Annotated in this window: 48 protein-coding genes and 3 pseudogenes (2 of these 51 cut by a window edge); 42 read left to right on the top strand and 9 right to left on the bottom strand. The window is 41.0% G+C overall.

What is annotated here, in order from left to right:
• The 3 genes and pseudogenes from uca to EHS13_RS26015 all read left to right on the top strand — a co-directional run.
• Positions 1–1,354 carry the final stretch of an urea carboxylase gene (gene uca, locus EHS13_RS26025; RefSeq protein ID WP_155703178.1) on the top strand. Its footprint begins 2,267 nt before the window's first position, so the window shows 1,354 of its 3,621 coding nt (coding positions 2,268–3,621); the start codon falls outside the window, past its left edge; its stop codon occupies positions 1,352–1,354.
• 18 nt (positions 1,355–1,372) lie between these two features.
• A pseudogene (gene atzF, locus EHS13_RS26020) lies at positions 1,373–3,152 on the top strand (allophanate hydrolase).
• Positions 3,153–3,192: 40 nt separating this feature from the next.
• Positions 3,193–3,372, top strand: coding sequence for a cysteine-rich CWC family protein (locus EHS13_RS26015; protein ID WP_155703177.1), 180 nt, complete (start codon positions 3,193–3,195; stop codon positions 3,370–3,372).
• A gap of 77 nt (positions 3,373–3,449) precedes the next feature.
• Here EHS13_RS26015 and EHS13_RS36920 read toward each other — a convergent pair whose 3' ends face one another.
• Positions 3,450–3,614: a hypothetical protein gene (locus EHS13_RS36920; protein WP_155703176.1), complete on the bottom strand. Its 165-nt coding sequence runs from the start codon at positions 3,612–3,614 to the stop codon at positions 3,450–3,452.
• Entirely contained in the window at positions 3,611–3,865 is a 255-nt protein-coding gene (locus EHS13_RS26005; RefSeq protein WP_155703175.1) for a hypothetical protein, read from the bottom strand. The genes EHS13_RS36920 and EHS13_RS26005 overlap by 4 nt, the downstream gene beginning before the upstream one ends.
• A gap of 268 nt (positions 3,866–4,133) precedes the next feature.
• Between EHS13_RS26005 and EHS13_RS26000 the strand changes: the two genes are divergently transcribed.
• From EHS13_RS26000 to EHS13_RS25985, 4 genes are all read left to right on the top strand, one after another.
• Positions 4,134–11,549 carry an SGBP N-terminal domain-containing protein gene (locus EHS13_RS26000; protein WP_162463258.1) on the top strand — a complete coding sequence of 2,472 codons (7,416 nt, stop codon included), beginning with the start codon at positions 4,134–4,136 and terminating at the stop codon, positions 11,547–11,549.
• Between the two features lie 161 nt (positions 11,550–11,710).
• Positions 11,711–13,753 (top strand): sensor histidine kinase, encoded by a 2,043-nt coding sequence (locus tag EHS13_RS25995; protein ID WP_155703173.1) that lies wholly within the window; start codon positions 11,711–11,713, stop codon positions 13,751–13,753.
• 38 nt (positions 13,754–13,791) lie between these two features.
• Positions 13,792–15,780 carry a sensor histidine kinase gene (locus tag EHS13_RS25990; RefSeq protein WP_155703172.1) on the top strand — a complete coding sequence of 663 codons (1,989 nt, stop codon included), beginning with the start codon at positions 13,792–13,794 and terminating at the stop codon, positions 15,778–15,780.
• 116 nt (positions 15,781–15,896) lie between these two features.
• Positions 15,897–16,061, top strand: a complete 165-nt coding sequence (locus EHS13_RS25985; protein WP_155703171.1) for a hypothetical protein — start codon at positions 15,897–15,899, stop codon at positions 16,059–16,061.
• A gap of 55 nt (positions 16,062–16,116) precedes the next feature.
• On the opposite strand, the gene EHS13_RS25980 is transcribed toward EHS13_RS25985, so the two are convergent.
• On the bottom strand, positions 16,117–16,812 hold the full coding sequence (locus EHS13_RS25980; protein ID WP_155703170.1) for a response regulator transcription factor: 696 nt from the start codon (positions 16,810–16,812) through the stop codon (positions 16,117–16,119).
• Between the two features lie 196 nt (positions 16,813–17,008).
• Between EHS13_RS25980 and nikR the strand changes: the two genes are divergently transcribed.
• Genes nikR through EHS13_RS25965 form a run of 3 tightly spaced genes read left to right on the top strand, consistent with a single transcriptional unit; the run spans position 17,009 to position 19,577 of the window.
• A complete protein-coding gene (gene nikR / locus EHS13_RS25975) occupies positions 17,009–17,467 on the top strand; it encodes a nickel-responsive transcriptional regulator NikR (RefSeq protein ID WP_155703169.1) in 459 nt (152 codons plus the stop codon).
• Positions 17,460–18,479, top strand: coding sequence for a HoxN/HupN/NixA family nickel/cobalt transporter (locus EHS13_RS25970; RefSeq protein WP_155703168.1), 1,020 nt, complete (start codon positions 17,460–17,462; stop codon positions 18,477–18,479). The genes nikR and EHS13_RS25970 overlap by 8 nt, the downstream gene beginning before the upstream one ends.
• Positions 18,480–18,503: 24 nt before the next feature.
• On the top strand, positions 18,504–19,577 hold the full coding sequence (locus EHS13_RS25965) for a Gfo/Idh/MocA family protein (RefSeq protein WP_155703167.1): 1,074 nt from the start codon (positions 18,504–18,506) through the stop codon (positions 19,575–19,577).
• A gap of 49 nt (positions 19,578–19,626) precedes the next feature.
• Here EHS13_RS25965 and EHS13_RS25960 read toward each other — a convergent pair whose 3' ends face one another.
• The 3 genes from EHS13_RS25960 to EHS13_RS25950 form a co-directional block, all read right to left on the bottom strand.
• Positions 19,627–20,295 carry a VOC family protein gene (locus EHS13_RS25960; RefSeq protein WP_155703166.1) on the bottom strand — a complete coding sequence of 223 codons (669 nt, stop codon included), beginning with the start codon at positions 20,293–20,295 and terminating at the stop codon, positions 19,627–19,629.
• Between the two features lie 76 nt (positions 20,296–20,371).
• The gene (locus tag EHS13_RS25955; protein WP_155703165.1) at positions 20,372–21,277 is read right to left on the bottom strand and encodes a sigma-70 family RNA polymerase sigma factor; all 906 of its coding nucleotides are present in this window, start codon (positions 21,275–21,277) and stop codon (positions 20,372–20,374) included.
• Positions 21,278–21,285: 8 nt separating this feature from the next.
• Complete coding sequence (locus EHS13_RS25950; protein WP_155703164.1) at positions 21,286–21,816, bottom strand: hypothetical protein; 531 nt, start codon at positions 21,814–21,816, stop codon at positions 21,286–21,288.
• Positions 21,817–22,228: 412 nt separating this feature from the next.
• On the opposite strand from EHS13_RS25950, the gene EHS13_RS25945 reads away from it, so the two are divergent.
• The 16 genes and pseudogenes from EHS13_RS25945 to EHS13_RS25870 all read left to right on the top strand — a co-directional run bounded on the left by EHS13_RS25945 (position 22,229) and on the right by EHS13_RS25870 (position 40,232).
• On the top strand, positions 22,229–25,423 hold the full coding sequence (locus EHS13_RS25945) for an S-layer homology domain-containing protein (RefSeq protein WP_155703163.1): 3,195 nt from the start codon (positions 22,229–22,231) through the stop codon (positions 25,421–25,423).
• Positions 25,424–25,637: 214 nt separating this feature from the next.
• Positions 25,638–27,446 (top strand): sensor histidine kinase, encoded by a 1,809-nt coding sequence (locus EHS13_RS25940; protein ID WP_162463257.1) that lies wholly within the window; start codon positions 25,638–25,640, stop codon positions 27,444–27,446.
• Positions 27,424–29,007 (top strand): response regulator transcription factor, encoded by a 1,584-nt coding sequence (locus EHS13_RS25935; RefSeq protein ID WP_155703161.1) that lies wholly within the window; start codon positions 27,424–27,426, stop codon positions 29,005–29,007. Before EHS13_RS25940 ends, EHS13_RS25935 begins: the two co-directional genes overlap by 23 nt.
• A 98-nt stretch (positions 29,008–29,105) precedes the next feature.
• Positions 29,106–30,467 carry an ABC transporter substrate-binding protein gene (locus EHS13_RS25930; protein ID WP_155703160.1) on the top strand — a complete coding sequence of 454 codons (1,362 nt, stop codon included), beginning with the start codon at positions 29,106–29,108 and terminating at the stop codon, positions 30,465–30,467.
• Between the two features lie 93 nt (positions 30,468–30,560).
• Positions 30,561–31,457, top strand: coding sequence for a carbohydrate ABC transporter permease (locus EHS13_RS25925; RefSeq protein ID WP_155703159.1), 897 nt, complete (start codon positions 30,561–30,563; stop codon positions 31,455–31,457).
• A gap of 13 nt (positions 31,458–31,470) precedes the next feature.
• Positions 31,471–32,316 carry a carbohydrate ABC transporter permease gene (locus EHS13_RS25920; RefSeq protein ID WP_227013520.1) on the top strand — a complete coding sequence of 282 codons (846 nt, stop codon included), beginning with the start codon at positions 31,471–31,473 and terminating at the stop codon, positions 32,314–32,316.
• Between the two features lie 188 nt (positions 32,317–32,504).
• On the top strand, positions 32,505–33,203 hold the full coding sequence (locus EHS13_RS25915) for a GntR family transcriptional regulator (RefSeq protein ID WP_155703158.1): 699 nt from the start codon (positions 32,505–32,507) through the stop codon (positions 33,201–33,203).
• Between the two features lie 18 nt (positions 33,204–33,221).
• Entirely contained in the window at positions 33,222–34,007 is a 786-nt protein-coding gene (locus EHS13_RS25910; RefSeq protein ID WP_155703157.1) for an SDR family NAD(P)-dependent oxidoreductase, read from the top strand.
• Positions 34,008–34,012: 5 nt separating this feature from the next.
• Entirely contained in the window at positions 34,013–34,756 is a 744-nt protein-coding gene (locus tag EHS13_RS25905) for a (Fe-S)-binding protein (protein ID WP_155703156.1), read from the top strand.
• A complete protein-coding gene (locus EHS13_RS25900; RefSeq protein WP_155703155.1) occupies positions 34,746–36,200 on the top strand; it encodes a LutB/LldF family L-lactate oxidation iron-sulfur protein in 1,455 nt (484 codons plus the stop codon). Before EHS13_RS25905 ends, EHS13_RS25900 begins: the two co-directional genes overlap by 11 nt.
• Positions 36,197–36,787 (top strand): LutC/YkgG family protein, encoded by a 591-nt coding sequence (locus EHS13_RS25895; protein WP_155703154.1) that lies wholly within the window; start codon positions 36,197–36,199, stop codon positions 36,785–36,787. The genes EHS13_RS25900 and EHS13_RS25895 overlap by 4 nt, the downstream gene beginning before the upstream one ends.
• Before the next feature lie 18 nt (positions 36,788–36,805).
• Positions 36,806–37,684, top strand: a complete 879-nt coding sequence (locus EHS13_RS25890; protein ID WP_155703153.1) for an SMP-30/gluconolactonase/LRE family protein — start codon at positions 36,806–36,808, stop codon at positions 37,682–37,684.
• A gap of 56 nt (positions 37,685–37,740) precedes the next feature.
• Positions 37,741–38,067: a hypothetical protein gene (locus tag EHS13_RS36915; protein ID WP_155703152.1), complete on the top strand. Its 327-nt coding sequence runs from the start codon at positions 37,741–37,743 to the stop codon at positions 38,065–38,067.
• A 157-nt stretch (positions 38,068–38,224) separates the two neighbouring features.
• Positions 38,225–39,040: a PP2C family serine/threonine-protein phosphatase gene (locus EHS13_RS25880; RefSeq protein ID WP_405083520.1), complete on the top strand. Its 816-nt coding sequence runs from the start codon at positions 38,225–38,227 to the stop codon at positions 39,038–39,040.
• 210 nt (positions 39,041–39,250) lie between these two features.
• Positions 39,251–39,679, top strand: coding sequence for a pentapeptide repeat-containing protein (locus tag EHS13_RS25875; protein WP_162463255.1), 429 nt, complete (start codon positions 39,251–39,253; stop codon positions 39,677–39,679).
• A gap of 22 nt (positions 39,680–39,701) precedes the next feature.
• Positions 39,702–40,232, top strand: a pseudogene (locus tag EHS13_RS25870) (DinB family protein).
• A 71-nt stretch (positions 40,233–40,303) separates the two neighbouring features.
• Here EHS13_RS25870 and EHS13_RS25865 read toward each other — a convergent pair.
• On the bottom strand, positions 40,304–41,878 hold the full coding sequence (locus tag EHS13_RS25865) for a DUF5050 domain-containing protein (protein ID WP_155703149.1): 1,575 nt from the start codon (positions 41,876–41,878) through the stop codon (positions 40,304–40,306).
• Between the two features lie 393 nt (positions 41,879–42,271).
• Here EHS13_RS25865 and EHS13_RS25860 point away from each other — a divergent pair, with 393 nt between their 5' ends.
• From EHS13_RS25860 to EHS13_RS25800, 13 genes and pseudogenes are all read left to right on the top strand, one after another.
• Positions 42,272–42,895: a hypothetical protein gene (locus EHS13_RS25860; RefSeq protein WP_155703148.1), complete on the top strand. Its 624-nt coding sequence runs from the start codon at positions 42,272–42,274 to the stop codon at positions 42,893–42,895.
• A gap of 101 nt (positions 42,896–42,996) precedes the next feature.
• Positions 42,997–43,506, top strand: a complete 510-nt coding sequence (locus tag EHS13_RS25855; protein WP_155703147.1) for a VanZ family protein — start codon at positions 42,997–42,999, stop codon at positions 43,504–43,506.
• Positions 43,478–44,485 (top strand): serine hydrolase domain-containing protein, encoded by a 1,008-nt coding sequence (locus EHS13_RS25850; RefSeq protein ID WP_155703146.1) that lies wholly within the window; start codon positions 43,478–43,480, stop codon positions 44,483–44,485. The genes EHS13_RS25855 and EHS13_RS25850 overlap by 29 nt, the downstream gene beginning before the upstream one ends.
• A 310-nt stretch (positions 44,486–44,795) precedes the next feature.
• The gene (locus tag EHS13_RS25845) at positions 44,796–46,277 is read left to right on the top strand and encodes a WG repeat-containing protein (RefSeq protein ID WP_155703145.1); all 1,482 of its coding nucleotides are present in this window, start codon (positions 44,796–44,798) and stop codon (positions 46,275–46,277) included.
• Positions 46,276–46,398: pseudogene (locus tag EHS13_RS25840) on the top strand (DinB family protein); the annotation flags it as partial. The gene EHS13_RS25845 and the pseudogene EHS13_RS25840, both read left to right, overlap by 2 nt.
• Before the next feature lie 105 nt (positions 46,399–46,503).
• Entirely contained in the window at positions 46,504–47,007 is a 504-nt protein-coding gene (locus tag EHS13_RS25835; RefSeq protein WP_155703144.1) for an RNA polymerase sigma factor, read from the top strand.
• Positions 47,000–48,031 carry a hypothetical protein gene (locus EHS13_RS25830; RefSeq protein ID WP_155703143.1) on the top strand — a complete coding sequence of 344 codons (1,032 nt, stop codon included), beginning with the start codon at positions 47,000–47,002 and terminating at the stop codon, positions 48,029–48,031. Before EHS13_RS25835 ends, EHS13_RS25830 begins: the two co-directional genes overlap by 8 nt.
• A 161-nt stretch (positions 48,032–48,192) precedes the next feature.
• Positions 48,193–48,486, top strand: a complete 294-nt coding sequence (locus EHS13_RS25825) for an RNA polymerase alpha subunit C-terminal domain-containing protein (RefSeq protein WP_155703142.1) — start codon at positions 48,193–48,195, stop codon at positions 48,484–48,486.
• 44 nt (positions 48,487–48,530) lie between these two features.
• Entirely contained in the window at positions 48,531–49,040 is a 510-nt protein-coding gene (locus EHS13_RS25820; RefSeq protein ID WP_155703141.1) for a GNAT family N-acetyltransferase, read from the top strand.
• A 43-nt stretch (positions 49,041–49,083) separates the two neighbouring features.
• A complete protein-coding gene (locus EHS13_RS25815) occupies positions 49,084–49,527 on the top strand; it encodes a hypothetical protein (protein ID WP_155703140.1) in 444 nt (147 codons plus the stop codon).
• Between the two features lie 40 nt (positions 49,528–49,567).
• Positions 49,568–50,578 (top strand): phosphotransferase, encoded by a 1,011-nt coding sequence (locus tag EHS13_RS25810; protein WP_227013519.1) that lies wholly within the window; start codon positions 49,568–49,570, stop codon positions 50,576–50,578.
• 31 nt (positions 50,579–50,609) lie between these two features.
• Positions 50,610–51,113: a GNAT family N-acetyltransferase gene (locus EHS13_RS25805; RefSeq protein WP_155703139.1), complete on the top strand. Its 504-nt coding sequence runs from the start codon at positions 50,610–50,612 to the stop codon at positions 51,111–51,113.
• A 76-nt stretch (positions 51,114–51,189) separates the two neighbouring features.
• Positions 51,190–51,369: a hypothetical protein gene (locus tag EHS13_RS25800; protein ID WP_155703138.1), complete on the top strand. Its 180-nt coding sequence runs from the start codon at positions 51,190–51,192 to the stop codon at positions 51,367–51,369.
• A gap of 95 nt (positions 51,370–51,464) precedes the next feature.
• On the opposite strand, the gene EHS13_RS25795 is transcribed toward EHS13_RS25800, so the two are convergent.
• A complete protein-coding gene (locus EHS13_RS25795; protein ID WP_155703137.1) occupies positions 51,465–53,519 on the bottom strand; it encodes an alpha-amylase family protein in 2,055 nt (684 codons plus the stop codon).
• A gap of 219 nt (positions 53,520–53,738) precedes the next feature.
• Here EHS13_RS25795 and EHS13_RS25790 point away from each other — a divergent pair, with 219 nt between their 5' ends.
• The 3 genes from EHS13_RS25790 to EHS13_RS25780 all read left to right on the top strand — a co-directional run bounded on the left by EHS13_RS25790 (position 53,739) and on the right by EHS13_RS25780 (position 56,946).
• Positions 53,739–55,058: an ABC transporter substrate-binding protein gene (locus EHS13_RS25790; RefSeq protein WP_155703136.1), complete on the top strand. Its 1,320-nt coding sequence runs from the start codon at positions 53,739–53,741 to the stop codon at positions 55,056–55,058.
• 102 nt (positions 55,059–55,160) lie between these two features.
• Positions 55,161–56,168, top strand: coding sequence for an SGNH/GDSL hydrolase family protein (locus EHS13_RS25785; RefSeq protein ID WP_162463253.1), 1,008 nt, complete (start codon positions 55,161–55,163; stop codon positions 56,166–56,168).
• A 169-nt stretch (positions 56,169–56,337) separates the two neighbouring features.
• Positions 56,338–56,946 (top strand): extracellular solute-binding protein, encoded by a 609-nt coding sequence (locus EHS13_RS25780; RefSeq protein ID WP_162463252.1) that lies wholly within the window; start codon positions 56,338–56,340, stop codon positions 56,944–56,946.
• Here the strand turns inward: EHS13_RS25780 and EHS13_RS25775 are convergent.
• On the bottom strand, positions 56,936–57,671 hold the 3' portion of the coding sequence (locus EHS13_RS25775) for an AraC family transcriptional regulator (protein WP_155703133.1). Its footprint extends 116 nt past the window's final position; the window shows 736 of its 852 coding nt (coding positions 117–852); its start codon lies off the right edge, out of view — the gene reads right to left on this strand; the stop codon is at positions 56,936–56,938. The genes EHS13_RS25780 and EHS13_RS25775 overlap by 11 nt on opposite strands.

Below are 57,671 nucleotides of genomic sequence, written 5' to 3'. Positions count from 1 at the left end.
CTTGCAGGAAGCGAATTTAAACGCAATTGGCAATGCCGAGAATGAAATGGATCTTGAAGTTGTTATACTCCCACAAGCGAATAGCGAGATTAAAGCCAATGATCCTATTCTGATTAAAGCGGAAACTAACCGCAGATTTCCGATTACAATTCGTTGCAGCGGCGATGCTAATGTTTTGGTGGAATATGGTTTAATGGAGCTGGATCTACTGCTGCGTTTCCAAGTCCATGCATTGATGCAGGCGATTGAAGCAAGTGAGGATTTCCCGGTATTGGATTTAACGCCAGGTATCCGTTCCTTACAGGTGCATATAGATTCTGCGAAAATTACGGTAGAAGAAGCTTGTCAAAGAATTCTGCAATTGGACAGCAGCTTGCCTTCACTCGAATCAATTCAAGTTCCTTCACGGATTGTCCGTTTGCCCTTATCCTGGGATGACCCAGCGACTCAATTAGCGATTCAACGATATCAGCAAACGGTTCGTCCTGATGCTCCTTGGTGCCCAAGCAATTTGGAATTCATTCGCCGCATTAACGGGCTAAATGATCTGGAGGAAGTCAAAAAAATTGTTTTTGCTGCCAATTATTTAGTGCTTGGTTTAGGTGATGTTTATTTGGGTGCTCCTGTGGCAACACCGGTAGATCCGCGCCATCGTCTGGTTACTACCAAATATAATCCGGCACGCACATGGACACCTGAAAATGCTGTTGGAATTGGTGGAGCATACATGTGCATCTATGGCATGGAGGGTCCAGGCGGATACCAGTTTGTTGGACGTACTATTCAAATGTGGAACCGACTGCGTTCCACGGCGAGCTTTAAAGCTGGCAAACCATGGCTATTGCGCTTTTTCGATCAAATTCAATTTTATCCCGTAACTGCAGATGAATTACTTAAATTGCGTGAAGACTTTTTGCGAGGCAGATTTGAAGCAGACATTACAGAGACAACCTTTAATCTCGGTGAATATCAACAATTTCTCAGTTCTATTAAAGAAAGCACTGAGCATTTTCGTGAACAGCAGCAAGCATCCTTTCAGCAAGAAAGAGAAAGCTGGAAAGCCCTTGGCTTAGCTGAATATGTTTCAGAGCATGAACCAGCTAAAGCCTCACAAGAGGAAGAATTGCCAGAAGGTGCAGCTGCTATCCGCTGTACAATGCCTGGGAGTGTATGGAAGGTTATGGTAATAGATGGGCAAGCAGTTAAAAAAGGCGACACTGTCATCATCGAGGAAAGTATGAAAATGGAGTTTATTCAACAAGCGCCCTGTGATGGTTACATCACTTCTGTATATGTAAGTCCTGGTGATGAAGTACACGCAGGACAGTTGATTGCAGGTATTATGAAAGCATAAGAAAGCAGGTGGTGCACCATGAAAACAGTTGAACACTCCGAAATGCTGACTATAAAAAGCTTGAGTGAGAGCTACCTTAATAAAGAAACTACGCCAGAAGCAGTCGTTCAAGCCATTATCATTAAAGCTATGGAAGATAAAGAGATGAATATTTGGATTGAATTGCCGATCATGGAGCGAATACAACCTTATCTGGACGGTTTGCTCGAACTGGATCCAGCAGCCTCGCCATTATGGGGAATCCCTTTTGCAATTAAAGATAACATTGATTTAGCTGATGTTCCTACAACTGCTGGCTGTGAGGAATATGCCTATACACCAATTGAACATTCAACCGTGGTTTCCAGGCTTATAGCCGCTGGTGCTATCCCAATCGGTAAAACCAATTTAGATCAATTTGCAACAGGCCTCGTCGGGACGCGAAGCCCATTCGGTGAAACACATAATGCTTTAAGAGAAGAGTTAATTAGCGGCGGTTCTAGCTCTGGTTCGTCCGTTGCTGTGGCTCGTGGTCAGGTTGCTTTTGCTCTGGGTACAGATACAGCAGGTTCAGGTCGTGTACCCGCCGGTTTAAATGGACTAGTTGGTTACAAACCTAGCTTAGGAGCTTGGCCGACAAAAGGTGTGGTACCTGCATGTGCCAGCTTAGACTGTGTAACTGTGTTTACTCATTCCATAGAGGATGCTTTAGCAGTAGATGGAGTTGTCCGCGGCTATGATAATACGGACCCTTGGTCGCGAAATATTCCAATCCCAGCTCCAAAGCTTCCAGTCAAAATATGCCTGCCACAAGCGCCGCTTGATTTTTATGGACCTTATGCTGACGAATATCGGATGGCTTGGGAAGCAGCAGTAGAAAAAGTGGAGAAGCTCAATCTGCCTATCGAATATATCAATTGTAGTTTTTTTAGTGAAGCTGCTGCGCTGCTTTACAACGGACCTTATGTTGCGGAACGCTGGGCTAGCCTAGGAAGCTTTGTTGAAGCTCATCCCAACACGGTTTTTCCAGTAACGGAGCAGGTTTTACGGTCAGGAACGAAGGCGGAATACGACGCAGCTTCTGTTTTTCAAGCTATGCATAAGCTGCAAGCTTTTAAGCTAAACGCAAGAAAGCTATTAGGTGATGCAGTACTGGTGATGCCAACCTCAGGTGGTACATGGACCCGTGAACAGGTTCGGCTTGATCCCATCAGCACCAATAGTGATATGGGGCGTTATACCAACCATTGCAATTTGTTGGATTTGTGCGCAGTTGCTGTACCGGCCGGTGAAGCTGCTCCTAAGCTTCCTTTTGGGATCACTTTGTTTGCGCTAGCTGAGAATGAAGCTTTGATCTGTGCTAGTGCGGATGCTTTTATTAAACATATTGGAGGGGCATCTTATGAATAATGAGTCAGTAACAAGCATACTTGTGGTTTCCAATAAAGAGAATACTTTGGTAGCTGTCTGTGGGTTGCATATGCGCGGATTTCCGCTGGAAAAGCAAATGCTTGCTAGTGGAGCTTTTTTCATAACGGAAGCCGTGTCAGCAGCCAAATACCAATTCGTTAAGCTAGCAACCATACCGCCAAAGCCTGGAATGATTAAACAAACATCGGGTGGAACGGCTGTTCTTTTGGAAGTTTGGGAAATGCCTTTAACGTCATTTGGTGCTTTTGTTGCATCGATTCCTGCACCTCTAGGCATTGGTAAAGTAGAGCTTGAAGGCGGCTTGGAAGTACCCGGATTTATCTGTGAAGGTTATGCAGCTGAGGGAGCTGAGGATATTAGTGCAATCGGGAGCTGGCGTAAAGTATAATCATCCTATCAAGTATTCTGAATTTGAAGGATGGATTTAAGTGAACTGTCCCATCTGTAACAAAGATAGTCAATGTGGCGTTGAAGCGGGTCAAACCATTGAAGCTTGTTGGTGCAGCAAGGCCGTTTTTCCACAGGAGATATTCGATCAGATACCGCTGGATCTGAAAGGCAAAGCCTGTATTTGTAAGGCTTGTCTGGATAAGTTTAAGCAGCAGTGACTGGGTTACTAGGTTACTTTCCTAGGAGCTTAATAGTTATGTTTGACTGTTTACAATGTCAAATGTTTGCTTTGGTCCTACATAAACAAATACTGCCCACTTCCATTTTCATAATTGAAGGTGCAATAATCTGCGTTCTTTCTTTTGAATAACTGAACGACTAGATTCTGGACTTGTTCAGAGTCGGGTTCTACTGTAAGAATTTTAATCCATATATTGGCATCCAAACATACTTGTTTCATCTCTCACCATTTCTAAGCCGCTGAATATCCTCTGTGGAGCTAGGATGAACACCGCTTTCCTTTTTAACTTTTTCACGTATTATCATAATGTCTTGTAAAACTTTATCGCCTTCTTGCCATTTCATATATTCTTCGGTGATATCAGTCATAATATCATTCAAGGATTTATTCTCGTTCTCGGCTTTTGTATACAAATAATCGACGGTTGATTGAGGTAAACGTACGGTTAGTTGTTTTTTATCAATCATCATAATCATCCTTTTTTATATTGTTATTAATTCAATAATACTATGAATCGGAATGAGAATCGAATAAAGAATCATCTTATGAATCACTTATAAACTAAAAATAACGCATAAGCTCATAAAGAGCTTTATGCGTTATTTTTCATGACATAATTATTTTTTTCTGTTTACCCCAGTTTAACCTTGGACGTTTACGATGAGCTAGCTTGAGAAAATATTCAATGTATTAATTACTTGGAGATGCTCAAGAATCAATCACTAAATGGAGGGTTATATGAAAAAAAGCTGGAGTAGAGGATTATATCGTGTTTTTATTATATTGCTAATAGGTATCATTATGGGAACAACCATTCCGCCTTCTTCTGTTTCAGCTGACACAGTTTTTGAAGATGGGGATGGGACAAGTGCTTTACCTTACCTGATTACAAATGGGGATCAGCTTAACGCCATTAGAGACAATATTTATGCCCATTATAAGCTGATTTCAGATATCGATTTGTCTGCATATGCAGCAGCTGATGGCGGGAAGGGCTGGAAGCCAATTGAAGGTTATTTTAGTGGATCGCTTGATGGTGATGGATATAAGATTACAGGGTTATCTATCAATCGCAGTGATGTTGATAGTGTGGGATTGTTTGAGATGATTTACACGGGGAGTATAACGAACTTGAAGCTTCTGCAAGCTGATGTAAAAGGGAGCTCTGATACGGGAATTCTGGCGGGTCACGCGGTAGATGCTACTCTTTTGCATGTATATACCTCTGGACATGTCGAAGGGAACCAGGATGTGGGTGGTTTGCTTGGTAAGCTGGAGGGCTCGACACTCACTTATACTGGATCCTCGGCATCTGTCTACGGAAGTGCAGGTTATGTAGGTGGACTGGTGGGCTATTATTATAGCAGCAACAATAACGAAGAAATATCGAACAGCTATGCAGAAGGAAATGTTCATGCAGCGGGATCATATGCAGGGGGACTTATTGGTCATTCATACAATGGAAATATTAAGCGCTCCTACTCATCCGGAAATGTCCTAAGTGACCAGAACGATGTTGGGGGATTACTTGGGTCGGGGTATAGGGGCAATGTGCAGCTGAGCTACGCGCTTGGTTCAGTGAGCGGTGCAGATACTGTTGGCGGATTAATTGGCTATCTAGACGGGATGACGATCTCTAAAACTTATGCAGCTGGGTTTGCATCTGCTGGTGGCTACATTCTAGGTGGTTTTGGGGGATACAACTATGGTTCTACAGTATCTGATTCTTACTGGGATGAAACCACAACGGGGACTCCTTATGGGTATGGTTGGTCATCCGAATCTTCTAGTGTTTCAGGATTAATAACTGCAGACATGGTTCATTCATCCAGCTTCGCAGGCTGGAGCTTTAGTGGAACTTGGGCGGGAGCAGCAGGAAAAAGCTATCCGTATCTGCAGGATAATGCGCCTCTATGGTTGACTGATTTGGCAGCTGTCCCTAATGCAGGAACTGCTGGGACCATATCACCGGTCTTTGATGTAGGAGTCAAAGAATACAACATTAGTGTGACGAATCTGGCCACAGCTCTGACTATTACGGCTCCCGCTGCAAATTCAAGCGCAACTGTAAATATTGTGGGTGACAATACGCTGGTTACCGGCGACAATACTGCAACAATCACCGTTAGTGATGGGAATGATAGAGATCAAGTGTATACCTTGCATATACATAAGCTTGCTTCATCGGATTTGTCATCAGATGCTCAATTATCGGATATACAAGTTAACGGAGACTCCATCGCAGGTTTCAATAGTGGCTTAAATGACTACACACTATCTGTACCGAATACGAATACCGCTGCAAATATTACGGCCAGCACTCATCACGCTGATGCAACCTATACTGTTGCAGGGTGCAGTAGTCTGCAAATTGGAAGCAACATTTGTACGATTATTGTATCCGCATCGGATGGAACCCAGAAAACGTACACAATTACTGTCATACGCAATAGGTTTGCGGGTGGAGAGGGAACTATGGCATCCCCTTACTTAATTGCCACTGCAGATCAGCTTAATGCTATTAGAGATGACTATCAGAAAGTATTCAAGCTTACTGACGATATCGATTTGTCTTCCTATGGGGCAGCAAACGGAGGGCTTGGTTGGGAGCCGATTTATTTTGAAGGAACCTTAGACGGGAATGGACACAGTGTTACAGGCCTTTCCATTCAGCGTCCGAATGAAGATATAGTTGGTTTGTTTCAATATATCTATATAGGCAGTGTCACCAATTTGAAAATTGTCCAAGCGACGGTTGTCGGCCGGGACAATGCAGGTCTATTAGTAGGCTGGCATAGCTCAGGTACTGTGACAAACGTTTCCGCTTCAGGTAGTGTGTCAGGCCGAAACAGTGTGGGTGGGCTGATTGGATACGTGACAAACGGAAATGTTACGTTAAGTAGTTCTCTTGCTCATGTAACAGGGAGTGGCGATGCAGTGGGTGGTTTGATCGGCTTAAATGAGGGGGGCACTGTAAGTACAAGCTATGCAGAAGGCAATGTACAAGGCTCCAGCTTGGTAGGGGGCCTTATAGGTAGTGATAACTACTACGGAAATATCTCTAATACATATGCGACGGGACAGGTGACAGCAGTTAATGCATCCGCAGGCGGCCTGATTGGTAAAACCCAATCAGGCACATATGGAACTAGCTATGCAACAGGGAAGGTAACAGGAGCCAGTGCTGCTGGCGGCTTGGTTGGCACTAAAACGAGCGGGACCGTTACTACCAGCTATTGGAATACAACGACCTCCGGGGTGAGCAGCGGTGCAGGTTCAGGCAGCGTTTCTGGAATAACGGGAATTACAACAGCTAATATGAAGCTTAGCGCCAGCTTCAATACATGGAATTTCAGTACGCTATGGAATATTGTAAGTGGGACAACTACTCCCTATCTGCGTGAAACTCAGCCTTTGTGGTTGACTGGTTTAACGGTAACCGCAGATTCGGGCACAGTCGTCTCTGTTTCTCCGAGTTTGGATAATATTACTTCAGCTTATACAGCTGTGGTTGCGAGCGATGCTCAGAGTGTCACGATAACAGGAGCTACTTTAAATCCAACTGACACTATTACAGTGGTTGGCGGCACTAATCTTGCTGTCGGCAATAATAGTGTTACGGTTACTATTGCCAGCTCAAACGGTTTTCGAAGCAGAGAATATGTCTTGAATGTCGTGCGTTCTGACCCGTCAGCTGCTGGTTTAAGCTCTCTGTTACTATCCTCTGGAGCACTAAGTCCGGCTTTTGCGGAAGCAACTTTAGCTTATAGTTCAAGTGTTGCTTACAATGTATCAAGTCTAACGTTGACGCCTACTGTTAGTAATGCAGGCTCTACGGTTACTGTTAATGGAATAGCAGTAGTTAGCGGTCAAGCAAGCGGAGGGATTCCGCTTGTAGTGGGTGTAAATACTGTTGCTGTGGAAGTAACCTCTCAGGATGGGTCGAATACGAAGACCTACAACGTGACTGTAACGCGCGCTGCAGGAAGCTCTAATGCTAACTTAAGCGCATTGACAACGACCGGAGGCACTCTCAGTCCGACTTTTACAGCCGGCACTATAGCATATACGACTCCTAATGTTTCTAATATAACATCATCTATTACGGTTAGACCGACTGTTGCTGATTCAACAGCGACTGTGAAGATTAGCGTAAATGGTGGGGCGGAAATAGCTGCAACCAGTGGCAGTAATAGTTCTGCGCTTCCCCTTGTGGTTGGGAGCAATAGTATTGTTATTACAGTTACTGCGCAAATTGGCACAACGAAGAGCTATACCCTCACTGTGACTCGAGCAGCAAGTACGACTGCAACATTGAGCAGTTTAACTTTGTCTTCGGGTTCCATAAGTCCAACATTTACGGCGAACACGATTAATTATACGTCCACCGCAGCGAATAGCTTTTCGAGTGTCACAGTTACTCCTACTGTGACCAATGCGAATGCAACTATATCTGTGAGTGTTAATAGCGGTACTTCGACAGCAGTGGTCAGTGGTCAGAGCAGTGTACCGCTTGCTTTAAATACGGGTTCGAATGTCATTAATGTGGTTGTGACAGCTCAGGATGGTACGACAATAAAGACTTACAAGATTACGGTAACACGCAGCAAGAGCACAGCCAGCAGCATCACTGCATTCAGCTTCGAGGGATTGACACCAGCGGTATCAGGTACGATTACAGGCACTGCAATTTCTTTAACTGTTCCATATGGGACGAGTAAAAATGGGATAATTGCGACCTTTACAAGTTCAGCACTGTCGACAGTTAAGATTGGGACAACAACACAATCGAGTGGTACTACGTTAAATGATTTTACCACTCCGGTAACTTACAAGGTTACAGCAGAAGATGGCACAACGATCAAAAACTACACGGTAACGGTAACAGTTGGAGCGAATACGGCAAAAGATCTGACGGCATTCAGCTTTGCAGGATTGACACCTGTTGCTACAGGAGTGATTAGCGGCAACAACATTGCGCTTACCGTACCTTTTGGAACGAATGCGTCATCGTTGGTCGCCACATTCACTAGTACGGGATCTGTCGTGAAGAAAGGTTCAACTACTCAAGTGAGTGGAACCACGGCAAATGACTTTTCATCACCGGTGACATACACGGTTACTGCAGCGGATAGCACTACAAAAAATTACCTTGTGACCGTCACTATTGCGGCAAATAATGCGAAGGATCTTACAGCATTCAGTTTAGTTGAGCAGACGGGAGCAGCAACGATTGATGCAGCGGCACATACGGTAGGGATTCAAGTAGCCAATGGAACAAACTTAGTTGGGTTGACGCCGACGGTGGTGGTATCGGCGAACGCTACAGTGAGTCCTGTCTCGGGAGCGGCGATGGATTTTTCGGGTGGAGCGGTGAGCTACACGGTTACTGCGCAAAACGGCGATCAGCAGGTGTGGACGGTAACCGTGAGTGAAGCGCCAGCTCCATTGAGTGGAGCGAATGCTATTACGAGCTTTTCGTTAGCAGCGCAGACAGGAGCGGCAACGATTGATGCAGCGGCGCATACGGTAGGGATTCAAGTTGCGAATGGCACAAACTTGGTTGGAATGACGCCGACGGTGGCGGTATCGGCGAACGCTACAGTGAGTCCTGTCTCGGGAGCGGCGACGGACTTTTCGGGTGGAGCGGTGAGCTACACGGTTACTGCGCAAAACGGTGATCAGCAGGTGTGGACGGTAACCGTAAGCGAAGCGCCAGCTCCATTGAGCGGAGCGAATGCTATTACGAGCTTTGCGTTAGCAGCGCAGACAGGAGCGGCGACGATTGATGCATCGGCGCATACGGTAGAGATTCAAGTTGCGAATGGAACCAACTTGGCTGGATTGACGCCGACGGTAACGGTATCGGCGAACGCTACAGTGAGTCCCGCCTCGGGATTGGCGGCGGACTTTTCGGGTGGAGCGGTGACCTACACGGTTACTGCGCAAAACGGCGATCAGCAGGTGTGGACGGTAACCGTAAGCGAAGCGCCAGCTCCATTGAGCGGAGCGAATGCTATTGTGAGCTTTGCGTTAGCAGCGCAGACAGGAGCGGCAACGATTGATGCAGCGGCGCATACGGTTGTGATTCAAGTTGCGAATGGAACCAACTTGGCTGGGTTGACGCCGACGGTAACGGTATCGGCGAACGCTACAGTGAGTCCTGTCTCGGGAGCGGCGACGGACTTTTCGGGTGGAGCGGTGAGCTACACGGTTACTGCGCAAAACGGCGATCAGCAAGTGTGGACGGTAACCGTAAGCGAGGAACAAGCGCCATTGAGTAGTGGGAATGAGATAATAAGTTTAACATTATCGGAGCAGACAGGAGCAGCAACGATCAATGCAGTGGCGCATACAGTTGGGATTCAAGTTGCGAATGGAACAAACTTAGCAACAATAGCACCTACGATAACCGTATCGGCGAATGCCACTGTGAATTCATCATCAGGAGCAATAGTAGACTTTTCTAACGGCTCGGTCAGCTACACGGTTACTGCGCAAAACGGCGATCAGCAAGTGTGGACGGTAACCGTGAGTGAAGAGTCAGCACCATTGAGTAGTGGGAATGAGATAATAAGTTTAACATTATCGGAGCAGACAGGAGCAGCAACGATCGATGCAGCGGCGCATACAGTTGGGATTCAAGTTGCGAATGGAACCAACTTATCGACATTAGCACCAACAGTAACCGTATCAGCGAATGCCACTGTGAATCCATCATCAGGAACCATAGTAGACTTTTCTAACGGAGCGGTCAGCTACACGGTAACAGCGCAAAACGGCGATCAGCAAGTATGGATGGTAACGGTAAGCGAGGAACAAGCACCATTGAGTGGTGAGAATGAGATAATAAGTATTACGTTATCAGGACAGACAGGATCGGCAACGATAAACGCAGCAGCACAGACGGTAACAATTCAAGTGACGAATGGAACAAACTTAGCGATATTGGCACCGACAATAACGGTATCGACGAATGCGACTATAAGTCCCGCCTCGGGGGCAACGGTGGACTTTTCCAACGGACCAGTCGCCTACACGATCACCGCACAAAACGGAATTAATAGGATTTACGAAATCACTGTGAGTCGAGCGGCTTCAGCAGTGGATAATTCAAGTAGTGGGAATAACCGTCCAATTGAGCCGAATAATATCAATGACTCAGAACCAGCTTTAACCGACGGTAAACTTATTTTAGCGGCTGGAGCTTCCGGTATGACGAAGCTGGGAGATGAAGTCGAAATATCAATTCCTGCAGGAGCAACAGAGCAAGAATTGCGATTATCTATTGAGAAATTGCTCGATACCTCTAACTTAAATACGGATAAAGTAGTCTTGAACGGTTCTGTATATGAAGTCATTAAGAATTTTAGCTCAAATTTTATAAAGCCAGTGACCATTACTCTTACATTTGATCCCGACCATGTTCAAGCCGGTCAAAAGCCTGCAATCTATTTCTATGATGAAATTCAGAAAGAATGGGTGAATATTGGCGGAGAAATATCGGGTAATAAAGTCACAGCTGAGACTAATCATTTTACAAAATTTGCAGTATTAAACCCACAACAAGATCAGACGAAACAACCTGAAGATCAAAAATCACTATTCTCAGATACAAAAGGACATTGGGCAGAAAAAAATATAGACCTGGCTGTGGTAAAAGGATTATCAGCTGGTTATCCAGATGGAACGTTTCAACCGAATAGCTCAGTTACTCGCGCTGAATTTGCGGTTATGCTTTTCCGTGCGATGGAATTCCAAGATAAGCCTGGAGAACTATCCTTTACTGATAGTGAAAAGATTGGTTCATGGGCAAAAAATGCAATCTCACAATTAGTCAGTTTAGGTATAATAAGCGGCTATGGAGATGGTAGCTTCCAGCCGGACAAGAAAATTACCCGTGCCGAGATGATCGTTATGCTGGCTAGAGCGATGAATAAACTTTACGAAATGGCTGTTGATCCCAACGAAAATACAGCTTTTGCAGATAATTCGATAATCCCGTTATGGGCAAAAGCTGAAGTTGCTGCAGTAGCCAAGAAAGGTCTTTTACAAGGACAGGAAGGCAATAAATTCGCCCCGAATGCTATGGCGACAAGAGCCGAAGCTATAAGTGTTTTATTGAGAATATTGGAACTGAAGTTGAATCAATAAAAGCTGAAGAATTAATAGACCGTGAACTCATTTGGAGTGCGGTCTATTATTATTCTACATTATTAATAAAATCTGTTTGCCCAGTCGACTCTTACAACAATTTAGCGAAAATTGTATAATGAAAATGTCTCACTAATGGAATACCTGAAAGGAGCTCCAGCATGCGCGGATTAAGGGGCAATAGCTTTTCAAAAACCAAAGCAATTGGACTCAGCTCGTTTGTAATCCTAATGTTAACTGTACTTTTAGGTTCAACAACAATATTCGCTAACGGAACAGCAAACCAGCATTCAGGCTCCTTAATTTTATCTGATGTCCCATTTACATACATAGTTAATGAGCAAATGGATGTTCTGCCGGGCAGCAATCAAGAATGGTCGCTTGAAGACATACTAACAACGGAGCTCCAGAGCCAATTTCAGCCTGCAAAGGGAAAATCAGCTTTTGGATATGGATCGTCTTCCTATTGGATACGCATTAATATCAAAAATGCATCATCCAGTGAGCAATGGGAGGTGAGCCTATTAAATCCGCTAATGGATAAAATTGAGGTTTTTGATCCCGCAGCACAAGGATCAACACCGATAATGGATATGAATCGGCAGTATCCAACTTATGCAATAAATCTGCTGCCTGGACATTCAGCAACTCTATATATTCATTGTGAAACATGGGGGTCGATGATCGTACCTTTGCGTATAGCGGAGCAATCGACTTTATATGAATCTGTGCATATTGAATTCTTATTATACGGTTTATATTATGGCATGATTATGATCATTATCGTTTATATGTTCTCTGTTTATATGACTTTTCGAAACTCATCCTATATCTATTATATTCTCTATATCTTATGCTTCAGCTTGTCACAATTTGTCTGGAATGGGCTGGCGCGGCAATTTTTTCTGTCAGGCATCTTAGCGGAAAATATGCAAAGAAACCTGCTCCTAAGTGGTCCAGCAAATACATATGATTTTTTCTATATATTGAGTGTTGGTTTTGGTTTTCTAGCGCTCAGAAAGATTTTGAATCCACAAAGCTATTCGCCATTAATTGACTTTTTTTGCCGTTGGATGATTATTATCTGCGCGGTGATGGTTGCTGGTATATTTCTATTCTACTCGTTTGGAATTGCCCAATACTTGATCTGGTTTAAGCTCGTGATCAATTTTATGGTTCCGATAGTTATTATTGGCTGTGCATGGAAAGGGAATAGCTTGGCGAAATATCTTTCTATTGCCATCATCCCGTTGCTTTTAATTGGTGGTCCTAGTATTTTATTGTCTTTTGGACTGCTTCCTGATAATTTATTAACGCACTTTGGCTTGCAATTTGGATCAGCAACGGAATTCTTAGTTATGTCGCTTGTGTTGTATGAACACGTTTCGAGATTGCAAAGAAATCAATTTAAGGCTCAGGATGATGTAGTAGCAAGGCTAGCCAATTGGAATGAGGTATTGCAGATCACTGTGGAAGAGCAGACTGAGGATCTGAGGATCACCAATAATGAGCTTATTGCCGCTCAAGAGTCCCGCACCCGGCTGCTGCAGAATATCTCTCATGACATTCGCAGTCCGCTCAATTATGTGCAAGGCGGCATTCAAGCACTTATGCAGAAAATGGCACCACAGCCTGAGCAGCATGCCAAAATTTTGGGCAATATTTACGATAAGGTTTTTGAAGTGAACCGTTTTATTGACGATTTTTTACAGCTAAGCATTCATAAAAGCGCTCAAGAGAAGCTTAACTTACAGAAAGTTAATTTTCTGGAATATATGGCAGTCCTATTCGAAGAGCTCACTGTGGATATAGAGTATGCGAATATAAAGTGTGAGCTGCTGATAGAATCTAGCAAGCTCGAATCCTTTGTTCTCTTAGATCTCCATTTGATCAAAAGAGTATTAGCTAATTTGGTTAGCAACGCATGCAAGTTTACGCCTAAAGGTGGGACAATTACACTTCAAGCATCTTTAGGAAAAAACTTCGGAATGATTATGGTTCAAGATACCGGGCAAGGCATAGCACAAGAGCATCTCGGTCATATTTTTCGCAGGCATTATAAGGTAGGGGAAGAGCAAGGCAGCGGATTGGGCTTAGAGATTGCCAAGGAAATTGTTGAACGGTATGGCGGTGAAATTTGGGTAGAGAGTGAGCTTGAAGTTGGCTCAAGATTTTATTTCACTTTACCGTTAGCTGAGGTTTAGTACTATTCCGTGACAAGCGAGAGAGAAGGGAGAGCGGCATGCGAATTGTAAGATTTTTATGGCTGATAAGTATACTAAGCTCTTTGCTTATAACTTTCTCAGCAACAGCTCTTGCGGCGGATAAAGCTGAAACGATTACCCTGAATAAAGTCCAACATTCTTATTCATTGAACCCTTATATTGAAGCTCTGGCAGACTTCAGTGGGAAATGGACCTACAATGATGTTTTATTACCAACTATGAGTACAAGCTTTCAATTTGCAGAAGGCAAATCCTCTTTCGGATATACGTCAGATGTATATTGGGTACGTGTTTCTATACTGAATAATTCAGCTAATGTTAATTGGGAGCTGAATCTAAAAAATCCGCTGATGAATAAAGTGGAGATATACGGCCTTAAACAAGCAGCTGCACTAAAGCGTAACAATCCGACCTTTGCCATTCAGCTTCCTCTCGGTCAAGTTTCTACGATATATATTCGCAGTGAAACTCCCGATACGATGATTATCCCCCTGCAGCTGACCGAGCAATCCACTTTATATAAGTCGTTGCACTTTGAATTTCTTGTTTTTGGACTTTATTATGGGGCGATGCTAATTATTATCATCTGTTTATTTGCTTTATATATATCTACCAAAAACCTAGCATTCATATATTACACCTTTTATATCTTGTTTTATTGCTTCGCTAACTATGTTTGGAATGGGTTGGCTGGTGCTTACTCAGGTAATGGACATACGACAGAGAAAGTCGGGAGAACGTTGCTTTTCGACACTCCTGCCGTGGCATATGAGTTTTATTTTTTGATGAGTGTTTGGTTTGGGTGCATCTTCTTAAAAAATATAATGGCTCCTGCTTCTTATTTGCCATGGATAGACAAGCTGCTTCGTTTGATAATTTGGGTTTGTCCAGTTGTTTTAATTGCCACTGTTAGTATTTACCCGTTCGGCATGGCGCCTTATCTTGCAAGGTTTAAAGGGGTGATTATTATCCTGATGATAGGTGTTATTATCGCATGTGCCTGGAAGGGTAATCGGATGGCAAAGTATCTAGCCATAGCCAAAATACCGCTTTTTCTGGGGATTGTCATACCGAGTACCTTGTTATCTTTTGGAGTTTTACCTGATAATTTCTTCACCCACTATGCCACTCAGTTTAGCTCTATTGGTGAGTTTATCATTACGGCTATTGTAGTCTCCAAACAATTGAATCTAATGCGAAGACAGGATGAAGGTGCCCAGCTTATCCTCGTGGAAACCTTGGCTAGTTGGAATATGACTCTAAAAGAAACCGTTGCGACTCAAACGGAGAACCTAAATCGGACTAATGACGAGTTAATTATTACCGAAGCCAAGCGAATGGAATTGCTGCACAATATATCTCAAGAAGTGCGTAGTCCGCTTAATAATGTGCAAGAAAGTATCCAGCTGCTGATGGAGCAGATTGAAATGAGTCCGCAGCAGCAGGAGAGGCTTTTGGCTAAAGCCTACGATAAAGTCCAGGATATCAACCATTACATGGATGAATTTTTGGAATTAAGCCATGAAACTAATCAGCAAGCTGCCTTGCAAATGGTCATGTTTACAGATTGGATCGACGATATATTCAATGAGCTTGCTTTAGAAATAAAAGAATCGGGGTTTGAATGTGAGACTTTAATTACACCGTTTGATACCGATGTAGATGTACTGATTGAACCTTATTTGATCAGAAGAGTTATTCAAAACCTAGTGAAAAATGCTCGTGCTTTCACCCCTGCAAATGGAACGATTAAATTGCACGCAAGTCAAAAGGATAAAATGATTTGGATTTCAGTGAGTGATACAGGGCAAGGTATTGAACCCGAGCAGCTGGCTAATATTTTTAGGCTTTATCCAAGAGATAAGGAAGATCAAGACAGCAGGTTAGCGGTTGTGGTTGCTAAAGAAATCGTGGAGCGGCATGGCGGAGATATTTGGGCCGAGAGTGAGCTAGGAAAAGGAAGCAAGTTTTATTTTAGTTTACCAATCGTGGTTGCGGGTAGTTAAGCTTATGTCAGCCCTTTGGGTGCATGGGCTTTTTTTGTGCGATTTTTTTTAGTTTACCCCAGTTTAACCTTGGCTGATTATACTTGACATTAGCTTAGATTCAAGGGGGAGATGAGTTGCAAAAGATGATCGTAACTGAGTTTGTAATTGGCAAGACAGTGGCTGAAGATGTTTTCACAAGGCAGGGTTTACTCTTGATAAGAGCAGGACATAGGGTAACGGAGTCGATGGTAGAACGTTTTCTAAAATATAACGTAGTCACCATTTGGGTTGAAAAATGAAAATGGAAAAAGAACACGTAAGCTCAAAAGGGAGCTTACGTGTTCTTTTTATAAGCTAACTCTCAATTTCAAACTTGTATCCAAATCCTTTTACCGTCTGGATGTATCGCGGCTTATTGGGATTCATTTCAATTTTCTTACGCAGCTTATGAATATGTACTTTAATCAGATCGGAAGAGTAGCTTGCGATATCGTTCCAAATTAAATCATAGAGCTGTCTGGGATGATAGACTCTCTTCGGGTTTTGCGCCAAGGTTAACAGCAAATGAAGCTCTTTAGCTGCCAAAGTAACAGGTTGTTCGTTCGCAATGACTGTTAAATGATCTAGGTCAATGACCAATCCGGGAAAGCTGAGTTTATTTACGGTTTCCTTCGTTTCAACAAGCAGCTTACCCCAGCGGAGATGGGAGTGAATTCTTGCAATTAGCTCGATATGATTATAAGGCTTGGTTATAAAATCATCTCCACCAGCCTGAAAGGAATTTACCATATCCTCTTGCTGTGTGTTGCCTGTCAGAAAAAGAATTGGACGATTATAAAGGGTTCTGATCTCTCGGCATAGAGTTATACCATCTATATCCGGCATCTGAATATCAAGTAGAATCAAATCTGGTTTTTCAGCAGCGAGATAGCTTAAGCATTGCTCCCCATTGAAGGCTTGATTGACGTTAAATCCCTCAGCTATAAGAAATAGCTGCAGCATTTCTTGTAAATGAACGTCATCATCTACAGTTAAAATTGTTGTTGCCATAATTGCAAGTCTCCTTTTATGTAAAGCTTTAAGGCGATTCTTATTATTTTACCAATTATTTTGCAAGTTAAATAGGACATAGATTACATTTTCATTAAAACCTTTAATATTATACGGTCTAGAAAATACTATACATTTAGCTATGGTGTGCTACTATATTAATAAATAGTAACACTGATAGCTGTGGAGGTAACTAATGAGTAATAAAGATTCATTGACTCGATTTGGAGTGTCTATGCCTGAAGAGCTTGTAGCTCGTTTTGATCAAATGATAACAGAGCAAGGTTATGATAATCGTTCCGAAGCTATTCGTGATTTAATCCGCAAGGCTTTAATCGAGCCAAGTCAAATGGCGGTTTCGCAAACGGTAGCAGGTACGATCGTAATGGTTTATGACCATCATGTCAGCGAATTGCCAATCACATTAATGGAGCTCCAGCATAACTATCATCATGATATCATATCTACCATGCACATCCACCTGAACCATGAGCTGTGCTTAGAGATCCTCGTCGTTCGCGGTCAAATTCAGAGATTGCGTGAACTGACTAATTTAATTCATATTCAAAAAGGTGTATCTTACGCAGAGCTATCCGTTACTTACATAGATCAAGCAGAATCAGATTTGGCTCATAGGGGGCATCACCATGCTTAAGAAAATTATCGCCAGTCGTCGAAATTGGTTGGGGTATTTTATTTGCGTTGTATTACTGCATGTTGTTGGATTTATCGGACTCTTAACTGTCGCAGGTGATAATTCAGCTTTCTGGAGCATGGGATTGCTAGCGTATACGCTGGGGTTAAGGCATGCTTTTGATGCCGATCACATTGCAGCTATAGACAATACGGTTCGCAAATTAATTCAACAGAAGAAGAATCCGCTTGGTGTTGGCTTTTATTTCTCGTTAGGGCATTCATCGGTTGTGTTTCTAATGGTGCTGGCAATCGCGTTATCCATTCATTGGATTCAGGATAAGATGCCGCAAATGCAGGAAATTGGCGGAGTTATTGGCATTACGGTTTCAGGCAGCTTCTTAATCCTTATTGGGATTATCAATCTAGTTATTCTGTACAATTTATATAAAATATTTCGACAAATGCGCAAGGGTATACAGCCCACGGAGAACATAGAGGAAATGTTGGATAATCGCGGACTATTATCGAGGTTGATTAAACCGTTTTTAAAATTTGTCAGTAAAAGCTGGCATGTTTATCCTCTAGGCTTCTTGTTTGGACTGGGATTTGATACCGCGACAGAGATTGGTTTACTTGCAATTTCTGCAGGAGCAGCTAAGAGTGCAATATCCGTTTTTGGCATTCTCTCTTTGCCTTTATTGTTCGCAGCTGGCATGAGTTTAATGGATACTGCGGATGGAATGTTTATGTCGACGGCATATCGCTGGGCTTTTACGACTCCTCTCCGCAAATTGTATTACAATGTAACAGTAACCTCCGTTTCAGTAGTGGCAGCTTTGTTAATTGGAACTGTTGAGCTTATTCAAGTGCTTAGTGACAAGCTACATTTACAATCCGGCTTTTTCAAATGGGTCGGCGCTTTAGACTTTGGCGATCTGGGGTACATGCTTGTAGTTTTATTTATCTTGGCTTGGCTGATTTCCGTCTCGATTTGGAAGTATATGAAGGTTGAAGAACGAATGGGATCCTAAACTAGTCATAAAGGAGAATGAAGAATGTTTAAAATAATTTCTTTCGGTATAGTCGGAAGTGGCTGGCGTACAGAGTTTTATATGCGAATTGCCCAAGCATTGCCAAACCGCTTTCGTGTTAGTGGCGTTGTCATGCGCGACGAAAATAAGGGACTAGAATTCGAGGCACAGTGGAGAGTTCCAACATTTCGTACAATAGAGCAGCTTCTAGAAAAGACCAATTTTGATTTCATTGTGCTTTCCTTGCCTTGGGAGCAGCTGCCGATTTATATAGAGAAGTTAGCAGGTTTAGGGGTGCCTGTGCTAAGTGAGACTCCACCAGCCCCGACTTTAGACGCATTGAACACGTTATATAAAACAATTGGTCCTGATGCAAAGGTTCAAGTAGCGGAGCAGCTTGCTTTGCAGCCGCTTCATGCCGCGAGAATTGCGATTGCCAATTCAGGTTTGTTAGGGACAGTGTCGCAAGCACAGATTTCGGTTGCTCATGGCTATCATGGCATCAGCTTGATTCGCAAGTTTCTAAATATTAGCTTTGAGGATGCCCGAATTCATGGGTATAGCTTTTCGACACCCATTGTAGAAGGGCCGGGGCGATATGGTGGTCCTGCAGAAGAGAAGCCGAGCCAATCTAAACAAACAGTGGCAACACTTGAGTTCGACGGTAAAATCGCAATTTTCGATTTCACTGGGGATCAATATTTCTCTTGGATACGCTCACCTCGGGTGTTGGTTCGTGGGGATAGAGGGGAAATAATGAATTCACAGGTGAAATATCTGCAGGATTATCAAACGCCAATTGAGCTTGAGCTAAGACGAGTCAATGCAGGTGAGGGCGGTAATTTAGAAGGTTATTACCACAAGGGATATTTGGCAGGGGAGCGCTGGGTATATAGCAACCCATTTACTCCAGGCAGCTTATCCGATGATGAAATTGCGATTGCAACCTGCCTTGAGAAGATGGCTGCATATGCTAACGGCGGACCGAGCTTCTACAGTCTTGCCGAAGCTTCACAGGATCATTATCTCGGTATGATGATCGACCGTGCTGTAGAAACTCGCGAGATAATTCAAACTAATAAGCAAGCTTGGGCATAAAAAATAATATCCTTCCTACATTCTCACGAAGTAGGAAGGATATTTAATTTCATTTTTCACGAAGCTCAACTGTCCACTGATGGGTCGGAAATCGTGCGTTATGCTTGAGAATGAGTTCGAGAAACATTTTGGCTTCATCTGGAAGACGAGACTGAAATGATTCCCATTCATCAATGATAAACTTTCTTTGGCTAATATTCGTACAGCTAAGTAAAATTTCGCTGAAGGATTCCCAATCATAACGATAGGAGCCCTTCAGATACAATTTACTTTTGATGAGCTTGTGTAGATCTTCGGATGACCCAACTCCGCCAAAATTCAATACAACAAACTCGTCCCGCTGCCACATCGTCAGAACATGGCCATCCGGATCTTTAAAGTTGAAATACCAACAATCCCAGTTGATGGCATCATCGACTTGGACACCGTTTGCCTTCATAATCCGATACGTTTCCGAAAGACGCGGTGTTTCCAGAACAAATAATGGTTGCGCAGAAGGCACTGGGTCTGGATATGGCCAGAGGCCAAGGTTAATCTCACCGCAATTTGTTGTATCCTGATCAAAATTAATTCCGAGATTGTCCAAGTACCATTTTTTAGATTCCTGGACATCCTTTACATGGATAAAAACACAAGCAACACCTTTAATCATGGGTACTTCCTTTTTAAACTTCAGCTTTTCTGCAACTCCATTGTCCACTAGCACATTTTTCGCCATTTGCTTCGCTCCTTTAATCGATTAAATTCCCTAAATAGACGTAATCGGCAAGAAAAACCCGTCGTGAACGTAAAAATTATATTTGCATCATGCATAGAACATTGCCATCGGGATCTTGGAAAGTAAAGCTGTTCGAGTTTTCGGTGGTTTCCTGCAGCTCTATACCTAAGCTTGCCAACGTAAGACGAGCTTTTGCAAGACTAGGAGTGCTAAATGCAAATAGCGGATAGGGAACCGGAACAACGTCTTGTTCCACAATAAAACCAATATTTAAGCTGCCTGCATTTGGTGTGCGATCGAAATCAAGTCCAAGATTGTGTTTATACCAATTCTCCGACTTTTTTTCATCATTCACGCTAATATAAACACAGGGTATCCCAATTAGAGCTGGGATTTGCAGCATAACTTCCTGTTTGAAATCGGCACTGAGTCTGTAGCTGCTAATAGAATCCCCAAGATAAGAGGCGAATTCGGTTCGGAGGTTTTTTTTGGCTCGTTGGAGGCGACTTTCAACTGCTCGCAATGTAATCCCAAGGAATTCGGCAATTTCACGCATACTCCATTCGCTTATATAGTATAAGATAATCGGAATTCGATTGAGTTCATCCAATGTATTCAGTATTCGCCATATCTCCTCTGAGCTGTTCAAGTCTATCGCCTCAGCTTCAGTATCATTAGAGGCAGGAGCTCGACTTATTTTCTCCATGGAAACCACGTTTTTTCTTTTCCTCTGCCAGTCGATACTGAGACGATAAGCTACCGAATACAGCCAGCTCCCTACTTTACTTTTATTCTTCAATGTTGGAAGACGCAAATAAGCCCGCAAAAAAGTCTCTTGGGCGATGTCTTTTGCCAAATGAAAATCTCCTAAAACACCATAAGCTACTGAATATAAAGCGTTAGAGTATTTCTGAACCAGAGCACCAAAAGCATCGGTGTCACCCGCAATTGCTGCTTCTACTAACTGTTTATCCGATTCCATGAAACCTCCTATGACTGTCGCTTCATTTCATAATAGTTTCCATCCCATAAGAAAATCATGGTTTGATCGTCTTTAATAATTAAAAAGCTGCCAGCATTTGTCCAGTTATTAATAGATACCGTTTTAACTGATTCTGACTTAATTCCAATATCACTCAAATGGTTTCTGTATTCATTAAAAAATTCATCATTTGTTAGATCCTGTTCCGTATATTCAGGGTTAAGAATCTCAATTTTACCAAAGGATGCTTTTTCTTTCGTGTAAGTTGCTTTCATTCCAATAAAACTTTCATCAACGGGTGCTGAGATAGGAGTAGCACCAACTACACTACTTACTGTCCATTCACCCATATAGGAAGGTGAATTTGATGGTGATACGGTAGGCGAAGCTGTAGTAGGCGATACGGTAGGTGCTGCTGTAGGTGAAACTGAAGATGGGATTGAAGGCGATACTGATACTGGATCTGAATTAGCTTTACCACAAGAACTTATTAACAAGACTGTTAAAAGTAAAGCCGAATAGTAGATATTTTTTTTCATAGTTGACTGACCTCCATTTAATTAGTGCTATACATTTAAACGAAGATGATAAATATAATGTTGCATAAACCTGCCTTAACTCTATGGCAAACATCATAATCCTCTATCGATTGTGACACAAAAGTGTAAAGATTTGCAAGGCTTGTTGACCTGTTTTGGCCGGATAATTATTTGATTATTCTGAAGTTTATCTCAAAGTAAATGTTTTCCAAATAAGTGACGATTAAAACATAAGCAGTGTTAAGATATTATGTGGTTTGGTTGTATCATATGGACTCCTTTGCTGACGTTCGATATACTCGGTCTTGTCGAATAAAGTCGAATAGTGTTTTGTTTGGAAGTTTGGCTTTAGCGTCATAACACCTGTTTTTCAACTCGGTTCATAAATTCAACTATGGTGGTGTAATAATTAATGTTATCTAAGAAATTGCTTCGAGTCTTAACTATCGCTCCTCTTACTTTGGGTTTAATTGCACAAGCAATGCCTGCTACAAATGTTCTAGCTGCACCTGTTACTCAGAACGTGGAAAGCAACTCCAGCAGCACAGGGAAATGGATAACGGGAGAATTCCATGCCCACACCTTTGAATCGGACGATGCACAGTCTTCTCTTGAGAATGTATTAGAAAATGCTTTTACAAAGTACGGACTGGACTGGATAGCAACAGCTAATCACTTGAGATCGTCGAAGCGGGATGATAACGGGGCAGATGTACCGGGGGGTCCGATCCCCTTTTCACAAGGAGCTATTAATTATGAAGTACCCAAAGTCAAGGCTTTACAGGCCGCTGGGAATTATTCAGATAAAACCATTTTTTCGGGATTTGAATGGGATATTCCCAAACATGATCATGGGGCGATAGGGATTTTATCGGATACTCCAGGATCAGTCGAGGCATTAAAAGCTGCAAATCAATTCGAGTATTTATTTACGAACCGACCTGAGAACATGTTTGATGCTAACGATGTGGCAACGTGGAATCTTACAGATAGCAGAATAACGAACTTCGATCATGCTGATTCTTTAACGGGAATAAAGTGGCTTCAAAAGAATTTTGCAGACAAAAGTTATTTTCTTGTAACTCATCCGTCGAGAGGAGTCGGCAAGACAACCATTGCTGATCTTCGTGACTTTAACGATGCAGCACCGAATATCAACTTTGGATTTGAAGGCATGCTTGGTAACCAGATGGAACCGGATAGAGGCGGATACAACACGACCTACAACATAGCAAATCCAACTGCCGATGATAATTATAAATATAGATCTTTTGGTGGTTCGGATTATATGATTACCAAGGTTGGGGGCGTCTGGGATGCGCTGCTTGGGGAAGGCCGAAACTATTGGAACTTTGCTAATTCGGATTTTCATTTCAAGATTCTAGGGTCGAACTCCAGTGGATACTGGCCAGGTGAATACGCCAAGAACTATACATGGACGAACGGAAATGATATGCAATCCGTCGTAAACGGTATGCGTTCCGGGAAATCGTTCTCCGTATATGGTGATCTGATCAATGCATTGGATTTCAATATCGAAGGAAACGATGGCAAGCTAGAAATGGGTGCTGCGAATCCGCAAATAACGGTGACCGAGGGAGATCATCTTCAGCTTACAATTCGCTTTAAAAGCCCTGCAAAAAATAATTATGAAGTACCGGTATTAAATGGAGTGCCTGCTAACATAGCTCCTAAAGTAGATCATGTCGATCTAATTGCTGGAGATGTAAGCGACGAGAAGGCGGTAGCTGGAACGTCCGCTTATAACAAGGATACCAATGATTCAACTAGCGTTATCGCAACATTCACCAGCGAGGATTGGACAACAGACCAAGATGGTTATAATGTTATCTCCTATGATTTGGGAGCTGCAAAGAAAAAACAATATTTCAGGTTAAGAGGCACCAATTTGGGCTTGAACGTTCCGGGAGAAACGGATGCGGAGGGAAATCCGCTTCTTGACCCCAAAACGAATGATTCTGATGATACTACTCGATTCAATAATATTAATGACAGGAATTATAAAGATTTGTGGTTTTACTCTAATCCGATTTTCGTGAAACCTACTCCTTATAGTGATGACCAGGCTATAAATGATACAGTAGACAAGCGGTCAATTGCTAATTCAAGTGAGGTATCCAGCGATCTTGAGTTGTCGTATACGGGTGAACACGGCATAACTATTAAGTGGGAAAGCTCGATCCCATCTATAATTAGTAATGACGGCAAATTACTATCCCGTCCAGCTAACAACACGATGCTCAACTTGATAGCTACAATTAAACGTGGTGATGCCACTACGACTAAGACGTTCCCCGTTATAGTAAAGGGAATTAATAGCGCTGTTATTGAGCTGCATGGAACAATGACAACAGCGGATGGACAGCCTTATTCAAGCGGCACCTGGACAAACCAAAATGTTACCGTCAGTGTATATGCCAATGTCTTTACACCTAGCACTTCTGCTTCTATTGCACTATCGACAGATGGCGAGATGACTTACAACCCCTATGAAAGCAACAGCAAAATAGAGGTTTCGCAAGATGGTACGCATGATTTCTTCTTTAAAGGCACAGATAATTTTAACAACCAATTGGTTCTTCAATTAATGGCGAAGATTGACAAAGTCGCTCCAGTTATCACACTCATCGGAGACAAATCTATATCTATCACAAGAGGTTCTACTTACAATGAACTAGGAGCTACTGCAACGGATAACGTAGCACTCTCAGGCAAGGTTGCAATCACAGGTACAGTAGACACTAACACAGCTGGGACTTATCTGCTTCATTATAATGTTAACGATTCGGTCGGGAATACAGCAATTGAGGTCATCCGTACGGTGACTGTATATGTAGAAAGCAAAGGCGGCGGGTCAACACCAACACCAGCAACGCCAACACCAACACCAACGCCTGTAGCAACTCCAGTTGCCACTCCTAACGCAACTCCGGTAGCAACAGCTGTGCCAACAGCAACACCAATGCCTATTCCTTTCTACAACGAAAAGGTAAATTTAGATGTTGTTAAAGCAATAGTAGAAAAGGCAGATTTAGCACAGACAGTTACATTCAAAGATGTGCCTAAGGATGCCCCAAATGCAAAGGCAATTATATTAGCGACTAAGCTTGGAATCATAAAAGGGTTTGCAGATGGTTCATTCCATGCGGATGCTAATGTAACTAGAGCGGAATTTGCAACTATGTTAGTAAATGCTCTGGGACTGAAGGCTACGGGTAATGCTAGCTTTACAGATTCCAAAGGCAATTGGGCGGAGAGCTCTATAAACGCTTTAAAATCAAGTGGAATTATTAATGGTTACTTGGATGGTTCATTTAAACCAAACCAAAGCATCTCTAGAGAAGAGATCGTATCCATGCTTTCAAAAGTACTAAATACGACCTCCATACCAAAGCCTTCAAAGTTCAGCGATATTTCTACTAGCTGGGCATCTAGCGCCATAAACACGTTGACGGATATCGGTATCGTAAACGGTGCAAGTAATGAATCCTTCAAACCTAAGGCTAACGCTACAAGATCAGAGTCATTGATGATGATTCTACGTATGCTAAACATCAGTCTTGGGCTTTCTTTAGAAATAGAATAGGCACCACAAATTACTCCTACGGTAGATACTGGTAAAACAGTATTTACCGTATTTTTTTGTCCAGCTTGTATGATATCCATAGTACACAAAATCCAGATTTATTCTCTTTTATCCAGACTCTTGAGTGAAGCATTGCGTACTCATGAAAATTGCTTTTTTAAACAGAAAACCCTGTTATACTAGCTATGAAAGATTATTATCGAGGAGAAATTGGATGAATAAGCTGAATTTGTGGAGATCCTTTCAGAATTGGAACCTAGATAAGAAGCTAATCCTGCTATATACCTTAATGATTTTATTACCTGTGCTGGTGATTACCTTTCTGGGCTTTCAACGCTACAGTGAGAACATGAAGCAGAACACAGGCGAATTTAGTATTGAGCTTTTGAACCAACTGGGCAAAAATTTAGACAACTATCTCAAAGAATTGGATCGCATATCCATTTCTTTTGCATTAGATACAGGAGTTAAGGATGCACTGAAGAAAAATCAAGAATACACGGCAGTTGAGAAATTCAACGATAAAATCCTCATCGACAAAGCGTTGATGAATATTGTGCTCGTTCCTTATAAAGATGTCTTAGGCACTTACCTATTCAAGGCGGATGGTGAAATTTTCTCGCGATATGGTTCGGGCCAGCAAGTGGATTATAGTCATTTCTTAGAGGATCCTTGGTACAAAAAAGTGCTGGAGGCGGAGGGGAAAGGGATTTTCTTGCCAACCTATTCTTTGAATGGCTTGGATAATCAAGAGCATGCGTTTACCTTTATGCGAAGTGTGATTGATGTGGTGAAAAATCAATCGGTTGGCGTGTTTCGGATGGATATTAATCTGGATGGTTTGAGTGATATATTCTCCAATGTGTTGACCGGAATTCAGCAGCAGCTCTTTCTAGTTGATGCAGAGGGCAATATTGTTTATGCACAGGATAGCCTGAAAATTGCACAAGCTTTTCCAATTGCATTGAATGAAGATCATGGCAGCTTTCTATATTCCATGGAAGGCAAAGAAATGATGATTAATTATATTTCGACTCAGGTTGCAGGCTGGAAAATTGCCAATATCATCCCGGTAAGCGAGCTGACCCATAATATTGATATTTTGCGGAATTTGTTATGGACCTTGACGGGTGTTGCCCTACTTCTATCGATTGGTCTATCGATCCTGTTAACCACTAGATTGCTGCGACCTTTGAAGAAAATGAAAGCATTGATGAATAAAGTGGAAGATGGAGACTACACAGTTCAATTCAAGACGCAATCAAATGATGAGATCGGTAAATTAGCCAATAGCTTTAATATCATGGTTAAAAAAATAAATGAGTTGGTGCATCATATTTTTGTGATTCGAATTCTTAAGCGCGAGGCTGATTTCAAGGTGCTGCAGAGCCAGATTAATCCCCACTTTCTCTATAATACACTAGAGTCAATTAGTATGAAGGCGGAGGTTGATCAGAATTATGAAGTTGCGGATATGATTTCGAGACTCGGCCGACTCTTCCGAATGACGATTAATCATAGCCGTGATTTAATTGTTTTTGCAAGGGAAATGGAGTATATCGATCACTATGTTATTCTACAGAAAATCCGTTTTCCGCGAATGACCTTTATTATCGAGATTGAACCAGAGGTGATGAGCTCGTACATTCTGCCTTGGATTGTGCAACCGCTGGTGGAAAATGCGATCATTCATGGCTTGGCACAGCAGGCAACAGAGGGCTGGATTCGGATTGAAGGCATAAGGGTAGATGATGATGTTTATATCCGTATTACGGATAATGGTGTGGGGATGGCAGACGAGAAGAAGCGCGAGCTGCAAGCGGCTTTATTAACAGATGCTTACCAGGAAGAAGACGAAATTCATATTGGACTGAAAAATATATTTGATCGGATACGGTTATATTTTGGCAAAGGCTATGGGTTAACCTTAACCAGTGAGCTGGGAAAAGGAACCTCGATTGAAATTAAAGTAAAGTTTTTGGAGAGGGAGTCTGCTAATCATGCCGAACATAATGATCATTGACGATGAGGTTCTAATTCGCAAAGGGATTGTCTCCATCATTAAACGCCTTGCTCCTCAATGGCAGGTTAGTGAGAGTATTGACGCCGTATCTGCTCTAGAAAGCTTAACGAACGCCCATACAGACTTAATGCTGATTGATATTAATATGCCTGGGATTGATGGTTTGGAATTAGCGAAGCAATTGAAGCTGAACTACCCGCATGTACTTAAAATAATCCTCACAGGTCATGATAAATTCTCCTATGTGCAAAGCGCGCTTCGAGCGGATGCGTTGGATTATTTGTTAAAGCCAGTTATTAGAGAAGAACTGATAGGTGCCTTAGCGAAGGCGGAGCTTGTATTAGAGCAGCGGACTCAGAAAATGGAGCAAGAAGCGCTCACTAAACAGCTTTATTTGGAGAAAGTCTTGGTCAACCATTTTTCGGGGGAGAAAATGGATGAAGGTGCTATTGAGCTGCTTTTAACCGATTTGGGCTGGAGTTTTACAGATCAGGCATTTTCCGTGCTTATCCTGATCGGAGAACAAAAAGGCTTTTACTTGAATAAGCATAACCTGCCACAATCCATAGCTTTGTTTAAGCAGCAATTTGAGGAGGTCATGAATTGCTTTGGATTCTTTGTCGATCCCAAGCATTTTATTATGCTGGTCTCAGGAAATAATTTAGCGACAGATAAGCTGGGACAGTGGTGGTCTAGACGTTGGCAAACAGATGATAATGATCGAGCAATAGCGACAGAATTGAATTTTATTGTTGGGGTAAGTGCGCCATTCCTTGCTTTGTCTGATTTACCGGAAGTTTATTGGAAAACCGTTTATGAGGTCTTCACAATCGAAATGGATCAGGAAAAGCTCTATCAAATCTATCGGAACAGAACCTGGCAGGAACAGCAAAAAAAGGTTGGAATTGCACTTGAAATGAATGATTTTGCGGCGGTACAGCTTTTCTTAAGTGAGTGGTTTAAGGAATTAAAGCAAGCTGCCATGATGCAGCCTTCGATGATGCTTTATCAGCTGTTTCATTTTTTTCTATTGATCTTAGTACCATTATTGAATCAGGTGGAATCCAAGCTAAGTCTATTTTTAAGACAAGAAATTGCCTATGTTCTCACCAAGCTATCCTCGCCAGGTTCAACTGTGACCTTCTTTTCCATTATGGAGAAGTTTGAAAACAGCCTGCAAGTATTCAGTCCGACTCGAAATGAAAGCTTAGAGCAGAACAAGGTAATCGAAATCGTTAAAGACTACATCAGCAAGAATTATGGGGATAAGGAGCTTAAGCTCGAGGCTTTGTCCAAAATCGTCCATATGAACGCCAATTACCTAAGTGATCTGTTTAAAGAAGTAACTGGAGAGAATTACATTGATTATCTAACTCTAGTACGGATGAATAAAGCCAAAAAACTGCTCCGCGAAACCCATCTGAAAACCTACGAAATTTCCGAGCTGATCGGATACACGACTGCCAAATATTTCTGTACCTTATTTCGCCGTAATTTTGGAATTACACCAACGGATTACCGCAATCGGGCAGAATATCACACCGAACTCGAAACTATCTGAAAAATGTGGAATAAAAACGGAATTCAGGCAATATGAAAGCCCTCTCATTTCTTTTATAGTGATGTTGTAATCATTATAAAACGAGGGGATTTGTTTAAATGAAGCTGAAGAAAGCATTACTGGTCACACTAAGCTTGGTCGTTTTATTGTCAATCGTATTGGCCGGGTGCTCCACTAAGAAAGACGAGACTATGGAGTCTAAAGCTCCGGCAGCGAGCAATGCACCTGCAGGAGATGTGGCTGTCAAAGGCGATTTTGAAATTCAGTACTTTGTTGGCGGTTATGGAGATGCATGGTGGAAGGAAACACTTAAGCAATTTAATGCTAAATATCCGGATTTGAAGATTAAAGAATCAGCAGGACCGAAGATTAATGAAACAATGAAACCTCGTTGGATCCAGAATGATCCTCCAGATCTAATCTTTATCGATGGCGCTGGTGCGCTAGATGTCAATCAAGCGGTTAAAGATAAACAATTGATGGATCTTACAGATTGGTATAAGAGCGCAAAGAATGTTGACGGAGAATTGATCTCTGATCTCGTAATTGCTCAACCTCTAACTTATGGTGATGCAAAGAAAAATTATGCGATTCCAATGGTTTTCGGATCATGGGGAACCTTCTATGATCAAGCATTATTCAAAGAAAAAGGCTGGGAAGTTCCAACTGACTTTGACAGCTTCTTGGCTGTAAGTGAGAAAATTAAAGCAGCAGGCGTGACCCCTTATGTACATGCAGGAATTTATACAGGATACCTAACAGGTGGATTCTTATTCCCTGCAATGGTTTCAGCTAATGGCGACAGCCCTTCAGTCCTGCAAGATATTCAGGATATGAAGGAAGGCGTATTCAGCTCAGCACCTGTAGTGGCTGCGTTGAAACAGCTTGTAACGCTACGTGATAAAGGCTTCATCGATCCTGCTTCAGTAGCCATCAACCATACAGATTCCCAATTGTTATTCATGCAGCATAAAGACGCTTTTGTTCCGAATGGTCTATGGTTGGCTAAAGAAATGGAGAAAGATACTCCAGAAGGTTTTGATTTTGGTTATATTCCATCCATCACACAAGCAAAAGGCGGCAAATATATCGCCAATCCGTATACGACGACACTTGCAGTAGCTGAAAAAGCTAAAAATCCTGAAGCGGCTAAAGCATTCATTCAATTTGTTTATACTAAGAAAGCAGCTGTTGAATGGGCTGAAAGCACAGGAGCTATCTTGAATGTTAAAGCAGGGGCAGAGGTAGAAGCTTCTAAAGCAGCGGGTCTTACTAAGAATGCTTTGAAATATTTCAGCAGCCCAGACTTAGTTGTATTGCCAGCTTTTGCTAATAATGCAGATCTAAATAAAGAGCTGGAAGCCGCTACACTTGCGCTTTCATCCGATCCTAAGGTTACAGTTGAAATGTGGAGTGAACGTGTAGAAAAAGCAGCAGTTAAGGCTCGTGCTGCTAAGTAAATATGCCGCTATAAATGAATGGGATGTTTAATTATGAGGATAAGGGATGTTTTCCCTTATCCTCATCCTAAATTTTATAGGGAAGGGGAACCTATGACAGTTACTTTGAAACGAAGCTTATTTATTGCCTCCTTTATGGTACCGACATTTGTACTTTATTGTATCTTTACTGCCTATCCAATTATCCAAGCACTTTATATCAGCTTATTGAAATGGTCAGGCTCATCGGCGAATAAAGAATTCATTGGACTAGCTAATTTTCGCGAAATGCTCCACGATCCCGTTATCCTCAAAGCGGTCGCTAATGATTATTTTCTAGTATTCTGGAAAATTGTCGGTATCATGACTTTGTCTATTTTTTTCGCTGTTGCAATAACTCGATTCAAGATAAAAGGTGCTGTTTTCTATAAAATTGCCTTCTACATTCCAAACTTGCTTAGTATCGTAGTTATTGCGATTCTTTGGCGCTTTATTTATCATCCTTCCATGGGACTTTTGAATGCTTTTTTATCGTTAATTATGGGAAGAAAGATAGAAACACCATGGCTTGGAGATAAAACGTATGCGATATGGGCATTACTGCCTCCGGCAATCTGGGCAGGTATCGGTTTTTTTATGATCTTATTGATCGCAGCCATAACGAGCATTCCGACTTCTTTATATGAATCCTCCGAAATAGATGGAGCCTCCCAGTGGAAACAATTTATTCATATTACTTTTCCACTGATTTGGGAGCAAGTTAAGGTTTCGGTTGTTTATATTGTGATTTCGTCCTTGAATGGTAATTTTGGGATTGTTCAAGTTATGACACCCAACGGTGGTACGGATAATTCAACGCAGGTCATGGGCTTCTATTTATACGATCAAGGGTTCTTGCGGTATCATATGGGCTACGCATCATCGATAGGCGTATTGATTCTGGTGCTTTCTCTCTTAACAACTGTGATTTTGCAGCGGTTGATGAGACGAGAAGTACACGAAGTTTCATAGAGGGGGAATCCAATTGAAACAAACCAGGAAAAACCCTATATTCAGCATTATTTCGATGAGTATTCTTTTAATTTGGGCTGTTTTTGTAATCTATCCGTTAGTATTCTCCCTATTTGAATCATTAAAAGATAACAAACAATTTATGAACAATAAAGCCTGGTCACTTCCACAATTTCCACTTTTATGGGGGAATTATTCGGATACTTGGGTTAGATATGAGTTCGGTCATTATTTCGTAAACTCCATCGTGGTTACAATTGGCAGTATGGTGCTAGCATTGATTCTGACTTCGACAACATCCTATATAATGGCTAGATATGCATTTAAAGGACGAGGTTTAATTTACTATTTTTATATTGCTTCTATGACGGTTCCGATGATGATGCTGGTTATCCCGATGTTTTTCTTGTTTGGCGACCTGCATCTCAGCAATTCATGGTTTGGATTGATTGTCCTTTATGCAATTGGCTCTGTACCGTTTGGGATGTTCGTGTTAACTGGGTTTTTCAAGTCACTGCCTCGTGAGCTTGAAGAATCTGCAGTCATTGATGGAGCGACACACTACGGAGTGTTTTTCAAAGTTATGCTGCCGCTTTCCTTATCGGGGTTGATCACTATTAGTATTGTTAACGTTGTAGGTTTCTGGAATGAATACCCGTTTGCGCTAATGCTGATCAGTAATCCTCTTAAATATACACTCCCAGTAGGGCTTAATTTCATGCAAGGAGCCATGCAATATCGCACGGAGTTTGGCCCTCTATTTGCTGGAGTTACAATTGCTTCTATTCCGATCTTGATCGTGTACATGTTCTTCCAGAAATACATTAATGAGGGTATTACAGCTGGAGCGGTTAAATAATTATGGGATGATTCTGGGAAAAGAACCAACGCTGGAGCGGATCATTGATTCCAGCGTTGGTTTTTTTTCTCTAGTAGGTTTGATCAACTCAAGCTAGCGGGACTTAATAAAAAAAGCATTGTGATTTAATATACAATCTGATATATTACGAAATATATCAAAAATCAAACGGCAAAGTAGGTGAATGAATGATTGATAATGTGGAGTTAACGCTGAGTCCTTCGGAACTGGAGAATTCAGGCGACATGAAAGAGGACGTCTATACGCTTTTAAAAAGAATGATTATGAAGCGGGAGTTTACGCCAAATGAACGGCTTGATGCTTATGAGATTGCCAAGCAATTGAATACGAGTCGCACTCCAGTCCGCGATGCCTTGAATAAACTGGATGCTGAAGGCTTTATCAAGACATTTCCGCGCAAAGGCACTTTTGTAACAGGGATTTATAAGCAGGATTTGATTCATCTTTTTCAATATCGGGAAATGAATGAGCTGTATGCTTTGGAGCTAGGATTCGAGAAGCTTTGCGTGCAGACAGCTAAATTTGAATTAGAAATTGCCAAGTGGGACGAAATGCTGAAAGCGGAAGAATATGACGGCACGTTAATTATGGAAAGTGATGTGCTCTTTCATAAGCATATTGTACATTCGACTGATAATCCGATTATGATCAATCTTTTTGAAAATGTGAACTGTCATGTTCATATTGCTAGAGGCTATTATTTGCAGGATACACAACGGATGCTGGAAGCGTCGCAGGAGCATAAAGCGATCTTGAACAACCTCTTAGATAAGAATAAAGCTGGGGCAAAAGCGGCCTTAAAGCAGCATTTGGACAATACCTTGGACGGACTATTAAAGATGATTGCTATCTACAAAATATTCTAATTAATTGGAGGCGTATACATGGGAAGATTGACTGGGAAGGTAGCTGTCATAACAGGAGGAGCCGCAGGAATTGGTTTTGGAATTGCCAAAATTTTTGCTGGTGAGGGTGCTAAAGTAAGTATTGCCGACATCGATGCCGTAAGAGGTCCACTAGCAGTGCAAGAGATTGAGGCTGCTGGTGGTGAAGCTCTATTCATTCAAGCAGATGCCGGCGATAAAGCTCAGGTGCAGCATTATATCAATGAGACGGTTGCTCGTTTAGGAGCTATCGATATTATGGTGAACAATGCGGCGGTTATTTTCCAGAGTAAGGTTCTCGATACGCCTGAGGAAGATTGGGAGCGTATTCTTCGTACAAACTTAACTAGTGTTTTTCTAGGCAGTAAATATGCAGCCAAAGCGATGATTGCAGGTAATAGGCAAGGCAGAATTATTAATATTTCTTCGATTCATGCTACATTATCTGAACCTTCCTGTTCTGCTTATACAGCGGCTAAAGGTGGGGTAGAATCTTTTACACGCACACTGGCTACTGAGCTTGCGCCTCATCAGATTACGGCTAATATTCTTGCTCCTGGAGCAACCTTTACCGAATTGACCTTACCGATGTATACACCTGCTGTCAAACAAGCCCTGTTCAAAAGAATTCCGTTAAAAGCAATCGCACAACCGAAAGACATTGCGTGGGGAGCGTTATTCCTAGCTTCAGACGAATCGTGGTACATGACAGGATCGACGTTAACCATTGATGGTGGATATACGATGGATGGCAGCTTGCCAGATACAGCTTATTGGGAAGGGTGACTTCCATGCTAGAGGACAAAAGAGTAGCTTTATTCGTAACTTGTTTAGTGGATAGCTTATCCCCGGACATCGGCTTTGCTGTACTCGATGTATTTAACAAATTGAATATTAAGCTCGAAGTGCCGATGAAGCAGATGTGCTGCGGGCAGCCTGGTTATAATGTTGGTTATCAGAAGGATTCTGCCAAGGTTGCTTTGGCGTTATATAAAGAATTTAAGGAATACGATTATATCGTTTCCCCATCAGGCTCCTGTGTTTCGATGATTCGGAATTTCTATCCGGATTTATTGAAAAGTCACTTGAAAAAGGCAGAAATCGAAGCATTTGCTGAGAAGTTTTACGAGCTTTCTGAGTTTATTGTGGATATCGCCGGTATTGAACAGATCTCGGGTAAACTTGAGAAGCAAGTAACCTACCATTCATCCTGTCATATGACACGTGGATTAGGAGCTAAATCTCAGGCATTATCTTTGATGAGCGGAATTGAAGGCTTGGAGCTTATCCCTTTGCCTTGCGGGGAAGAATGCTGCGGATTTGGCGGGATGTTTTCCGTGAAGCTGCCCGAAATGTCAACCGCAATGGTTGATGAGAAGATCAAGCATATCAGTGCTACCGGTGCATCAACCGTAATAAGCGGCGACTATAGCTGTTTAATGAATATACAAGGCCGTATGAATCGTACGCAGAAGAATATTGCAGCCGAGCATTATATTCAGACGATTGCTCAGGGGATAGCCTATGAAAATTAATACAGCCATCCATCAATTAATGAAGAATGATTTTCTGCGTAAATCTGTGCGGAATGTTACCGGAAATCTGCGCAATGGCCGGCTGGATAATATTGCGTTGAATCCCGATTATGAGCAGCTAAGAACTCAAGGTCAGGAAATACGTACACGAACTATCGAGCAGTTGGATGTCCACTTGCGTGAATTAGTGAAGAATTTTAAAGCTAATGGAGTAAAGGTTATTTTTGCTAAAGATGCTGCAGAGGTCGTTGATCAGGTGCTGCATATCGCTAAAGAGCATGATGCTAAATCTGTTGCTAAGTCCAAGTCAATGGTATCTGAAGAGGTACATTTAAATCATCATCTTAAGGAGCATGGGATTGAGGTGTTTGAAACCGATTTAGGTGAGTTTATTATCCAGCTCGCGGACGAACCGCCTTCTCATATCGTCATGCCATCGCTTCATAAAAGCAGAGAAGAGATTCAACAGTTGTTTCGCGATCATCATAACTATGATTTAACAACAGATTCAGACGAATTAGTTGCATTTGCTAGAAAAATACTTCGTGAATCGTTCATGCGTGCTGATATTGGGATTACTGGCTGTAACTTTGCTGTTGCGGAGTCGGGGACAGTCGTCATACTAACTAATGAAGGTAATGGTAGATTCGTCACTACATTGCCTAGAGTACAGATTAGCATTATGGGCATGGAACGGATTGTCCCTACTTTAGAAGAGCTTGATCCTTTGCTGACATTGCTAACTACGGGTGCTAACGGCCAGAGATCAACCATGTACATCAATATGATTAACGGTCCAAAACTGTCAGAAGAAAACGATGGTGTCGAGGATGTTTACGTGATTATCGTCGATAACGGCAGATCTAAGCTGCTTGGGACTAAATTTCAAGAGGCACTTAATTGTATTCGTTGTGGCGCATGTCTTAATGTATGTCCTGTCTTCAGTCAAGTTGGCGGTCATGCCTATGAAAGTCCATATAGCGGTCCAATTGGGGCAGTTATCTCGCCTCTAATTCTCGGGATGGAGCAGCATGGTGAGCTGAGCTATGCATCCAGTTTATGCGGGGCTTGTGATGAAGCTTGTCCTGTGAAGATTCCTTTGCATCATTTCTTATTAGATATCCGTGAGCTAGATGTACAATCTGGAAAACATGGTCGAATAGAGGCTTTAGCTTTTCGAATATGGGCAGCTACGTTCTCTTCATTTGGCATGTATAAATCGAGTCAAAAAGCGGCTTACTGGGGTGTTAAGCTTCTCGCCATGGGCAAAGATAATTTATCGATGCGCTTGCCTGGCTTGAAGAATTGGACGAATACGCGCAATTTCCCGCTTTTCAGCCGCCGAACTTTTTTGCAGCAATATAAGCAATCGAAGAAGACTGAGCAGAAGCCAAAGCCTGGCGTTAAAGCTAACTCTGATTCTGTGAGGGGGGAGAATTTATGAGTGGAGATCATACAGCATACCAAAAAAACATTCAAGAAACCTTTACAGCTGCCTTTAGAAAAGTAGGTGGGCATGTTACAGTAGCAGCAGATAAGCAAGGGGTTGCCGAGGAAATTTTACGAATATGCGCTTCTGAAAAAGCTCGAAAAATGATGTTATGGAATCATCCAGGTTTAACGGCATTAAGCCCGTTGCTCTCGCAAGACACTCAGCTGCAAATCTTGTGGAATCAGGATGAATTAACTAAAACTGAATTAGTAAGTGCCATGGAAAATGTTACAATAGGAGTTACCTGGACGGATTATGCCGTGGCGGAAACGGGTTCCTTGGTGTTGTTATCATCACCCGGGAAAAGCAGATCAGTCAGTTTGCTGCCAGATGTGCATATTGCTGTGCTCCCTTTGAATAGGATTTATGCTAAACGAGTTGAAGTATTCAAGCTGCTTGCTCCGCGTATGAGTCAGACACGTTCGGTGACCTTGATCTCAGGACCTAGCAAAACGGGAGATATTGATGGTAAACTAAACGTAGGTGTCCATGGACCTAAGAAGGTTTTTGTTATTATAATAGATTATGATCAGAGTTAAATCTGAGGAGGAGATTCAATGTCAGAATCATTGAAGTTAGTGGTGGATGTGAAGGCTACACTTGGTGAAGGACCTTGCTGGGATGCGGCTGCTCAAGTGTTTTATTGGGTGGATATAGAACAGATGAAATTACATATTCATGATCCAAAAGAGCAGTCCAATCGATTTATTCAATTTACACAAAGAGTAGGCGCTGCAGTTCCCAGAGCTTCAGGTGGGTTCATTCTCGCGATGGAGAATGGGTTTTATTCACTCGATTTGGAAACAGAAATGGTGACGGCTATTGTGGATCCGGAAGAAGGGATTACGTGGAATCGCTTTAATGATGGAAAATGTGATGCTGCTGGGCGTTTTTGGGCAGGAACTATGAGTACCAATGGTCAACTAGAGCAAGGAGCTTTATATTGTTTGGATACAGATCTCAGCTGTCGCAAGGTGTTGGAAAATGTCAGTATTTCCAATGGTATCGCTTGGAGCCCAGATAATCAGATTATGTATTTCATAGATTCAACTACGTACGAGGTCGTGGCTTTTGATTTCGTATTAGCCGAAGGTACAATCAGTAATAAACGAGTAGTCGTAAGAATACCAGATGGTGGCGGATTGCCTGATGGCATGACCAGCGATGCGGAAGGAATGCTATGGGTTGCACAGTGGGACGGCTGGCAGGTATCCAAATGGAATCCACATACGGGTGAGTTGCTCGAGATCGTTCGAGTTCCAGTTGCAAAAACCTCCTCATGCTCGTTTGGTGGAGAAGCATTGGATACCCTATATATTACAACAGCAAGTGTTGATATTGGCCCTGAAGGTGATCCCACTCAGCCATTGGCTGGCAGTGTTTTCGCAATCAAGACTAATGTTACAGGTGCTCCAACCTATTCATTTGCTGGTTAATAAGTAGAAAAGGCTGCATCCATTTAATAAAAGGAGTGCAGCTTTATATTTCTTGAATGAGGGATTACTATGAAAAAAATAATGATAAAGATAAATCGAAGTTTATGAAATTACAAGAAATAACGGGTTATGTTTCCGATAAAGCACTAGCAAAAAAGGGGGGACGAAATACAAGGAAACAGTTAATGACATACAAGGAATATATAGATTTAGGGATTGATAACAGCGTTAGACATGATACGGATCTTGAGCGAATGATTTGGGTCTTAACCTCTAAATTTAGTGGAACTCACGAAGTTGATGGCAAAAAGTTATATAAAGGTGAAGTTACTTCTATTATCGATGCCGAGTCAGGTGACTTTTTAGGGTTCATAGCCAAGTAGCATGTTGGGGAGGTCGAATGACTTGAGACGCAATAAAGTAACTAAGCTGACATTATTATCGATTGTGATTATTGGACTTTTTTAGGGAAATGGTATAAATTGGAAGTGATTATATGATAAAATAAATGGAAAATGATTGAATATGGTGGTGTAGAAGATGGTTATGAGTAAACATGAAGTTTCAGAAATTAATTGGACAGGGTCTGAGAATAACTTTCTTGATCAGCCATCAGTTGAGAGTTTTAAAAATATAACTATGGGGAGATATGGAGGAAGTAAATCTGCAGGAGCAACAAAAAATGAAGACGGTTTACTTATTTGGTGTGATCCAAATAATGATTGGGAATTTGTTATTCTACTTGATGCACATTCTTCCAGCGAAAGTGCAGAACTTATTATTAATACACTAACAAAAGAAAAAGAGAATATTTTTTCAATATTAAATCGTTCTATTAAGCATCTTTTCATAGATATTGAAAGCTGTATTCTCGAATTTTTTAAATCTGAAAATTTTGTAAATGCTTGCAAAAAAGTAAGCGGTGAGACGTCTTGTTTAATATGTGTAAGAAAAAGCAATTTTTTATGGTGGTTTTCTGTTGGAGATTGTATGTTGTTCTTATTTCATGCTGATTTGCTTTTCTGGAATCAGAATATGTTAAATCAGCGAAATTTTTATGAATGGATTGGAAAAGTGAATACCTTCGAACTAGAGGTACCTTGCTATTCTTCGGGTCGTAGAGAACTTAGAACTGGTTTCAATAATATACTAATGGTTACAGATGGATTCTTACAAAACGATCAGCAAGTTAATACTATTAACAACTTATTTCATGGAGATGACTTATCAGGGAATATTAATTCATTTGTAAGAGGATTACATAATGACAAAACGATTGATAGCACAACCCTCATTAGTTGGAATGTTGAAAATATAAAAAGCTCCTCCAAACCTAGTGATAGCCAATATGGGTGAAAAGCTTATTAGCTATGTAGTTGAAGTTGTTGTATTGCAAGATTGATTTGTTCGAAAAAGAGGAGATTAGGATTAATCAAGAATCTAAAGAGCATTTTTTGCAATCAGTAAATCTATTGTTATACCCATAGCAAACTATTGCTTGGACAGCATGGTTTTCTGATATATACTGGATTATAAATAAATACCAACTTTTAGGAGGTCTTGATAGTGCTATTGGAAAACGAAAAGAAGATAATAACCGTCATAAACTCAGATATCACTGGGTCTAGCTTTAAGAATGTGCGAGCGGAGCAGGTCTCTTTTCAATGTGCCAATCTATCTGGAGTGACGTTGAGCGATGTCAACCTGACGGGTATGAGTATCTCTGATGCGAATCTGAGTGATTTGGTTATTGATGGTGCACAATGGGGGGGAGCCCAATTTAACCATATAGGTTTCTCTGATAAGGATCAGCCAGAGTCGGATCAACAAGAACGAAATCCATTGCAATTCAGGAACTGTTCATTAAAACAAGGTGTGTTTACTGAATGTAATCTAACGAATGTGAAGCTGGAGAACTGCGACATTACTGGTTTGGTCATAAATGGAATTAATATCGAAAATCTAATCAAACAGCATGCATCTGCAGGTAAATAAAAGCGAGGGAGCAGAAACTAGGATGCTTTATGATTTACAAGGCGAAGCAAATATGTCACCTATTGTGGGAATATTATATTCCGCTGTGGAAGAGAATAGCCAACGACTACAAGTAATCACTGATGGCATGTCGAATGAAGAAGTAGATTATAAGGGGCTAAATAACAACTTTAATAGTACCGCACAATTAATAAAACATATTATGTACGTTGATCTTAATTGGGTTTATAGAATGAAAGATCAACCACTTCCTCATCATTTAAAAGAGCAATATGGCCCCATGTTAGATGCAAATAATAGGCTTCCCATGGTCAAAGGGATGTCTTTGAACACACTTATGTCTAAATACTAAGATGTAGTAAAAATGATGAAAGATACATGCTCACAATTAACAGATTCTGATTTAGATAACGTTGTTACTTTTGGACATGAAAATGAAAAGCAAGCAACCATACGCTGGGGCATATGGCATATGGCTGACCATAGCCGCTATCATCAGGCTCAAATTAATCAGCTTAGAAAGTGGTATAATGAAAATTATCTGTCCAATTAAATGGGGAGTTTTTACTGACAAAAAAATGGGCTGCATTCAGCAACCCATTAATCATAATATTGAACTTTCGTTTAACGAATAAATTCTAAAGTGGAATTCTTAGAATTTTGGAGTAATACTCCATTATCGGACGTAAGAACACGCGCGATCGGATCCGCTACTTTTAGCAGTAAGTTACCTGAACCGTCCAGAATCACGACACCATCGCTACCACCTAGCTGGCATACGAGCTTGTCATTTGACACTCGTACGCTAGCGACTGGCGATGTCGAGACAAGAGGGTCTTCCCCATTTGGATCAGCCTGATACAGCTCAAATCGGTTTGCTTTATTCTTCGTTGTGTAGAATAGCTTGCCGTCAATACTGTCAAACCAAGACACAGCATGCTCGGACAGCTTCATTTCATTCGTCCCGTCCAGCGTAGACGAATATAACGCATTGTTCTCATCTTTTTTGATATAGATCAGCTTGTTATTGGCAATCTGGAACCATCGTACAGGCGAGTCAACGATCTTTTCTGTCTTATTCGTTTTTAGGTTGATTTTATAGATGAAATTTGGCGCAGTTGCCATTTGTTGATGACATAACACGTAGACATAATCTCCGACGACAGAGGTAGCTGTAAGGCCATTCTGTGTAACATGATAGGCGTACATCAGCTCCGGGTCACCAACACTTTTGGCTTTCGTCTCTGCCTGACCCAGTGGCAGCAAAGACAATTTGACGTCACCGGCGCCAAGATCGACGATTAATGTTCCATAAGGTGTATCACGGAAATCCATATAAGGATGTCCTAGTTGTAACACCACTGTTTTCCCATCTTCACCGATTTTCACGAACTCTTTGCTACCAGTAACACCTCCCCCGATTTGATAGGTAAACCACAGCATGTTCTCACGGATTTGAAAGGAAAAAGGCCCCACTAGATCAGAGTTAACGTCTGTGTGAGTATCTGCGTGACTATAAGAATAAACCTCTTCTTTGGCAGACGGTCGATTCACTGGTGCTCGATATATATGGTTTGAGGTGTCCTTTGTCTCAACGAAATAATAATACCCTTTGAAAAGGGCGACATCGTTTTTAGCAGCATATGCGGGAAGGTCAACCGTTTGCAGCTGCAGGTTATGGGATGAGATGCTAAGTCCGCTGGCCGTACTCCACTTGTAATCCCAACCGAATTCCTCATGCGCGAAACGCCAGGTTAGAGGGAAATACGTAACGTTTCGGAAGCTCAATAACGGATATTGTTCTTTTGAGTTGTTGATCACCTTACCATTGACAGTGATTGCCGATGTAGAAATCTTCGCGGAATATGTGGCCGCATTACGAATACCGGACTTGTAAGGTGCGTATGAAGAGGTCACCTCGCTTTGTTTAATATTTAAGCCAGCTGCCTGCGACCATATCGCTTCTAAACCAAGCAGTCTGGTATCGCTCCAGGTCATCGGAAAATAAGTGATATCGTGATAAACCAGCAGTGGGTATTCACGGTACTGATTTTCCACCTTATGACCGTTCAAGTTCACCGCAAAATCCGGCAGCGTAACCTTTACGGTCACTTCCGCGGCCCTAGTTTGTTCGGCAGGCAACAACAAGCTCACGAATAATGAAAATGCGAGCACATATCCTGTCCATTTTTTTCTCATGTTGCGTCATCTCCTCTTTTTAACTTAAACGCGGAAACATGGGATAAGTTTCCAATCTCCACGTGAGATCATGAATTACACGCTCATAAAAACTATTTTGATTCTAAATATATCCGTGTCTTTTATCGAGAGTGATGAGGTCGGTTACTTCTCTATGGAAGAGGCAAGAAAAATGATAACGTGGGGCAATTTTATGGAAAGAATAGATAGGGCACTTAATAATCTAACTCATCCCTTTCTCATTGAATTTCGAGAATAATAAGAAAGTTATATTAAAGTAATAGGCAGAAAAGCAAATACTCCTCAAAATAAAACGTGGTATAATAGGAACTTTCTGGGAGGGCTGGCGTCTTACTATTTAATATCATCGTTATACAGTGGAGGAGCATAATCTTGAATAAAGAGGTACGGAAAATTAATTTCAATTGGAAATACATAATAATTGGCTTGATAATGTTGAGCTTGATTTTTCTTATTTACAATGAAAATCAAAATAACAAGAAATATGAGAGCTATCTTTCGCAGGAATTGTCAAACAAGTATTGCGAACTGATAGGTTATATATTTTCCATTAAAGAAGAATTAACATCCTTGCTAAATAACAAATCCAACTCTACCACAAAAGAAATTTTGGCTGATAGACTATATAAAACATCAACGACATCACAAGATTTTGATTATTTTATTAGCTATTTTAACCTTGATGAAGAAGCTAATCTACAAAACAAAACTGCAACTGTTTCTAATAATTTGGGTTTTTATTTTCAAAGGAATGATTTCAACAACATTTCCAATCAAGATAATATGAAATTAAATAAAATCAATGAGCTAGTAGATAAATGGATTTCAGTAATTTCAAAAGAGTACCCAGGGATTGCTAGTGAAAATCAAACAGAAACAATAAGAAAGCACATCAGTAATAAGGAAAGTTTTATTAAAGAGGAGAAATGGATGAAGATAATGATTGGACTAGATAACGTTTCAAGAGAATATGAAGGTATATCAAGAAGCGAGTAACTCAGACAGCAGTCCTCTCAAATCAGGGAGGAACTTAATGAGTATTCTTATTAGTGAAAAAAATATCATAAGATATTGTATAAGCGAACTGGGGGGACTAAATGAAGTTAGTGAATATATGGAAGATAATATTTGTTGTTTATATATGTTTGTTACTATTTTTTGTTGTTGTGAAGTTTAATGAATCAATCGATAGAATTATTTCCATAAAAGAAAGTAGAAGTGCAGGTTATTGGAACTATAACTTAATTCCATTTCAAAGTATGACACGTTATTTGCAAAATATGACTGATTCGTATGCCTATACCAATATTTTGGGTAATATTATTCCATTTAGTCCGTTAGGATTTCTTATACCGATTATTTTTAGAAAATGCAGAAAGTTTGTAAAATCCATTTTGATTTGCTTCATATCCATAATTGGAATAGAAACATTTCAATTCTTCACAATGCTGGGATACTTTGATATAGATGACATTCTTCTAAATACAATAGGTTGTTTAATCGGCTATAGTGTTTATGGTGTTCTCAGAAATTACATAAAAAGAGCTAGAAAAGCTCAAGAACTCTGGAGGGATAAAAATGGCTGGAATGAAGACAAATACTTATAATCTGGAAGCCATTCAACTGCTTAAGGTTCACTTTCAAAATCTTATCATGCAAAACCGACTACAGGGAGCAAGTTTTGTGATATCTCAAAATAATCGCATCATCGCTAAGGAAGCTTTAGGCTCGTCTGGGTTTAACGGTACTTCGTTCAGCGTCGATGCTATCAGACCTGTTCAATCCATTGTGAAGATCATCACTGCACTCGCAGTACTTAAGCTTGTCGAACAGGGCAAGTTGAATCTAGAAGATAAGATCACTCGTTATTTGCATGAGTTAGATTGTAATGGATTTAGGGGAATTACGCTTCGCCATTTGCTAACACATCAATCAGGAATGCATTTCGACCCTATTTTTTTTAATTCTTTCCATCTCGCAGATTGGATTTCTCCTCTGACAGAGAGTAGATATATGACTGAACCAGGAACTACTTTCGAGTATTCGAACGCAGGGTTTGCTCTTCTAGGAGTCATCATCTCCAGGGTCTTCGGTAATTCTTACGAACAATTTGTAGAAGAAATGTTGCTCATGCCGCTGAATATGACGATGACTTCATTTAAACTTTCATTACAGCAGGAGTCGCTTCTTTCACTCGTTCTCCCACGGGAAGAAAACAGTTTGGCTCCGGAGAATTATCGAGCGGTTCCGAGATCTTTCGGAGGGTTGTTTTCTACTTTAGATGATCTTCAAAAATTGGGACAGATGATGCTAAACCAAGGTACTTTTGAAGGGAAAAGAATTATAAACGATCAGCTCATCCAGCAAATGACGTCCGATGGGTTAGGGTTGTTCTTAGATGGTAATGTGATAGGTACTATGTCTCCTCAATCCTTTTCCCATCATGGAGCAGGATGGTCCGCACTTACAATTGACCCTGTGAATGAATTGGTCGCAGTTATCTTCGTTCCGAGTATAGAGGATTTCGTGGCGGAATCCTTACATCCTTCTATGCAAATTATTGGCTCAGGGATTCGACCAAAATAATGAAAATTGGTAGGGAAGGATAATATTTATTATGAGCAGAGACAACACTCGGATTTTTTTTTACGGTTTTATTGTCGGTACCGTTTTACTGCTAATGCCTATACCGGATTTCTTTTTTTGGAGTGGTATTTTAGATCTCGTTGAAACTATCTTCCGTTATTTAGGCTTAGTTTTCTTCGCAGCATGTGGTATTACAATACTAGTACGGGTTGTCAGAACCTTACTTGAAAAATGATAATGGATGGAGGACTAAAGGGGGTATTTGAGTTAATTTGGATTTTCCGTATTTCCTTATTCTTAGTCATCTGTAATGACAGCAATTCAGGTATATTATTTTAGTAAGAAAATTTATCCTTTGGAGGGAATTGGATTGCCGAATACTAGTTATGTTAGAACAATACTTAGGCACGCCTGCTTTTCTTCTCGATTTTTATTAATATTTGTATGTATTGCCGCTCTATTTTTTGTAACCAGCTCCTATGCAGTATCTGCCGACAGCACGATTAAAGTGAAAATAAATAATGTGCTTCAGTCTTATTCCCAGCCTCCGGTTCTGCTTAACGAAAAGACTGTTGTACCTATGCGAGCTATATTCGAAGCCTTAGGAGCGCAATTAATCTGGAACGATAAGGATAAAAGTGTCATAGCCACTAGAGGAACTTTATCAATTTATTTAAAAATAGGTGATAACAAAGCTAAAGTAAATGACGAAGATATCATTCTAGACCAGCCTGCCGCTCTCATAAATGGCAATACCATGGTTCCGGTTCGATTTGTCGGTGAAGCAATGGGGGCAACTGTAACCTGGGAGCAAGCCACCAAGACCGTAATCATTACCTATAAAACGGAGACACCAGATAGCGATTTAACTTTACGTTTCCCGATTATTAAAGACCAATTATTTGGGTTTATCGACATCACTGGGACAATTGTGATAACTCCGCAATTTTCTGATGTTTTGCCTTTCACGGAAGGACTTGCAGCGGTAGAAATTGATGGGTTGTGGGGATATATTGATATAACTGGAAAAATAGTCATTCCTCCTGGCTATGGTCTTGCCTACGAATTCTCTGAAGGTCTAGCTAATGTTGAGAATTTTGACAATGATGAATATAAAAGCGGGTTTATCGACAAAAGTGGAAAAATTGTGATCCCACTTCAGTTCAATAATGCCCTTGATTTCTCCGAAGGAATTACTCCCGTTGAGTATAAGGATTCCAGCCAATATATTAATAAAAACGGAGAAGTTATTATTAAACAGAAGTTTTTTAAAGCGACTGATTTTTCAGAAGGTGTAGCAGCTGTTGCAGAAAGTATTATGGACCCAGCAAGTTATATTGATAAAGAAGGTAGAAAAGTATTTAACGAGACCTATGGCATAGGCTCTTCGACTTTTATTGGTGGATTCGCAGCTGTTCAAGTTGGGGAGAAATGGGGGTTTATCGACCATACCGGGAAGCTAATTATTCAACCCCAGTTTAGTTGGACAGGCCAATTCTCAGAAGGGTTGGTTTCCGTTTATACAGATGACAAATGGGGATTTATGAATTCTAGCGGAGAGATGGCCATTGCGCCAAAATATGAATTTGCTTCTGATTTTTCTGAGGGACTTGCCATGATTCAAATGGATAGAAAACGCGGGTACATCAACAATAAGGGTGAAATTGTGATCGAACCTGAGTTTGTAATTGCATTCGACTTTAAAAACGGTTTAGCTTTGGTTGAAAACAATGAACACGAACAGGCTTATATTAATCAAAAAGGTGAGTTTATCTATCCTTTCTCCAAATAAAGCGGAAGAGTTCTGGTATAAAAAACAAGCTAATCATTATTTTATGTGGTTTCACGTTTTTGAAGATGAAATCAATCATAGAGGACAAATCAGAATGATTAAGAAACGACTTAAGGTATAAGCAGCAGAAGGGTCCGCCACGGCGGGCCTTTTGTCTTGGAAATAAAAAAACGTGAAATGGGATATTTATGAGTCACCAATCGTGTTGAATGTAGGAGGCGAATAAATGGAAGACAATTCTTTATTGCGTACGGATAAAGAATTGGCTGAACTCTATCAACGGCATGTAGATCAGGTTTATCGGCTGTGCTATATCTATTTGAAAAATCCCGTTGATGCAGAAGACGCTGTTCAATCTGTATTTCTAAAATTGATCAAATCTCAAATGGTTTTCAATGACCAAGAGCATGAAAAAGCTTGGTTGACGGGAACCGCAAGAAATTACTGTAAAGACATTCTTAAAAATTGGTGGAAAACCCGGCGTGTGGATTTAGATGCTATACCGGAAGTTTCTTCCTGGAATGGCGATGAACCATCGGGAAAAGTGCTTGCAAGACTGCTCTCGCTTCCCGAAAAATACAAAACAGTTCTATATCTTTACTATTTTGAGGAGTACTCAGTAAAAGAAATATCAGAGATGTTGAAATATAAGGAAAGTACGATCCAAACGCAGCTATCCAGAGGCCGCAAACGCCTTAAAATGGATTTGGGAGGGAATTACCTTGAGTAACAAAAATATTAATCGGCTTTTTGAAGCTCTTACGCCAAAAACTGAACAAAAAGAAAAGATGTTTCATAACATTTTAGTGCAAAGCCAGAATGAAAATACAAAACACAGAGGATTTAACGTCGTGAAACGTTTAAGACCTGCCCTACTAGCTACCGTACTGATGGTGTGTTTAACTACAACAGCTTTTGCAGCGGCATATATGGGACTAGATGAAGCATTTATGAAATTTCTAAATCCAGTAAACCATGAGCAGGCAGAACATTTGTCAAATGGCGCTTACGTGGTAGGCAAACAAGTGGCAAACGAGAATGGATCGCTTACCATTAAGCAAGTTATCGGCGACAGCAATCTGACCTATATCTTAATGGATTTTACTGCTCCAGCAGACACTGTATTAGACTCAGCTCGATATCGTTTTGAATATCCCATGATTACCTCAAATCAGCAATCTCATAGCATGGATTTTAAGTTGCTAGACGATGGAAATTCGAATGACAATAAAATTAGCATGGTCATGTCTGTCTTGACCAAAACTTCAATGGCTGGCCAAACCGTTCATTTCAAATTCAATGATGTACAAGCAGCAGATCCGTTTCCGGGGGTTTTTGAAACGGTCTTACCGGGTTCTTGGGAAACAGCTTTTAAACTGGATTTCAAGGAGTACTCTCACCTCTATCAGATAGATCAAAACATTACCATGTTTGGATATGAGGCAGTATTAAAAACGATCTCCGTCTCGCCCATTGCGATTTCGTTAAAGATTGAAAGCACATTAGTGAAAGAGATAGACAAAGCCGCTGGTAAGCCACAAGAAATCGGCAAAAATGAATATTTGGATAAATACCCTATCACGATAAACTATATAGACGGTACCTCGGAAACGACAAGCATTTTTACCGGCGAATACCAGGGGGATCTCATTAGTGGACAAATACTAACAATCAAAACCTTTGAGAATGTTATAAATGATAAGGAAATCACATCTATCGTATTTTTTGATAAAAAAGTTCAGATTAATAACTGAATCTCCACTACATTACTAAGGATCTCAGGTAAAAATTCTAGATAAGAAGGAAATTGTAATAAACAATGGAATATCTGTATGGAAGGGTTCATCGGCAGAAAATGATTCCGCCAGTTATACTGCAATTCCTATATATGGGTTGAAAAGAGGAGATGTAAAAAATGGCAACCACGAAGAAAAATTTAAGGACTTGCAACAAGGGACACAAATACTATAAAAGCAGTGACTGTCCAACCTGCCCGATTTGCGAGCAAGAAATGAAACCTGAACACGGGTTTCTTTCAGTACTCTCAGCACCAGCCAGACGAGCATTAGAGAACAATGGCATAACGACTTTGCTACAGTTATCAAACTTCAGCGAAGGCGATATTTTACAATTTCATGGTATGGGACCAGGATCTTTACCCAAACTTAGGGCTGCTTTGCAGACTGATGGGTTATGTTTCAAAAATTAAACACCAAGGCAGACAATCCCAAGGTTTAAAGGAAGGAATTAACTATGTCGGATAAAATAATGGAACAGGACATAACCATTCAGCCATTTACGAATCAGGACAGTAACATGGTTTATGCTTTTTTTCAAAGGCTCTCTACGGAAACACGAACTGCATTTCGCCCACACCCGTTTACAGAAGAAACGGCGAAGCAATTAGCGGGCGAAGACGTAGCTAATGTGGAAACGAAACGATTTGCTGCCAGCTTGCGGATCGATAATCAAGATGTTATGATCGGCTATTTCTTTTTCTGGGATTGGCATACAGGTGTGCCCAGCTTTGGAATTGCTGTTGCGGATAGCTACCAAGGCATGGGGCTGGGCTGGATAATGACTTCATATGCCCTAGAGTTTGCACGAAGCCACGGCAAAGGCGGCGTTATGCTGACCACAGATCGCACTAATATACGTGGGCAAGCTCTGTATAAGAAATGCGGCTTTGAAATTATTGGACATGATTTAACAGGCGAATTTTTACTTATACATCGATATGTAATAAATATGTGTCTATACTAATGGAAATATAAGGGAAATTTATGCTTTTAGTGGGGGAAAGTTTATGAAAAAGCTATTTTTTTTAGTATTAGTTGTTTTAATTGTCGGAGTTTATTTTATTTTCAAGCTTTTTAGCTCAGAACCACCCTCACCGACCATTTCCGTAGGCGACAAGATTATATCATCCGCACAAGGTTCTTATTGTTGGCGTGGACTTTTAAATGCAAAGTGCGTTGATATGGTTTCACCCCCAGAGATTATTAAAATGGCTGGTCTTAAACCGATTGTTGTGTCTCCTGAAGCCCAATTGAAAATCAAGTTTAGAAACCAACCTAAAAAAAATACAATGGGAGTAAATAGATGGATTAGTGATGAAAAAGTGGAGGAAGCCCATTTAAATGGTAATATTTTGACCTTGCCAAAAGAGAAAGGAGTGTATATATACGATATTTTTGCATACTGGAATAAAGGAAGCTCCAGTTATGTTTTTGTCGTTGAAATTCAATAGAATACTTTTCAACTAAAGATTACGATAGAAGGTGAAATATTTGGATGCTGATTTGTCTATGTTATACCATGCCATTAAATTCTATGATCTGGATAGAGATTCACTCACGATTGAAATCGAACTACCTGGGGTGTACCATAATGATTATCATTATAAAATACGAGTTCAAGAAAAATATTACTCGGCAAGGTTCATAAGTCGAAATCGCTATGATCACGATGTTTTCTTTGAATTAACGGACCATGTCTTAGAGGAACAGATGGAGTATATTGAATTTTTGAATACCCATGGTATTCCTTTCATGCGTCCAAAATCAACTTCAATGTCTAAAAGATTTGCTGAAATTATCTGGCATGGAGTGGATTACCGATTTTTATTGTTTGACTGGATTGAAGGTAAACACATTACTCATTGTACGGAAAGCGTGTCTTTTAAATTCGGAAAGATAGCAAGAAAATTTCATGATGTTTCCTTTAATTATAATTGTACACTTCCTAAAGAGTCATATATTGTTGGAAGCATGAAAATGATTTCTATCCTGGAAAAAGTATTATTAACAGCAAATATTACTGATCTGAATCAGTCGTTACTTCAAGAATATATAATTCTGGCAAAAGAGAAAATTGATTGTGCATATACATCTAAACTTGAGTTTATTATGCAATCTGATTTAAATCCGCTCAATATTCTTTGGGATAATGAGGAGAATATTGTTGGAGTCGTTGATTTTGAACATATTGGGTATACAGATCGAATTGAAGGATTGGCATGGCTAATTAAATGGTATTCTCGAACCAAGGGAATTGAATCACATGATGTTTCTCCTGAACTCACAGCAAGCCTTTTGTTGGGTTATAGTGCAAAAGGTTTTTTAAGACAAGAAGAACGAACGCGACTTTCATCGTTATTGTGGATTACTGGTTGCTTAAATTGGGGTTTTGTTAATAAAACACTTAAAATCTTAGAAAATGGGGATCAGAATCATCTAGCAGGTCATTTAACTATATTTAGAGAACGAGGTTTAAAGCTATCCTCCTTGATTTCTGAATAAATTTTATAACTATTAGGAAGGGGAAGAAGCAATGAATATACGTATATTGCAGGAATCAGATGCTGAATCGTACCAGAAATTACGCTTAGATTCTTTAATAGTCAACTCAGAAGCATTTGGATCAACCTATGAGAGAGAATCGAAATTCTCAATTGAAACTTTTGCAGAGCGGTTAAAACCGACGAAGGACAAGTTTGTACTGGGGGCTTTTACTTTGAATGGATCATTAGTTGGAATCGTGACTTATGTGCGTGAAAGCGGCCTCAAAACCGCACACAAAGGGAATATATTCGGCATGTATGTATCACCAGAAATGCGAGGCAAGGGATTAGGGAAAACACTCTTACTCGAGTTAATTAAATGGGCCAGAGATCACGATGGTTTGGAACAGATAAACTTAATGGTCGTTTCTAATAATAACTCCGCAAAGAAGCTATACAAATCGGTAGGGTTCGAGGTGTATGGCACAGAACGAAACGCTTTAAAATTCAAAGGGCAATATTATGACGAGGACTTAATGGTCTTTAAACTTTAGTTTATTGAACAGATCATTGAATTCCGTAACGAGGAATTATACATAAATTAGTAGGTATGTGATTGGGGGATGTACTATGAGTGTTATTGTAAAAGACTGCACTATGGGAGACATTGAACAGGTTACTTCCTTAATGAGCGAATTAGGTTACCCGACAAGCATTGAAGAAATGGAAGCAAGCTTCAAAAATATTCTTCCGATTCAACGGATGGGGTTTATAGCAAAAAGCACTGGTTTTGTTAAAAATATCGTATGATTCACTGAATGGACTCATGAAAAGCCAAAAGCATAAAAAAGCAGATCAGAACTCCACTATCAAGTTCGGATCTACCTATCACTTTTTTTTCATTACTATAAACAAGCCGAGTCACCAATTCGAATGACTCCTGGAGACATAGCTCCTAGTTGAATTCTAAACTCAACCTCTTTAGCATTCCACACAGCCTCAGCTCCAACTACCTCTAAAACAGCATCACCACTATTTAGCAGCTCAAGCGGTACTGTAAAGACAAGCTCCTGATCTTCTTCCGTGAGGTTGAAGATGTTGATGACACCGCCTTGATGTTCCTCTAAGGTATGGAGGTGGATATGCTCAGCAATGCCGTGAAAAATCCCTCTAACCATGTATGGCTTAATCAACTGGTAAAGCTTCATGTGATCACTATAGCTTTGAAAGCGAGTCTCGCGGTCATAAGCAGCAAGCGCACCTGCGAATTCGACGGAAGGGTGGCTAAATTTGCCTCCAATGCCCATATGCCGAACGGTTGAAGCGGTCCACCAGAAGAAAACGCAGGCATCATTATCTGCAGCCATGGTTATGTGCAAATATAACGGAATACTAGAGCCGAGATTATAGTAGTAAAGCGCAAGTGCTTTACCGGTTTGTAAGTCCTCGATGCAATTCCACATGTACTCAAAGCCCCAATTTTCATCATAAGCACCAATGCCCTCAGCACCTTGGCGGAAATAAGTCGGCGCATACAATGAGTTCGACCAAGGCCAAACGGCATCATGCACTTCAGTGAGTAAATCCGGGCATTGACGGCGAACCTCGGCAGCCAGCCTATAAACAGCTTCGATATGGTCTAGAGCTGTAGAAGGTACAGCATGACCATGATTGGGATCGTAGCAAGGTCCGCGCCAATCCATTTCATCGAACATCATAAAACGAATACCTTGCTTGGAGATGGCAAGAATTCGCCTAAGCTTTTCAGCAAAGAATTCAGGGCTGCACAAGCAAGGCTCCCAGAAATGATAGCCCCAAACGGGCTCCATGGTTTCTGGCTTCATCAATCCATAGGAGTGCTGAACCGAATAAGCTTCATCCCAATGCTTGCGATAAGAGCGAAGGATGGTGCGATAGCCCAGATTTAACCCATAGTCCGTTTTCAACGTTTGAACTAGCTCAGAAACAGTTCCCAAGCGGGATTCATCCCACAAGGTATGACCTTCGGCAATCTCCCAGCCTGGATCGAGATAAAGCAGCTCACAGCTGCAATCCTTGGCTTTTTGCGCTTCAAGCAATAAGGCTTCTTTGTGGTAATTTTGCTTGAGTTTTTCTGAATCAGAATGATGCCAGCCAATATCATAGAGCACATTCCAATTCACGGGTGGATTATAGTCCTTAGGAAAGGTATGGCCGCGCTGCTCAATAAACGTACGATAAATTCCATAAGCTGTCTGGATCGAACCCTCGTAGGGCATGTAAGTAGTAGTGCCGAATGTGAAGGTTTCACCGGGCTGCAAATGTCTCGTACCTAGTGGTTCGCTGTACATGGATAACCCAACACCGCCAAAATGCAAGATGCTTTGACCGGCAACCTCACCTACACGGGCAACAGAATATTCGATGGCTTCATTATTATATTTGATAATAACAATTCCGTTGTTCACATCTCCCCAAGCCCAAGCTTCCGAACGAAGCCCATCCTCTATCCGATCAGGCTCTTCACGAGAAGCATCCCTATAGAAGGAGTTTTTGGTTTCACCAGCTATCAGCTGAGTTACGGAATAATCATGCACTATACCGTCCAGCTGGACCAAGAATGGAATAGCCCTTAGACGCCAGCTGCTCTTATCCTGCAAATCAGCTGAAAATCCAAAGTGGACTTGACCCACTTGAACCGGGTAATTGTGAGGATTGGTAAGTGAGATGGTTTCAGATAATCCGTTCCCGTCTTCTATAAACTGTTGCTTGAAGATTATGCCAGATGCAGCAAACGTTCCGTTATATTCTATTCCAGCTTCATTTACAACGGAGTTAGGATCTGATAAATGAGTATCTATAACCTGTTGACCATTCAACGTTGTAGAAAGCGCATAGTGATAAGGCAGCTCGGAAAAGGCTTTTAGTTGATTAGCTAAGGTGAGCCTAGATAACTTTTCATCAATAGATAGACGTAACAATGCAGGGACCTCCTAATAGTGAAATAATTGGCATCCTAACAATCAACATACCATATTTTGTATTCATATAAATGTATGATCATTAAGAAGTGTAAAAAAGCGAGTTTTTCTGGATTTTACAGCCTATTTTTTTCCAAGATGTCTCCCATATCTGCTTTCTATTTTGGACAGTGGCTGTTAGAATAATGATGAACGAATGAAGATTGGAAGTGATGAAGCATGAACAGGACTTTGTCAGTTTTATTGATTCTCACGCTGTTGTTTTTACCATTAGTAAGCGGTTGCAGCAAATCGGATTTCAAAGCTAATAAAAGTAAGGTGGAATTGGAAAACACCACGTCACCCGAATCCCAAACGATTGTAAAATTAAGAGTATCCGGTTTTAAATCAGGCTCCGAAATCGGAGCAATCCCCCAAATTAATGAGCAATTCATGAAAGAAAACCCAACGATAAAAGTAACCTATGAGGGAATGCCAGGTGCCCAATATAGTGAGTTTATTAAAAGTAAATTCGCGACCAATGATGCTTCGGATGTCATCATGCTTAATCCAGGAATCTCATCGGTCGGAAGTTATTCTAAAGCAGGCTTTATAAGGGATCTCAGTGATCAGCCTTGGATCAAAGACTTCACACCCTCGGTAATTGAAGCCATTTCCATAAACGGTAAAATATACGGGACACCTAATGAAATGGTTGTGCTTGGTGTTTATTATAATAAAGAAATTTTTACTAAGCTGGCATTGAAGACTCCTACTAATTGGGATGAATTCCTTGCGGTTTGTGAAGCGATAAAATCAGAGGGACTTACACCAATTTCGATTGGAAATAACGATGGTTGGATGACCTTAGCTGCACTATATTCTATGGGATCATCGTTAATCAAAGACCCTGATTTTGACAAGAAAATAAATGCTAGATCGACTAAATTCAATGGGACTTGGAATGAAATGGTGAACCAGTGGTTTTCGCTAAATGATAAAGGGTATTTAACACCTAAAAGCACGTCCATCAGCTTGGATCAAGCTCAGAAGGATTTTGTTGGTGGAAAAGCAGGGATGTACATAGATGGAAGCTGGTCATTGGCTGGTTTATTGAAGATTAATCCGAATATGAAACTAGGGATGTTTGCTATGCCTGCTAATAAAGCTGGAGAAGAAACGGTTGTTTCTGCTTCGATTGGAACCACTTGGACTATTAATGCAAGAACTAAGAATTTAGCAGCAGCACAACTATATTTGGCTTATTGGGCGAAGAAAGCAACGCTTATGGAATGGGCCAAGAGCCAAGCTTCGTTTATTACACTTAAGGATGTAACAAGTGATATAGCACCTGAATTAAGTGAAATATCGCACTCATTAGCTACAGGCAAAAGCCATTCTTACTTATCTACCTATTGGGAGCAGTCGGAAGCTGCACAAAATGAAATGATGGCTTCCGCTCAGGGTGTTTATTTAAAAGCAGTCACAATCGATCAAATGCTGACGAATATGGATAATGCATGGGATAGGGCAGTCAAGCAAGAAGAACAGCAAAAATAAATAGCAATAAAGTACAAAGACGATTATTAGCTTTTCATGTAAAATTAATCTCTGAGAAAGCAATAGTTAAGGAACATTCCTTAGATGGAGGTTAATAGAAGAATGGATAAACCAAAACCAATTAAACAACAAATCGCGGAATCGTTTGTTTTTATGAATGAGGATCAACAACGCTTGCAGCTCCAATCTGCAATTAGAGGGAGTATGCGGTTAAGGTCACATACGGATAAAGGACATAAAGATGTTATTTATTATGAAGAAGAACAGGATTACATAGTTGATTATGATCAAGGTTGGATTGCTCGAACGGAAGGAAGTCGGATCCCCAATTGGTCTAAGCATCCCTTATGCGGAATAAAGCAATTTGACCATAACTTATATCCAGATTACAGCAACCGTGAATATACGGTATTTGGAGATTACGATTGCGAAATGACAGATATAGAAGCATCTAATGAACGGGCAGCAGAAGGAAAAGATAGATTAATGAATGTTAAGAAAAAGCTCGCGAGCGGACAGAAAGTCACCTATGTCGTTTATGGGGATAGTATTAGTGAAGGGGGCGAGGCAAGTGAGGAAAGATATAGCTACTTCAGCAGATTTTCCGCCCAATTGACTTCGCTTTATCCGGACGGCAGCTTGGAAATTGTCAATAAAGCTATTGGTGGCGAGACGAGTGAAGGTGGCGCTGAACGAGTCAATGAGGATGTGGTAGCTTGCCTTCCTGACCTCGTAACGATCGGTTATGGGATGAATGATCAGAACCAATTTGAATATGGAAATACGGTTTCACTTAAGCAATACGAGCAAAATATCCGTTTTATTATAGAGACGATTCAAAGCAGTTCTGATGCGACAATTGTACTGGTTACTCCTTGTCAGCCCAATCCTCTATGGCAGCATACTAGCGGCAGGATTGGCGAATATGCAGAGGTGCTTCGACGTTTAGGTGATATTTATCAAATTGCAGTCGCAGATGCTTATTCCATATGGCAGCAAGCATTAATTGCCGGTAAAACACCAGAATGTCTATTGCTCAATAATATTAATCACCCGAATGACTATGGTCATTATCTTTATTATAAAGCGTTCGAACGGATTATCTGTTAGGTAATACTATTCTTTACCGGCCGGGGGGCAATAAGAATGAAGATCAGGTTTTCAATCTTATTGATAGCATTGCTAGTGGTATGTCTTGTGTTAAGTGGATGCGGGATCAAACAGAAATCAACAGATAAACAAAGTAACAAGATAAAATTGCGTGTATAAGGTTATAAATTTGGCTCTGAAATATAATGGAACTTGGAATGCAATGCTGGCACAATGGTATGCCTTGGATGAAAAAGGATATTTGACAGCCAATAGTGTGAATGTAAGCTTGGAGAAGGCGCAAAGTGAATTTTCTGATGAACATGCTGCCATGTACATAGATGGAAGTTGGTCGATGGCGGGTATTGTAGAGAAAAATCCAGATTTGAAATTTGGGATGTTTCCTATGCCTGCAAACAAATCCAATGGAGAAATATTCGTATCTGCTGCAATAGGGACAACGTGGACGATTAATAAACGAACTCCAAACATAGAGGCAGCTAAATTGTATTTAGCCTTCTGGTCCAAACCAGAGAACCTCCAGATTTGGACGAAAAGCCAGGATGCTTTTATCACGTTAGATGGCATAAAAAGTCAAGCTGCTCCTGAGCTCAGTGAAATCTCGCAGCTAATATTTTCCGGTAAAACCTTCCCTTTTTTAGATCAAGGCTGGGAGCAGTCTTATGCCGTACAAACGGAATTAATGAACTCCGCTCAAGGGGTATACTTAAAGGCGATTTCTCAAGAGCAAATGCTGAAGAAAATGGATGCAGCGTGGGATGCGGCTGTTAGTCAATAACGGGAACGTCAGGTGATTCTCTATAAGCCTTGGGAGAGACTCGATTAATTTTCTTGAACATTTTTGAGAATAACAAAGGATCCGTATAACCAACCGAGCGGGAAATATCACCAATAGTTAAATCCTGATTTAACAACAACTCTTTGGCGCGGTTCATCCGAAATTGTAATAAATATATTTGCAAAGAAAGCCCAAGCTTCTCCTTAAAGAGACTGGATAGATACGTACGATCCAAACCGACAAATTGCGCGATATTAAGCACGCTGATCTTCTGGCTGTAATGGATTTCTAGATACTCAATGGCTTTGCGAATATAAGCTTCTTTAGTATGTGCGGGTGTAGGAACTTCTTTAAGTTCTGGTGCAGTTAAGATAAGCTCAGCAAAAAAACGATACATAATGCTCTGCAGTCCTACATCACTATTTCGCTCAATATTCTTCGCCTTCACCATTTCATCTAAAAATCCTTCAAACCACAGATTTCCATGTGTATAAAAAATAGGCTTGGTACGACTTAATTGCGCTCGTTCCAAATAAGCCTTTGCATAAAGCCCTTGAAAGCCTACCCAAGTGTAAGTCCATGGATCGTCATCGTCAGCTTTATAATAAATAATGGTATCCGGACAAATTAAAAATCCTTGACCTTGGTTTATGTTATAAATTTGATCGCCAATTCGCATGATGCCTTTACCGCTATGAACATAGTGAAAGATATAATGCTGACGA

This window comes from Paenibacillus psychroresistens (assembly GCF_009728935.1).
GTDB lineage: Bacteria > Bacillota > Bacilli > Paenibacillales > NBRC-103111 > Paenibacillus_AC > Paenibacillus_AC psychroresistens.
Note: the sequence above shows the minus strand (reverse complement) of the source record. Positions and strands in the feature narration are given on the sequence as shown.

Coding starts and splice junctions, on each gene's coding strand:
- EHS13_RS25955 (WP_155703165.1), bottom strand. CDS start 21,277: ATGGAATCGGATAAACAGTTAGTAGAAGCAGCAATTGCGGGTGACACC.
- EHS13_RS25790 (WP_155703136.1), top strand. CDS start 53,739: ATGAACAGGACTTTGTCAGTTTTATTGATTCTCACGCTGTTGTTTTTA.
- EHS13_RS25990 (WP_155703172.1), top strand. CDS start 13,792: ATGCGAATTGTAAGATTTTTATGGCTGATAAGTATACTAAGCTCTTTG.
- EHS13_RS25785 (WP_162463253.1), top strand. CDS start 55,161: ATGGATAAACCAAAACCAATTAAACAACAAATCGCGGAATCGTTTGTT.
- EHS13_RS25855 (WP_155703147.1), top strand. CDS start 42,997: ATGAAGTTAGTGAATATATGGAAGATAATATTTGTTGTTTATATATGT.
- EHS13_RS25890 (WP_155703153.1), top strand. CDS start 36,806: ATGTCAGAATCATTGAAGTTAGTGGTGGATGTGAAGGCTACACTTGGT.
- EHS13_RS25900 (WP_155703155.1), top strand. CDS start 34,746: ATGAAAATTAATACAGCCATCCATCAATTAATGAAGAATGATTTTCTG.
- EHS13_RS25835 (WP_155703144.1), top strand. CDS start 46,504: ATGGAAGACAATTCTTTATTGCGTACGGATAAAGAATTGGCTGAACTC.
- EHS13_RS25820 (WP_155703141.1), top strand. CDS start 48,531: ATGTCGGATAAAATAATGGAACAGGACATAACCATTCAGCCATTTACG.
- EHS13_RS36915 (WP_155703152.1), top strand. CDS start 37,741: ATGAGGGATTACTATGAAAAAAATAATGATAAAGATAAATCGAAGTTT.
- EHS13_RS25845 (WP_155703145.1), top strand. CDS start 44,796: ATGACAGCAATTCAGGTATATTATTTTAGTAAGAAAATTTATCCTTTG.
- EHS13_RS25895 (WP_155703154.1), top strand. CDS start 36,197: ATGAGTGGAGATCATACAGCATACCAAAAAAACATTCAAGAAACCTTT.
- EHS13_RS25825 (WP_155703142.1), top strand. CDS start 48,193: ATGGCAACCACGAAGAAAAATTTAAGGACTTGCAACAAGGGACACAAA.
- EHS13_RS25965 (WP_155703167.1), top strand. CDS start 18,504: ATGTTTAAAATAATTTCTTTCGGTATAGTCGGAAGTGGCTGGCGTACA.
- EHS13_RS36920 (WP_155703176.1), bottom strand. CDS start 3,614: ATGAAACAAGTATGTTTGGATGCCAATATATGGATTAAAATTCTTACA.
- EHS13_RS25945 (WP_155703163.1), top strand. CDS start 22,229: ATGTTATCTAAGAAATTGCTTCGAGTCTTAACTATCGCTCCTCTTACT.
- EHS13_RS26005 (WP_155703175.1), bottom strand. CDS start 3,865: ATGATGATTGATAAAAAACAACTAACCGTACGTTTACCTCAATCAACC.
- EHS13_RS25930 (WP_155703160.1), top strand. CDS start 29,106: ATGAAGCTGAAGAAAGCATTACTGGTCACACTAAGCTTGGTCGTTTTA.
- EHS13_RS25800 (WP_155703138.1), top strand. CDS start 51,190: ATGAGTGTTATTGTAAAAGACTGCACTATGGGAGACATTGAACAGGTT.
- EHS13_RS25980 (WP_155703170.1), bottom strand. CDS start 16,812: ATGGCAACAACAATTTTAACTGTAGATGATGACGTTCATTTACAAGAA.
- EHS13_RS25865 (WP_155703149.1), bottom strand. CDS start 41,878: ATGAGAAAAAAATGGACAGGATATGTGCTCGCATTTTCATTATTCGTG.
- EHS13_RS25970 (WP_155703168.1), top strand. CDS start 17,460: ATGCTTAAGAAAATTATCGCCAGTCGTCGAAATTGGTTGGGGTATTTT.
- EHS13_RS25880 (WP_405083520.1), top strand. CDS start 38,225: ATGGTTATGAGTAAACATGAAGTTTCAGAAATTAATTGGACAGGGTCT.
- EHS13_RS26000 (WP_162463258.1), top strand. CDS start 4,134: ATGAAAAAAAGCTGGAGTAGAGGATTATATCGTGTTTTTATTATATTG.
- EHS13_RS25805 (WP_155703139.1), top strand. CDS start 50,610: ATGAATATACGTATATTGCAGGAATCAGATGCTGAATCGTACCAGAAA.
- EHS13_RS25935 (WP_155703161.1), top strand. CDS start 27,424: ATGCCGAACATAATGATCATTGACGATGAGGTTCTAATTCGCAAAGGG.
- EHS13_RS25925 (WP_155703159.1), top strand. CDS start 30,561: ATGACAGTTACTTTGAAACGAAGCTTATTTATTGCCTCCTTTATGGTA.
- EHS13_RS25915 (WP_155703158.1), top strand. CDS start 32,505: ATGATTGATAATGTGGAGTTAACGCTGAGTCCTTCGGAACTGGAGAAT.
- EHS13_RS25940 (WP_162463257.1), top strand. CDS start 25,638: ATGAATAAGCTGAATTTGTGGAGATCCTTTCAGAATTGGAACCTAGAT.
- EHS13_RS25995 (WP_155703173.1), top strand. CDS start 11,711: ATGCGCGGATTAAGGGGCAATAGCTTTTCAAAAACCAAAGCAATTGGA.
- EHS13_RS25950 (WP_155703164.1), bottom strand. CDS start 21,816: ATGAAAAAAAATATCTACTATTCGGCTTTACTTTTAACAGTCTTGTTA.
- EHS13_RS25905 (WP_155703156.1), top strand. CDS start 34,013: ATGCTAGAGGACAAAAGAGTAGCTTTATTCGTAACTTGTTTAGTGGAT.
- EHS13_RS25960 (WP_155703166.1), bottom strand. CDS start 20,295: ATGGCGAAAAATGTGCTAGTGGACAATGGAGTTGCAGAAAAGCTGAAG.
- nikR (WP_155703169.1), top strand. CDS start 17,009: ATGAGTAATAAAGATTCATTGACTCGATTTGGAGTGTCTATGCCTGAA.
- EHS13_RS25910 (WP_155703157.1), top strand. CDS start 33,222: ATGGGAAGATTGACTGGGAAGGTAGCTGTCATAACAGGAGGAGCCGCA.
- EHS13_RS25815 (WP_155703140.1), top strand. CDS start 49,084: ATGAAAAAGCTATTTTTTTTAGTATTAGTTGTTTTAATTGTCGGAGTT.
- EHS13_RS25850 (WP_155703146.1), top strand. CDS start 43,478: ATGGCTGGAATGAAGACAAATACTTATAATCTGGAAGCCATTCAACTG.